Annotated in this window: 34 protein-coding genes and 2 pseudogenes (1 of these 36 cut by a window edge); 18 read left to right on the top strand and 18 right to left on the bottom strand. The window is 75.0% G+C overall.

Annotated elements, in window-relative coordinates; genetic code table 11:
• The 3 genes and pseudogenes from OO48_RS10850 to OO48_RS10840 form a co-directional block, all read right to left on the bottom strand.
• Positions 1–295, bottom strand: a pseudogene (locus OO48_RS10850) (hypothetical protein); the annotation flags it as partial.
• Between the two features lie 411 nt (positions 296–706).
• Positions 707–2,113 carry a family 2B encapsulin nanocompartment shell protein gene (locus OO48_RS10845; protein ID WP_033214617.1) on the bottom strand — a complete coding sequence of 469 codons (1,407 nt, stop codon included), beginning with the start codon at positions 2,111–2,113 and terminating at the stop codon, positions 707–709.
• A 429-nt stretch (positions 2,114–2,542) separates the two neighbouring features.
• Positions 2,543–3,448: a patatin-like phospholipase family protein gene (locus OO48_RS10840; protein WP_051731992.1), complete on the bottom strand. Its 906-nt coding sequence runs from the start codon at positions 3,446–3,448 to the stop codon at positions 2,543–2,545.
• 210 nt (positions 3,449–3,658) lie between these two features.
• On the opposite strand from OO48_RS10840, the gene OO48_RS10835 reads away from it, so the two are divergent.
• Positions 3,659–4,732: a lysophospholipid acyltransferase family protein gene (locus OO48_RS10835; RefSeq protein WP_033214613.1), complete on the top strand. Its 1,074-nt coding sequence runs from the start codon at positions 3,659–3,661 to the stop codon at positions 4,730–4,732.
• 61 nt (positions 4,733–4,793) lie between these two features.
• Here the strand turns inward: OO48_RS10835 and OO48_RS41155 are convergent.
• Positions 4,794–5,738: pseudogene (locus tag OO48_RS41155) on the bottom strand (esterase/lipase family protein).
• Between the two features lie 376 nt (positions 5,739–6,114).
• Here OO48_RS41155 and OO48_RS10825 point away from each other — a divergent pair.
• The 3 genes from OO48_RS10825 (at position 6,115) to OO48_RS10815 (ending at position 9,130) form a co-directional block, all read left to right on the top strand.
• Entirely contained in the window at positions 6,115–7,371 is a 1,257-nt protein-coding gene (locus OO48_RS10825) for a PucR-like N-terminal domain-containing protein (protein ID WP_081952035.1), read from the top strand.
• Positions 7,372–7,411: 40 nt separating this feature from the next.
• Positions 7,412–7,699 carry a hypothetical protein gene (locus OO48_RS10820; RefSeq protein ID WP_157845425.1) on the top strand — a complete coding sequence of 96 codons (288 nt, stop codon included), beginning with the start codon at positions 7,412–7,414 and terminating at the stop codon, positions 7,697–7,699.
• Positions 7,700–7,771: 72 nt separating this feature from the next.
• On the top strand, positions 7,772–9,130 hold the full coding sequence (locus OO48_RS10815; protein ID WP_051731991.1) for a serine hydrolase domain-containing protein: 1,359 nt from the start codon (positions 7,772–7,774) through the stop codon (positions 9,128–9,130).
• Between the two features lie 211 nt (positions 9,131–9,341).
• Here OO48_RS10815 and OO48_RS10810 read toward each other — a convergent pair whose 3' ends face one another.
• On the bottom strand, positions 9,342–10,520 hold the full coding sequence (locus tag OO48_RS10810; protein ID WP_033214609.1) for an FAD-dependent oxidoreductase: 1,179 nt from the start codon (positions 10,518–10,520) through the stop codon (positions 9,342–9,344).
• Positions 10,521–10,665: 145 nt separating this feature from the next.
• Between OO48_RS10810 and OO48_RS10805 the strand changes: the two genes are divergently transcribed.
• From OO48_RS10805 to OO48_RS10795, 3 genes are all read left to right on the top strand, one after another.
• On the top strand, positions 10,666–11,457 hold the full coding sequence (locus tag OO48_RS10805; protein WP_081952034.1) for a TetR/AcrR family transcriptional regulator: 792 nt from the start codon (positions 10,666–10,668) through the stop codon (positions 11,455–11,457).
• 132 nt (positions 11,458–11,589) lie between these two features.
• The gene (locus tag OO48_RS10800) at positions 11,590–12,387 is read left to right on the top strand and encodes a DUF1963 domain-containing protein (RefSeq protein ID WP_033214607.1); all 798 of its coding nucleotides are present in this window, start codon (positions 11,590–11,592) and stop codon (positions 12,385–12,387) included.
• Between the two features lie 311 nt (positions 12,388–12,698).
• On the top strand, positions 12,699–13,133 hold the full coding sequence (locus tag OO48_RS10795; protein WP_033214605.1) for a hypothetical protein: 435 nt from the start codon (positions 12,699–12,701) through the stop codon (positions 13,131–13,133).
• A 53-nt stretch (positions 13,134–13,186) separates the two neighbouring features.
• Here the strand turns inward: OO48_RS10795 and OO48_RS10790 are convergent, their stop codons facing one another.
• From OO48_RS10790 to OO48_RS10775, 4 genes are all read right to left on the bottom strand, one after another.
• Positions 13,187–13,633, bottom strand: a complete 447-nt coding sequence (locus OO48_RS10790; protein WP_245194587.1) for a MarR family winged helix-turn-helix transcriptional regulator — start codon at positions 13,631–13,633, stop codon at positions 13,187–13,189.
• Positions 13,634–13,667: 34 nt separating this feature from the next.
• Complete coding sequence (locus OO48_RS10785) at positions 13,668–15,428, bottom strand: MFS transporter (protein ID WP_033214599.1); 1,761 nt, start codon at positions 15,426–15,428, stop codon at positions 13,668–13,670.
• Positions 15,429–15,571: 143 nt separating this feature from the next.
• Entirely contained in the window at positions 15,572–16,816 is a 1,245-nt protein-coding gene (locus tag OO48_RS10780) for a cytochrome P450 family protein (RefSeq protein WP_033214597.1), read from the bottom strand.
• 246 nt (positions 16,817–17,062) lie between these two features.
• Positions 17,063–19,132, bottom strand: a complete 2,070-nt coding sequence (locus OO48_RS10775; RefSeq protein ID WP_033214596.1) for a beta-galactosidase — start codon at positions 19,130–19,132, stop codon at positions 17,063–17,065.
• 303 nt (positions 19,133–19,435) lie between these two features.
• Here OO48_RS10775 and OO48_RS10770 point away from each other — a divergent pair, with 303 nt between their 5' ends.
• The 4 genes from OO48_RS10770 (at position 19,436) to OO48_RS10755 (ending at position 23,797) form a co-directional block, all read left to right on the top strand.
• Positions 19,436–20,749, top strand: a complete 1,314-nt coding sequence (locus tag OO48_RS10770) for an ABC transporter substrate-binding protein (protein WP_033214594.1) — start codon at positions 19,436–19,438, stop codon at positions 20,747–20,749.
• Positions 20,750–20,856: 107 nt separating this feature from the next.
• The gene (locus OO48_RS10765; RefSeq protein ID WP_033214592.1) at positions 20,857–21,786 is read left to right on the top strand and encodes a carbohydrate ABC transporter permease; all 930 of its coding nucleotides are present in this window, start codon (positions 20,857–20,859) and stop codon (positions 21,784–21,786) included.
• Between the two features lies 1 nt (position 21,787).
• On the top strand, positions 21,788–22,696 hold the full coding sequence (locus OO48_RS10760; RefSeq protein WP_033214591.1) for a carbohydrate ABC transporter permease: 909 nt from the start codon (positions 21,788–21,790) through the stop codon (positions 22,694–22,696).
• Positions 22,697–22,750: 54 nt separating this feature from the next.
• Entirely contained in the window at positions 22,751–23,797 is a 1,047-nt protein-coding gene (locus OO48_RS10755) for a LacI family DNA-binding transcriptional regulator (protein WP_033214588.1), read from the top strand.
• A gap of 75 nt (positions 23,798–23,872) precedes the next feature.
• Here OO48_RS10755 and OO48_RS10750 read toward each other — a convergent pair whose 3' ends face one another.
• Both OO48_RS10750 and OO48_RS10745 read right to left on the bottom strand, forming a co-directional pair.
• Positions 23,873–24,430, bottom strand: a complete 558-nt coding sequence (locus OO48_RS10750; RefSeq protein WP_033214586.1) for a dihydrofolate reductase family protein — start codon at positions 24,428–24,430, stop codon at positions 23,873–23,875.
• Between the two features lie 108 nt (positions 24,431–24,538).
• Complete coding sequence (locus OO48_RS10745; RefSeq protein ID WP_051731990.1) at positions 24,539–25,453, bottom strand: sigma-70 family RNA polymerase sigma factor; 915 nt, start codon at positions 25,451–25,453, stop codon at positions 24,539–24,541.
• Positions 25,454–25,581: 128 nt separating this feature from the next.
• Here OO48_RS10745 and OO48_RS10740 point away from each other — a divergent pair, with 128 nt between their 5' ends.
• The 4 genes from OO48_RS10740 (at position 25,582) to OO48_RS10725 (ending at position 33,706) form a co-directional block, all read left to right on the top strand.
• On the top strand, positions 25,582–28,854 hold the full coding sequence (locus OO48_RS10740; protein ID WP_033214582.1) for an FtsX-like permease family protein: 3,273 nt from the start codon (positions 25,582–25,584) through the stop codon (positions 28,852–28,854).
• Positions 28,855–28,957: 103 nt separating this feature from the next.
• Positions 28,958–31,699 carry a hypothetical protein gene (locus tag OO48_RS10735; protein ID WP_033214580.1) on the top strand — a complete coding sequence of 914 codons (2,742 nt, stop codon included), beginning with the start codon at positions 28,958–28,960 and terminating at the stop codon, positions 31,697–31,699.
• Positions 31,700–31,731: 32 nt separating this feature from the next.
• Positions 31,732–32,682: an ABC transporter ATP-binding protein gene (locus OO48_RS10730; protein ID WP_033214663.1), complete on the top strand. Its 951-nt coding sequence runs from the start codon at positions 31,732–31,734 to the stop codon at positions 32,680–32,682.
• A 46-nt stretch (positions 32,683–32,728) separates the two neighbouring features.
• The gene (locus OO48_RS10725; protein WP_033214579.1) at positions 32,729–33,706 is read left to right on the top strand and encodes a sigma-70 family RNA polymerase sigma factor; all 978 of its coding nucleotides are present in this window, start codon (positions 32,729–32,731) and stop codon (positions 33,704–33,706) included.
• 35 nt (positions 33,707–33,741) lie between these two features.
• On the opposite strand, the gene OO48_RS10720 is transcribed toward OO48_RS10725, so the two are convergent.
• The 3 genes from OO48_RS10720 to OO48_RS10715 are packed head-to-tail and all read right to left on the bottom strand — an operon-like array spanning position 33,742 to position 34,990.
• Positions 33,742–34,002, bottom strand: coding sequence for a hypothetical protein (locus OO48_RS10720; RefSeq protein ID WP_033214577.1), 261 nt, complete (start codon positions 34,000–34,002; stop codon positions 33,742–33,744).
• A 59-nt stretch (positions 34,003–34,061) separates the two neighbouring features.
• Entirely contained in the window at positions 34,062–34,190 is a 129-nt protein-coding gene (locus tag OO48_RS40630; protein WP_280842395.1) for a hypothetical protein, read from the bottom strand.
• 26 nt (positions 34,191–34,216) lie between these two features.
• Positions 34,217–34,990 carry an SDR family NAD(P)-dependent oxidoreductase gene (locus OO48_RS10715; RefSeq protein ID WP_051731988.1) on the bottom strand — a complete coding sequence of 258 codons (774 nt, stop codon included), beginning with the start codon at positions 34,988–34,990 and terminating at the stop codon, positions 34,217–34,219.
• Between the two features lie 112 nt (positions 34,991–35,102).
• Here OO48_RS10715 and OO48_RS10710 point away from each other — a divergent pair, with 112 nt between their 5' ends.
• Positions 35,103–35,684: a TetR/AcrR family transcriptional regulator gene (locus OO48_RS10710; protein ID WP_033214576.1), complete on the top strand. Its 582-nt coding sequence runs from the start codon at positions 35,103–35,105 to the stop codon at positions 35,682–35,684.
• 119 nt (positions 35,685–35,803) lie between these two features.
• On the opposite strand, the gene efeU is transcribed toward OO48_RS10710, so the two are convergent.
• The 4 genes from efeU to OO48_RS10690 form a co-directional block, all read right to left on the bottom strand.
• Positions 35,804–36,652, bottom strand: coding sequence for an iron uptake transporter permease EfeU (gene efeU, locus OO48_RS10705; RefSeq protein WP_033214574.1), 849 nt, complete (start codon positions 36,650–36,652; stop codon positions 35,804–35,806).
• Between the two features lie 44 nt (positions 36,653–36,696).
• A complete protein-coding gene (gene efeB / locus OO48_RS10700; RefSeq protein WP_033214572.1) occupies positions 36,697–37,992 on the bottom strand; it encodes an iron uptake transporter deferrochelatase/peroxidase subunit in 1,296 nt (431 codons plus the stop codon).
• Between the two features lie 198 nt (positions 37,993–38,190).
• Positions 38,191–39,345, bottom strand: coding sequence for an iron uptake system protein EfeO (gene efeO, locus OO48_RS10695; protein ID WP_033214571.1), 1,155 nt, complete (start codon positions 39,343–39,345; stop codon positions 38,191–38,193).
• 324 nt (positions 39,346–39,669) lie between these two features.
• Complete coding sequence (locus tag OO48_RS10690; RefSeq protein ID WP_033214570.1) at positions 39,670–40,821, bottom strand: acyl-CoA dehydrogenase family protein; 1,152 nt, start codon at positions 40,819–40,821, stop codon at positions 39,670–39,672.
• A 97-nt stretch (positions 40,822–40,918) separates the two neighbouring features.
• Here OO48_RS10690 and OO48_RS10685 point away from each other — a divergent pair, with 97 nt between their 5' ends.
• Both OO48_RS10685 and OO48_RS10680 read left to right on the top strand, forming a co-directional pair.
• Entirely contained in the window at positions 40,919–41,647 is a 729-nt protein-coding gene (locus OO48_RS10685; protein WP_051731987.1) for a TetR family transcriptional regulator, read from the top strand.
• Positions 41,648–41,857: 210 nt separating this feature from the next.
• Positions 41,858–41,990, top strand: the 5' end (the start) of a protein-coding gene (locus tag OO48_RS10680; protein WP_051731986.1) for a Zn-ribbon domain-containing OB-fold protein. The gene runs 263 nt beyond the window's last position; 133 of the gene's 396 nt are visible here — the first part of the coding sequence; its start codon is at positions 41,858–41,860; its stop codon lies off the right edge, out of view.

Here is a 41,990-nt window from a genome sequence, read left to right as displayed (position 1 = left end):
GGGTGGGCTTCGGGGTCGGGGTCGGGGTCGGCGTGGGGGTGGGCGTCGGCGTGGGGTGGCAGTGGTGCTCGTGCCCGTTGCCGTTGCCGTTCCCGTGGCTGTCGTGCCCCTTGCCCCCGCCCTGCGGGTGGAGCGGGACGCTGGCCCCGCCGCCCGCGTCGACCTCGACGTGCACGCCGGGCGCGTCGACCGAGGTGTGCACCTTGACGCAGATGTCGAGCCGGTGGCCGTCGCCGCCGTGCGCGGCGGACGCGGCCTGGGTGGCGCCGGTGAGCACCGCGCAGACCACGGCCACCCCGGCCAGGGCGGTCGCGGCGCGGGCTCCGTTCCGGACGCGGACACGGGCCCCTGGGCCGGAACCGGAACCGGTACGGGCACGGACGCGGCCGGGTAAGGCCGGAGCCCCCGTTCTGCCGTCCGCCGACGGACGGCCGTTGCGCTGCATGGGCGTGGTCCAACCTTCCGGTGGCTGTGGACGATCGGGCGATGGGTGGTGCGACGTGACGTGGTGCGGTGCGCCCCCGATTCGAGTACGGCCGAGGTGGCCGGAGCGCAGTCGAGGGCGCGTCGGAGGATCGGACCGTTCCGTCCGCGCCGCCGGTGGGCGGGCCGCAGAAACGGAACGGCATGATCAATCCGACGCACCCTCAACGTGGTGCGCCGCCGTTTGGTTACGGCCGGCGGCGGCCGTCGGTGCGCGGTCCGCTCAGCGGTGCGCGATCTCCACGTTCTCCAGCACGCCGAGCGCGTCCGGGACCAGGATGGCGGCCGAGTAGTACGCGGTGACCAGGTAGTTGATCACGGCCTTCTCGTCGATGCCCATGAAGCGGACCGACAGGCTGGGCTGGTACTCGTCCGGGATGCCGGTCTGGTGCAGGCCGATGACGCCCTGGTTGTCCTCGCCGGTGCGCAGCACCAGGATGGAGCTGGTGTTCTCCGGGGTGATCGGGATCTTGTTGCAGGGCAGGATCGGGACGCCGCGCCAGGCCGGGACCTTGTGGCCCTGCATGTCGACGGTGTCGGGGTACAGGCCGCGGGCGTTGAACTCGCGGCCGAGGGCGGCGATGGTCTTCGGGTGGGCGAGGAAGAACTCGGAGTCGCGGCGGCGGCTGAGCAGCTCGTCCAGGTCGTCGGGGGTGGCCGGCCCGGAGTGGGTCTGGATGCGCTGGTTGAAGGCGCAGTTGGAGAGCAGGCCGAACTCGCGATTGTTGATCAGCTCGTGCTCCTGGCGCTCGCGCAGCGCCTCCACGGTGAGCTTGAGCTGCTGCTCGATCTGGTTCATCGGCTGGTTGTACAGGTCCGCGACGCGGGAGTGGACGCGGAGCACGGTCTGCGCGATGGAGAGCTCGTACTCGCGCGGCTTGAGCTCGTAGTCGACGAACGCGGTGGGCAGCTGGTGCTCGCCCTCGTGTCCGGCCGACATGGCGATCTCGGCCTCGCCGAGCTCGTTCTGCCGCTGCAGCGGGAGGCTGGCGAAGTCCCGGATGTGGGACTGCAGGCTCTCGGACTGGGCGAGCACGGCCTCGAAGTCGGCCCGGCTGAGGGTCAGCAGGGTGCCGGCGGTCTTGGCGGTGGCGGTGTAGTCCCAGGTGGCGTCGGCGTCCAGCAGGGCGTTCTCGCCGAAGCGGTCGCCGTCGCCGAGGACGCCGACCACGGCGTCGTCGCCGTACTTGCCGGTGGAGACCTGGTTGATCTTGCCGTGCGCGACCAGGTGGATCTTGTCGGACGCGGTGCCGCGCTCGACCAGCACCTCGCCGGCCCGGAAGTCGCGCTGCTGGCAGCGGTCGGCCAGGGCGGTGAGCACCTCGTCGTCCTCGTAGCCGCGCAGCAGGGCGAGTTCGCCGAGCTCCCGGGGGATGACCCGGACGTCGCCGCCGGTCTGGATGAACTCGACCCGGCCGTCGCCGACGGTGTAGGTCAGTCGGCGGTTGACCCGGTAGGTGCCACCGGAGGTCTGGGTCCACGGGAGCATCCGCAGCAGCCAGCGGGAGGTGATCTCCTGCATCTGCGGCGCGGACTTGGTCGTGGTGGCCAGGTTGCGGGCCGCTGCGGTGGTGAGGCTGGTCTGCTGGCGCTGCGCCTGCTGAGTCTCCGGGCTGCTGTCCACGGACATCGGGCCGGGCTCTCCTTCGTCTCGCACGGACCTGACGAACCGTCAGATCCGTGAACGTGTTGGGGCTTCGCTGGGGTGCGGGGGGCGTTCGGTAAAGGAAGCGAAAAATGCCGGCGGGATCGGAAGGGCGCTGTCGCCGCGCTTCCCCGCCGCCTCCGGAACACTAGATCGTTCCGGCCCCGGGATCGCCCGCACGGCCCCGCGTGCACCCGATTAGGTGAACCTTTGGCCCTGGAGGATTGGCAGGGCTGACGCCGCGTCAGACGGGGTCGGCACCGCCTGGGCCGGTGGTGGCCGGGCCGCTGCCGCCCGGGGGCCGGACGTGCCAACGCCCCCGGCGGGCGGGGGCGTTCGGGAGCACGGGAGGGGCGCGCGGCGGCGGGGGTGACCACCGCCATCCGCCGGGCGCGCGGGGGTGGTGCGGAGGGGTCAGCCGACCGCGTCCTGCCGGGTGCGCTGCAGGCCCTCCAGGAATGCGGAGGCGGCGTCGTAGCCGAGCGCGATCCGTCGCCGGACGGTCTCCAGTTCGGCACGACCGGAGGCCACCGGTCCGCGTCCGGCCTTCACCAGCTCGTCCTCGCCGCTGGGCAGCACGTGCACCGTGACGCCGGGCCGGTGCCGGGCGACCTCGGCCTCCACGGCCGCCCGCCGGCTCACCTCGAAGGCGACGTGCGCGAGCTGCCAGGGCATCCGGGGCAGTTCGAGGCCCCCACCGGTCTGCCGGATCCGCAGCGCGTACACGGTGGTCGCCCCCAGCGAGGCCGCGACGCCGACCGGCAGCGAGTCGATCAGCCCGCCGTCCAGGTAGTGCTCGCCGTCGATCTCCACCGGCGGGAACAGCCCCGGCACGCAGCAGGACGCCAGCAGCGCCGGGATCAGCGGCCCGTGGTCGAAGTAGTGCGCCTCGGCCCGCTCGATCGAGGACGCCGGGCAGACGAACGGGAGCTTGAGGTCCTCGATCCTGGTGTGCGGCGCGAAGTGGTTGAGCAGCATCCGGTGCGCGGCGTCCACCGAGGTCAGCCCGGCCCGCACGTGCCGGACGTTGGACACGAACGCCTTCAGGGACGGTTTCATCACCTTCATGCTGATGAACTCCATCCACAGCTCGGTCAGTTCGGCGACCGCCGAGATCGTGGGGTTCTTCGCCAGGATGGCGCCCTGCACCGAGCCGATCGAGGTGCCGACCACGATGTCGGGGGTGATCCCGGCCTCCAGCAGGGCCCGGACCATGCCGACCTGGTTGCCGCCCCGCTCGCCGCCGCCGCCGAGCACGAACGCGACCTTGCCCCGGCCGTCCAGTAGACCGTCCGTCGAACCGCCCGTCAGACCGTCCATCTCTTCGCCACCTGTCTCCGGGGCCGTGCCCGGGTCCGTCCCCCGCGCGCGCCCGACGGGCCCGCAAGGCCCATCGTCCGATCCGCCCTCCGGCCGCCGCAACCGCTCCCACCTGCACCTTCGCCCGTCTACGGCACCCTCGACACGATCGGTCCAGCGCAGTGGATCTTCGGCTGGCCCGGGGCCCGGCGGCGTGAGAGATCTTGAGCCATGCACAGGACTCCGCCCTCGCCGGGGCTCTCCCGGGCGGCCCGGCTGCGCTCCGCGGCGCTCGCCTCGGCCTGGGACGCCCTCGCCCTCGGCACCCTGACCGCGTTTCTGCTCCTCCTCCTCCCGCTGCTGCTCCCGCTCGGTCTGCTCCGGCCGCTGCTGCCCGGCCGCGCCGCGGCCGCCGCCCGGCTCCCGCTGGTGTGGGCCGCGTACCTGGCCGGGTTCTCGCTGACCGCGCTGGCCGGTTCGCTGCGGCTGCGGGCCCGGCCCGCCGGGCCGGACGCCTGGCGGCTGCTCACCGCCCGGGCCGGGCGGCGCTTCCGGCGGCTGGCCGAGGACTGGACCGGCCTGCGCTTCCAGGTCGACCCGCCCGAGCCGCTGCCCGACCCCGGGCGGCCGGTGGTCGTGCTGGCCCGGCACGCGGGCATCCTCAACACCCAGCTGGCGGTCACCGCGGTGGCCGCCGTGCTCGGCCGCCACCCGCGCGGCGTCGCCAAGCGCTGCGTCGCCCTGGAGCCCGGCCTGCGGGCGCTGCTGCGCGGCGTGCCGCTGGCGCTGTTCCGCTGGAACCGGGCCGGGCGGGCCGCCGCGCTGGCCGAACTCGCCGCACAGGGGCGGGCGCTGGGCCCGGACGAGGCGCTGTGGCTGTACCCCGAGGGCACCAACTACAGCGCGGCCCGGCGCGCGGAGTCGATCGCCCGGCTGCGCACCCGGGGGCAGGACGCGCTGGCCGACCGGGCCGAGGCGATGCCGCACGTGCTGCCGCCGCACCTGCCCGGGGCGATGGCGGCGCTGCGGGCCGCCGGCCCGTCCGCCGTGGTGCTGGTCTGCGGGCACACCGGCCCCGAGCGGCTGCTGCCCTGGATGCTCGGCCCCGGTTACGCGCCCGGCCCCTGCGACCGCGTCCGGCTGCGCTGGTGGGGCTTCCCCGCCGACCAGGTGCCCGCCGACCCCGAGGACTTCGCCGACTGGCTGTACGAGTGCTGGGAGCGGCTCGACCGCTGGATCGCCGGCGCCGCCGAGCCCGCCGAGCCCCCGTCCCGGCGCCGCGCCGAGGACCTCGACCCCGCCTGAGCGCGCCCCGGCCCCCGTGCGGTCCGAGCTCCGTACGGGGGCCGGGGCGGGAACCGGGCGGCTACAGCAGCGGGCCGGTCACCGGCAGCACCACCTGGCACGGCACCGGCCGCGGGTGTGCCGGGTCGAGGGCGTTCAGCACGTCGGTCAGCGCGACCGGGTCGTAGCCGATCTCCAGGTGGTCGGTGGCGTCCAGCGGGCACTGGTCCTGCACCAGGATGTCGGTGACGTGCGGGCCGGGCGGCAGGAAGGAGTTGGTGTACGGGGTGACCACCTCGTCGTACCTGGTGGCGATCACGGTGTACTCGACGCCGGGGACCGTCCCGCCGTCGGCGTTCAGCGCGGTGAGGAACGGCGAGCCGACCTCCTGTTCCACGCAGGCCGGGCAGGGGCCGGACAGGAGGGCGCTGGCCGGCTCCAGGATCCGCAGCCGGCGGCCGAGTTCGGTGATGCCGTCCAGGGTGGTGCCGTAGTTGCTGGGGGCGAGGGCGACCAGCTTGCCGACCTAGGCCGCGCCGCCGAGGTTCTTCAGGTAGTAGCGCGGCATCATCCCGCCCTGCGAGTGCCCGACCAGGTCGGCCTTCGCGGCGCCGGTGGCACCCAGCACCCGGTCCACGAAGGCGGCCAGCGTCCTGGCCCCGTCGGCGATCGGCCCGGTCCCCTGGACCGGCGAGGTCGCGGACGGGCCGCCGTAGTTGAAGGCGTAGACGCAGTACCCCTGGTCGGCCAGCAGCGGGGCCGCGCCGCGCCAGTTGTCGTTCTGGTTCTCCAGCGTGCCGTGCACCAGCACCACCGGGTTCGGATGGGCCGCGGACGGCCGGCAGGACCAGTCGCCGGCGCCGGCCGGGCTCACCCCCGGGAAGAAGAAGCCCTCGACGAAGCCGGTGGCGAAGTGGGTCTCCACCGGGAGGTGCCCGGCCGCCGCCGCGGGTTCGGCCGCCGCCGCCAGCAGTCCCGTCGCCGTGAGTGCCGCGAGCACCGCGGCCCGTACGCCGTTCCTCCGCATTCCGCACACCTTCCGCTCCGTGGGCCGTCCCGTTTCCGGAATTCCGCCGAACCCTCAGCGGCTTTCTCCGGGTCGCCCAGAAGCTAGGAGCACGGCGACCCGCCGTCAACACGCGGCGCAGCCGGTCGCGGAAAGTCCATCCGAAGGTGCCAGGAATTGCGTCCCCCCTCCGGCGGAACTGTCACCCGTGTCAGCGTTTCCGCCCGCGCCGGGCGGCCCGGGGGCCCGCAATCTTGTGCCGGACCTATTGACCCGCGGGTAACCTCGCCGCATACTCCCGGTGGCATCGCCTGATTCCCGGCCGCACCGGCGGCCTCCGCCCCGGTGTCGCGCGGGGGTTCGGGCGGACGGATTATCGCTACCCAGAGGAGCGGAATTGGCCGGACCGTGGGAGGGACTTCCACGTGATTTCTCCGCCGAACTCAGAGCCGAGCAGCAATCCCTCGCCACCGAGATCATCCGGGAGATACGGGCCGCCGTCCCGGAATTCTCCCGACCGCTCTCCGGGCAATTCGGCGCCGGAATCCAGCAGGGGGTGGAGACGGCGCTCGCCGAGTTCACCGACCGGGTCGCCGGGCTGCCCGCGCCCGGCCCGCGCCAGCTGCGGGTGTACCGCTCGCTCGGCCGGGGCGAGCTCTCCGAGGGCCGCAGCCTGGACGCCCTGCAGGCCGCGTTCCGGCTCGGCGCCCGGATCGCCTGGCGCCGGTACGCCCGGGTGGCCCGCCGTCGCGGGCTGGCCGCCGAGCAGTTGGTCACCCTCGCCGAGGCGGTGTTCGCGCACATCGACGAGGTCGCGGCGGCCAGCGTCCAGGGCTACGTGGACGCCCGCACCGACCTGGCCGGGGCGCTCGGCCGGGCCCGGCACCGGCTGCACGACCTGCTGCTGGCCGGCGCCGACCCGGCCGAACTCGCCGCCGCCGCCCGCCTCGCGGACTGGCCGCTGCCCGCGCAGGTCGCCGCCGTCTCGCTCGACCCGCGTCCGGCGGCCCGGCCGCCCGGCCCGCCCCCGGCCCGGCTGCCCGAACAGGTGCTGGCCGGGCTGGACGTCCCGCAGCCGCACCTGCTGCTGCCCGACCCGGCGGTCCTGCTCGCCGACCCGCGCCTGGCGGCCGCGCTGCACGGGCGCGGCGCGGTGATCGGCCCGGCGGTGCCGCCCGCCCTCGCCGCGCAGTCGCTGCGCTGGGCCCGGCTGGTCCGGGCCTCCCTGCCGGAGGCCCCGCAGCGCCCGGTCGACTGCCGCGAGCGCTACGCGGACCTGCTGCTGCTCACCGATCCCGCCCTGGTCCGCCTGATCGCCGAACGCCGGCTGGCCCCGCTCGCCCCGCTCACCCCCAAGCAGCGCGACCGTCTCGCCGCCACCCTGCTCGCCTGGCTCCAGACCGGCCGCGGCACCGCCCCCGAGGTGGCCGCCCGGCTCGGCATCCACCCCCAGACCGCCCGCCAGCGCCTCCACCGCGTCCACCACCTCTTCGGCGCCGCCCTCGCCTCCCCCGACACCCGGCTCGAACTGGAGATCGCCCTCCGCGCGACCTCCCCCGCCCGGGAGGGCCGGGCCCCCCGGAGCGCCCAGCCGTTGCCCGTACCGCCGGAACACCGCTCCCACCCGGGACGACAACCTCCTTCGCACGACTGATCGGTCGACGGCCCCGGGCCCGGCCCGGGTGCCGACCCGGGTGCCGACCCGCTGCGGGAACGATCCGGCGGCGGCGCTCGGGCAGGTGGCCGGGGCGGCGGCGCCGTGGTTCGGCGATCCGCGGGTGTTCGAGCGGACGCTGCTGCTCGACCCGTCCGCCGATGCGCTGCGCGAACTCCCGAACGCCGTGGGCGCGTTGCAGCCGATCCCGTACCGCCGCCACTTGCTCGACCCGGTCCGCACCCCGGCCGACCTGCCCGCCGACCTGCCCGCTGACCTACCCGCCGGCCTGCCCGCCGAGGCCGACCGGCTGCGCGGCGGCGGCTGACCCGTCGTCAACGGTTCGCGGACGTCGTACTAGCATCCGGGGCGACGACCGGCGCGAGGGAGGGGCACCGACATGTTGGACGGGCTGGGCGGGCTGGACGGGCTGGACGAGGTGTGCGGGCGGGTGCTGGCGGAGACCGGCTGCCCGTCGGTGAGCGTGGCCGTGGCGGCGGGCGAGGAGTTGGTGCTCGCCCGGGCGTACGGGTGGGCGGACGTCGCGGCGGAGCGGGCGGCGACGCCGGGGACGGCGTACGGACTGGCTTCGGTGACCAAGGCGTTCACCGGGCTCGCGGCGTGCCTGGCCGCGGACCGGGGGCTGCTCGACCTGGACGCGCCGGTGCCGGGCGAGTTCGCGTACGCGGCGCCGACGGTGCGCCAACTGCTGCGCCACCGGGGCGGCTTCCCCGGGTACTACGACTTCTCCTACCGCCCGGCCGGTACTCCGGCGCCGATCGACGTCGCCCGTTACCGCAGGCAACTGCACGAGCCGGGCGGCGAGTTCGAGTACTCCAACCTCGGCTACCAGGAGGTGGCCCGGGCGTTGGAGGCGGCCACCGGGCGGGAGTTCGGCGCGCTGCTGCGGGAGTGGATCGCCGAGCCGCTCGGGCTGGCGGGCTTCGCCTTCGGGCCGGTCCACCCCGGTCCCGCGCCGTCGGCGGTGCGGTACACCCCCGAGGGACGGGCGTACCCGGCCTGTCGCGAGGGGCACCCGGCGGCGGGCGCGGGCTGGGCGACGGCCGGCGACGTCGCGCTGTTCGCCCGCCGCTCGGCCGGGCTGCTGACGCCCGGCACGGCCGCGGCCGTGCTCGACGCGCCCGCCATCGCCCCCGGCGGGAACCTGGGGTACGGGCTGGGGCGGGTGGTGCAGCGGACGGCGGACGGGACGGTGATCAGCAGCCACGGCGGCGGGATGGGCGGCGTCGCGTCGATGATGATCGACCTGCCCGGGCGGGGGCTGTCGGTGGCGGTGCTCGCCAACTCGACCGACAAGTCCGCCCGCAACGCGGTGGTCGCGCACCTGATGGGCGCGCTGGCCCCCGAGTTCGACCTCGCGCACCTGGCTCCGGCCGCCGAGGCCGACCTGCCGCTCGCCCTGCCGCCGGGCAGTTGGTCCGGGGAGGTCACCGCCCACGACGCCACCGTCCCGCTGACCGTCACCGCGCTGCCGGACGGCCGGGTGGAGGTCTGCCTCGCCGACCTGCCGCCGGTCGCCGTCCCGGCCGCCGCCTCCCACCGCTGGGACGTCCGCCTCGTCGCGCCGCTCCAACTCCCGACCCCGGACGCCCGGTTGAACAGCCCCGCGTTCGGTCTCGAACTGCGCCTGCACGGCGGCGACCTGGCCGGCCGGGCGATCGCCTTCAAGAACGGCGACCGGGAGGGCTTCCTCGGACCCTACCTCCCCCACCCCTGCGAGCTGCGCCGCCGTCACTGACCACCCGGGCCCGGCCGGACGGGGTCTGCGTCCGGTCCGTCCGGCGGGCGCGCTCCAGGCGCTCGCCCTGCTCGTCGACCCGGCCGTCCCGGAGGTCCACCGGGACGGCCGGGTCGGTGGACCTCCGGGACGGCCGTCGCGGTGGCGGCGCCCCGGACGTCCTCCAGGGTGGCCAGGGGGACGTCGTCCAGGGCTTTCCCGGCAGCGCGGCTCAGTCGCCCTCGCCCCGGAAGAACGCGGCGACGCGGCGGCCGCCCTCCGGCGAGGTGATCATCTCCAGGATCCGGGCCGATTCGGCGGCGACCCCGGCGGTGCGGGCGAACATCTCCTCCTCGTAGGCCCGCAGGGCGGCGTCGGAACTCCCGGGGGTGGCGTCGAGCGCGGTGGCCAGCTCCAGGGCGTCGCGCATCGCGGCGTTGGCGCCGTGGCCGACGGGGGGCATCAGGTGGGCGGCGTCCCCGAGCAGGGTGAGGCCGGGGCGGTGCGGCCAGCGCAGGCCGACCGGGAGGGCGGTGAGGGCGCGGGGGGTGAACGGGCCGGGGCATGCCTCGATCAGGGCCCGGCACTCGGGCGTCCAGTCGGCGAACAGCGGGAGCAGCGCGGCCCGGGCGCCGTCCGGGCTCTCGAACGGGATGCCGCAGGTGGTCAGCCAGTCGGCGGCGCGGTCGGCGGGGCCGTGGAAGGACAGGCCGATCCGGACCGAACCGTCGCTGCAGCGCTGGGCGACGAACGAGCGGCCCTCGCCCATCACCCAGTAGCTGCCCCGGCCGACCGCGGCGGCCAGGTCGGGGCGGACGCGGTCGATGTCGGGGACGGCGCCCTCGACCGTGTTGACGCCCAGGTGCTGCGGCACGGCGGGGGTGAGCAGCGGCCGGAGGCGGGAGTTCGCGCCGTCGGCGCCGATCACGACCCGGTGCTCGGCGCGGCCGCCGTCGGCGAACTCCAACTGCCAGCCGCCGCCGTCACCGTCCCGGCCGGTCGGGGTGGCGGTGCGCAGGGTGCGGCCCCAGGCGACGGTGCCGGGCGGGAGGGAGTCCAGCAGCAGGTCGCGCAGGTCGGCGCGGTCGATCTCGGGGCGGAGCGCGGGCGAGTCGTCCGGGGTGTCGTCGCGGTGCAGCACGGTGCCGGTGCGGTCGAGCAGCAGCATGTCCTCCCCCTCCGGGCGGGCGTGGCGGCGGAACGCCCGCGTCAGCCCGGCCGCGCGCAGGGCGCGCTGCCCGGTGTCGGCGTGCAGGTCGAGCGTGCCGCCCTGGGTGCGGGCCGCCGGGCCGGCGTCGCGCTCGTACACCGTGACGCGGGTGCCGCGCATGGTGAGCAGCCGCGCCAGGGTCAGCCCGCCCGGGCCGCCTCCGACGATCGCCACGTCCGTCGTGCCCGTCGTGTGCGCCATGTCCTGCCGTCCCCCTCGTTCGCCCGCTCTCGTCGATACACCGTATCGATTCGATACACTGTATCGCAACGCTGCCCCGTATCGTGTTCCCGCACCACCTCGCACCACCTCGCACCACCTGCGCCGCCGAACGGAGACCTCCCCCATGACGCCCCGTCACGACGCCGACTCCGGGTCCGGGTCCGATTCCGGTTCCGATTCCGGGTCCGGGCTGGTCTGGGAGCGTCCGGAGCCGCCGGAGCGGCGCTCGCCGGCGCCGTTGAGCCGGGCGCTGATCGTCGGCGCGGCGCTCGAACTGGCCGACGCGGACGGGCTGGAGGGGGTGTCCATCCGACGGGTCGCCGCGGCCCTGGAGGTCGGCCCGATGCGACTGTACGGGTACGTGGAGACCAAGGCCGAGCTGCTGGAGCTGATGGTGGACGCGGTGTACGGGGAGATCGCCCCCGGCGCCGCCGCCGCCCGGCCCGGCGCCGGGCCGGCTGCACCCGTGGAGTGGCGGGAGGAGCTGCGGGCGATCGCCGGGCGGTACCGGGCGGCCGCGCTGCGTCACGAGTGGTTCATCGAACTGCTGGGCGGACGGCCGCACTTGGGGCCGAACGCGCTGGCCGCGCGGGAGACCGCGCTGTCCGTGCTGTGGGGCGTACCGGGCTTCGCCGGGCACCCGACCAGGGTGCAGCAGGCGGCGGGGGTCTTCCACGCGTACCTGACGGGCCGGCTGCGGGTGGAGGTGGCGCAGCGCCGGGCGGAGCGGGCGGAGGGGCGTTCGAACCGCGAGTGGCAGGTGGCGATGGGGCCGTACATGATGCGGGTGCTGGCGGAGGGGCGGCATCCGACGATCGCGGAGGTGATGGCGTCGGCCGACCACCTGACGCCGGGCGAGTCGTTCGCGGCGGGCCTGGAGATGGTGCTGGACGGGATCGCCGCCCAGGCGTCCTGACCGCCCAGGCATTCTGACCGCACCGACCGTCCCGACCGACCGTCACCTTGACGCCGCGCCACCGCCACCGCCGCTGCCGCTGGAGGACCCGCCGATCGGGCCGCCGTCGGCGGGAGTTGAGAGGATGCCGGCATGGAATTCCACGACCCCGCCGACCTGCCCCGCATCTGCGCCGAACGCCTCGGGGCGCGGGCCGGAGCCCGGTTCGCGGCGATGGCCCGCCGCGGTTTCCGGTTGGAGCCCGCCACCGACGACGCGCCGCCCACCGGCCGGTGCCGGCTCGGCGGCCCCGCCCTGCTCGACCCGGAGACCCCCTGGCCCTCGCTCGGCGGCGTCCCGCTGTCCCTGCTCGCCGTCCTCGACACCGACGCCCTCCGCCCCTGGCTCGGCGACGAACTGCCCACCCGGCCGGGCCTGCTCAACTTCTTCCAGCTCGACCCGGACATCCCGTACGAGGAGTACCGGCAGCTCGACACCACCGACCCGGAGATGTACCGGGTGGTCCCCGCCGACCCGGACCGGGCCGTCGAGACCGCCGCGCCCGCCCCCGCCCGGCGCTACCCGGCCCGGCCGGTCCGCGCGGTCGGATCGGTGATGCTCCCCGACAGTTGGGACGTCGCGGACGACGACCTCGAGTACGACCCGGACCGGCACTGGGGCGCGGCCTCGCTCGTCCTCGACGCGATGGAGGGCTTCGACGGGAACACCGCCGGGCGCCACTGCGCGTTCGGCTGGCCCGACACCTCGTACGGAACTTCGGTGACCGACCGGGACGCCGACGGCCCCGTGGTGCACCTGCTCCAACTCGCCGCCGACGACGAGCTCGGCTGGGCCTGGGGCGACGCCGGGACGCTGTACTTCACGATCCCGGCGAAGGCGTTCGCGGCGGGCGACTACGGCCCGGCCGGCGCGGTGGGCCTCTGCTGCTGAACCCGGCTCCGCCACCGTCCCGGACGCGACGGCGCGGGGCGTGGCGCGAGGGGACGGGGCGCGGCGGGCAGGAGACGACGACCGAAGCGCGAGCGGCCGACGGCGGCCCGCACCATCCCGGGCACGTCCTCGCCCGCCCACCTGGCCGACAACGTGGCGGCAGCGGACCTGGAGCTGGCCCCTTCCGAGCTGGCCGAGCTGGCCGAACCGGCCGGACCGGCGGTCTGACGCCCCGGTGCCCCGGCGGGCCGCCGCCCCCGTGACAGGATGTCCTCTCCCCGGAACAGGACCGGAACAGGAGGTGGCGGGGCATGGACGGCGGGCGGCGGGACGCGCTGCGGGCGGCGGCGATCCGGTGGGCGGTGCTGGTGGTCGGGCTGGTGGCGCTGCTGGCGGGTCTCGGCTACGCCATGCCGGGGTGGGCGGTCGCGCACGGGGCCGGTGACCCGGGGGTGTTCACGGTGACCCGGGAGGCGGTGGACTGCGGCCGGTGCGCGGTGGAGGGGACGTTCGCCCCGGACGACCCGGCCCGGCCCGCGCTGACCGGCGCGAACGTGATGGGCCACCTGTCGGCCGACCGCCTCGGCGAACACTCCCGCGCCGTGGGCTACCAGGGCGCGGTCTACCCGCCGGGCGGCGACGGCGCCTGGCAGCGCGGCGCGGCCCTGGCCGGCGGCGGGCTGGCCGCACTGCTGCTCTGGCTCTGGCTGGTGCTGCGCCGCCGCAGGCCCGCACCGGACGCCTGACCGGACGCCCGCGCCGGACGCCTGACCGGACGGCGCCCCTCCAGCCGGGCGGGTCAGTCCTCGAAGGAGACCAGGCGTTCCAGGACGGGCAGCGCCGCCATCAGGGTCTGCCGTTCCGGTTCGGTGAGTTCGGCGGTGCGGCGGGCCAGCAGTTCGGAGCGCCGGCGCCGGATGTGGGCCAGCAACTCGACACCGCCGGTGGAGAGTTCGACCAGGACGGAGCGGCCGTCGCTGGGGTCGGGGACGCGGTTGACGAGTCCGGCTTCGACCAGCGAGGCGACGGTGCGGGTCATCGACGGGGCGGTGACCCGTTCCAGCGCGGCGAGTTCGCCGAGCCGGATCGGACCGTGCTGCTCGATCCGGGCCAGCGCGGACTGCTGGGCGAAGGTGAACTCCTGCCGGTCGGAGGCCCGCATCAGGTGCCGGTTCAGCCGGGCGATCACCAGGCGCAGCCGCGCCACCTCTGCCGGGTCGAGGCCGCCCTCGTCGTCCTGCACCACTGTCGAACTCTCCTGTTCCGCCGTCTGGTTCACGTCACGCCGCGCCCCGGGAGACCGCGGTGCCGCCGTCCGGGGCGGTGGCCGTCCCGTCCTCGGGTCCGTCGCCGACGGTACCCGGTTTGCGGCCGCGCAGCAGCGAGGCCAGGGCGGCGACCAGCGACATCGCGATGGCGAGCGAGAAGACCACCATCAGGCCGTCGTGGAACGGGCCGGAGATCAGGTGCGGGAAGAAGTCCCGTCCGGTGAGCGTCCGGGCGTTGTCGGCGGGCAGGCCGGAGAGCACCTGCGGGCCGAGCAGTTCGTGGATCGGGTTGTAGCCCAGGAAGGCGGCGAACAGCATGCCGACGGGCGGGAGTTGGGCGACCGTGTGGGCGTCGGCCGCCGAGACGCCCTGCCCGGTGAGGCCGTCGGTGAGGGTCTGCGGGAGCGAACCGGCCAGGCCGGCGACCATCAGCGAGAAGAAGACGCCGATGGACAGCACCATGCCGGCGTTCTGGAACGTGGCCCGCATGCCGGAGGCGGCGCCGCGGTCGGCGGCCGGGACGCTGGACATCACCAGCGCGGTGTTGGGGGCGGCGAACAGTCCGCCGCCGAGGCCGTTGAGGAACACCAGCAGGGCGAACCAGACGTACCCGAAGTCGGTGGGCAGGATCAGCAGCCCGGCGAACGAACCGGCCATCACGACCAGGCCGCCGGCCGCGAACAGCCGGGCGCCGAAGCGGTCCGAGAGGTGGCCGGCGATCGGTCCGGCGGCGAGGAAGCCGATGGTCAGCGGGACGAGGTAGATGCCGGCCCAGAGCGGGGTGTCCTCGTAGTCGTAGCCGTGCAGCGGCAGCCAGATGCCCTGCAGCCAGACGATCAGCATGAACTGCAGGCCGCCGCGGGCGATCGAGCCGAGCAGCGTGGCCAGGTTGCCGCCCGCGAACACCGGGTCGCGGAACAGGCGCAGCGGGAACATCGGTTCGGCGACCCTGCTCTCGATCGCGCAGAACGCGACCAGCACGGCCGCGCCGCCGATCAGGCCGGCCAGCACCCAGGGGTTGGTCCAGCCCATGGTGTGGCCGCCGTAGGGCTGGATGCCGTAGGTGATGCCGGCGAGCAGCGCGGTGAGGCCGACGGCGAAGCTGACGTTGCCCCACCAGTCGATCTTCCCGGGGCGGCGGACGCCGGTCTCGTGCAGCGAGCGGTAGGCCCAGACGGTGCCGATGATGCCGATCGGGACGTTGACCCAGAAGATCGAGCGCCAGTTCCATTCGGCCAGCACGCCGCCGAGGACGAGCCCGATGAAGGATCCGGCGATCGCGGCGACCATGTTGACGCCGAGCGCCATGCCGCGCTGCCGGGCCGGGAAGGCGTCGGTGATGATGGCCGCGGAGTTGGCCATCAGCATGGCGCCGCCGACGGCCTGGACCACCCGCCAGCCGATCAGCCAGAGCGCGCCGCCACCGCCGCCCATCGGGTCGAGCGAGAGGATCACCGAGGTGACGGTGAAGATCAGGAAGCCGGCGTTGTAGATCCGCACCCGGCCCCAGATGTCGCCGAGCCGCCCCAGCGTGACCACCAGCACCGCGGTGACCAGCATGTAGCCCATCAGCATCCACAGCAGGTAACTGACGTTGCCGGGCTCCAGCGGGTTGAGGTGGATGCCGTTGAAGATCGCCGGCAGCGAGATCAGCACGATCGAGGAGTTGATCGTGGCGATCAGCATGCCCAGGGTGGTGTTCGACAGCGCCACCCACTTGTAGCGCGGGTGTTCCGCGCCGATCCACCGTTTCTTCGTGTCCACGTCCGCCATCTCCTGCCGCCCCCTGGGAAGCCGTGATGATAGTTAGCTGATGTGAACTAAATTACTGCGCGGATCCCCGCCCCTGCCACCCGTCCCGGATGGTGGACGGAAGCGCCGTGGAGCGGGCGGGCGGGGGCTGGTCCGGGTGCCGCTCAGGCGCGGCCGTGGAGCAGGACGGGCAGCTCGCGCGGGCCGTTGGAGATGAAGGACTCCAGGGGGCGCAGTTCGGCGGCGGGGACGGCGAGGGCGAGGCGGGGGAAGCGGTCGAAGAGGGCGGCGAGGGCGATCCGGGATTCGAGGCGGGCGAGTTCGGCGCCGAGGCAGTAGTGGACGCCGTGGCCGAAGGAGAGGTGGTCGCGGCGGGTGGCCCGGGTGTGGTCGTAGCGGGCGGCGTCCTCGCCGTGCAGGGCGGTGTCGCGGCCGGTGGCCAGGAAGTTGATCACCAGCAGGTCACCGCGGGCGAAGGTGAGGCCGGTGGCTTCGTCGTGGACGTCCTCGACGGCGAAGCGCGCGAGGATGTTGGCGACCGGCGGCTGGTGACGCAGGGTCTCCTCCACGGCGTCGGGCCAACGGGCCGGTTCGGCCTTCAGCTGCTCCAACTGGTCTGGATGGTCGAGGAGTTGGACGACGGCGCTGCCGAGCAGGTTGACGGTGGTCTCGTGGCCGGCGCCGATGAGCAGTAGCAGGCTGTCGAGGAGTTCGCCCTCGTCCAGGCCGGTGCCGGTCTCCTCGTCGCGGGCCTGGATCAGCGCGGTGGTGACGTCCTCGCCGGGGTCCTTGCGCTTGGCCTCGGCCAGCAGGGCGAGTTGGGTGTAGACGGCCTCCGCGTTGCGGACGGCCTCCTCGGGGCCGGTGCCGGTCTCGAAGAGCCGGCCGATGGTGGAGCGGAACGCGTCGTGCATCTCCTCGGGCACGCCGAGCAGGGTGTTGACCACCTTCAGCGGCAGGACCCAGGTGAACTCGGCGCGCAGGTCGACGACTTCGCCCGGCGGGTGGGCGGCGAGGCGGTCGAGGAGTTCGGCGGCGATCCGTTCGATCTCCGGGGCGAGCGCGCGGATCCGGCGGGCGGTGAAGGCGGGGCCGATCAGGCGGCGCAGCCGGGCGTGCTCGTCGCCGTAGGTGGTGAGGGCGTTGCGGACGTCGGTCCACATCCGCAGCGGCCAGTCGGCGGGTATCTCGCCGGCCCGGTCGGCGACCCAGTGCCGGGCGGCGTCCTTGGAGATCCGGGGGTCGGTGAGCAGGCGCCGGATCAGGTCGGGGTCGGTGACGGACCAGCCGGGGACGCCGCCGGGCAGTTCGATCGGCGCGGCCGGTCCGGCGGCGCGCAGGGCGGCGGTCTCGGCGTGCAGGTCCGCGCCGGCGGGGTCGAGGCGGTACGGGCAGCGCTGGGTGTCCATCGAGTGGCCTCTCCGGTGAGGGTGTTCCGAGTCGACCGGTCGGGCGGTCCGCCCCGCCCGGCCCGTCGTTCCGGACTGTACCTGTCACCTCTCGCCGCCGTACCCGGTTTGCCGACGCCGGTCCCACCCCCGCGCAGGGAGGGGTGGGACCCACGGTTCGGCACCGGCCGTCCGGGAGGTTCGGCACCGGACGGCCGGGCCACCGGGCACCGGACGGCCCACCGGATCACCACCGGAACACCCGGCTCAGTACCGGAGCACCCGGGTCCGTCCGGCCGGGACGGCGAGGGTGTCGGTGACGCTCGCCCCGGTGAGGAGTTCCACGCCCGGCCCGGCGGCCGGGACGTCCGCGTCGGCTGCGCCGTGGTTGATCGCGAAGAGGTACCGGCCGTGCTCGCCGACCCGTTCCACCACCTCGACGTCGCGCGGCAGTCGGCGCTCGGCCAGTCCGGCGTCGGCGGACGCGGCGCGCAGCACCCGGTCGAGCCCTTCGCCGTCGAGGCGGGCGGAGACGTACCAGGCGTGACCGGCCCCGAGGGCGTGCCGGGTGACGGCGGGGCCGCCCGCGGCGGGGCCGTCGGCGTAGCGCCACACCGTCTCGGCGCCCTCCGTCACCACGAACTCGGTCCAGGCCCCGGCCCGCAGTTCGCCGTCGCCCTCCAAGCGGACGCTCGCGCCGTCGTCCTCCGGGCGGACGCTCCCGCCGCCGCCCTCCAGCCGGACGGACTCGCCGGCCCGCAGCGGGGCGAACTCCTCGACCCGCAGGCCGAGGACCTCGCGCAGGGCGCCGGGGTGCGGGCCGGGGTGGACGGTGTCGTGCTCGTCGACGATGCCGGAGAAGCAGGAGACCAGCAGGGTGCCGCCGTTCTCGACGTACTGGCGCAGGTTGCGGGCGGCGGCCTCGGTGGTGAGGTAGAGGGCCGGGACGACGACCAGCGGGTAGTGGCTCAGCTCGGCCTCGGGGTGGGCGAAGTCGACGGTGAGGTGGGCGTCCCAGCTCGCGGTGTACCAGGCTTCGGCGCGCTCGCGGGCGTCGAGGTCGACGCTGGGACGCCACTCCAGGCGCTGCGCCCACCAGGACTCCCAGTCCCAGAGCATCGCGGCGTCGGCCCGCACCAGGCTGTCGCGGATCTCCGCGAGCGCGCCCAACTCCTGTCCGAGCTCGACGACTTCGCGCCAGATCCGGCTGTCGGTGCCGGCGTGCGGGAGCATCGCGGAGTGGAACTTCTCGGCGCCGTAGCGGGAGGCCCGCCACTGGAAGAACATCGCGCCCTCGGAGCCGCGGGCGACGTGCGCGAGGCTGTTGCGGGCGAGTTCGCCGGGGCGCTTGGCGAGGTTGCGGGGCTGCCAGTTGACGGCGCCGGTGGAGTGTTCGAGCAGCAGCCAGGGGCGGCCGCCGGCCACCGAGCGGGTGAGGTCGGCGGCCATGGCGAGGTTGATCTGGCTGCGCGGGTCCTCGGCGACCAGGTAGTGGTCGTTGGCGACCAGGTCGACCTCGCGGCCCCAGGCCCAGTAGTCCATGGACTGGCACTGGCTGAGCGCGGTCATGAAGTTGGTGGTGACGGGGATGCCGGGGGCGAGGCGGTGCAGCAGGTCGCGTTCGCGCTTGAAGTTGGCGAGGACCGCGTCGTTGGTGAAGCGGGCGTAGTCGAGCTGCTGGGCGGGGTTGCCGGCGGTGGGGGTGAGCCGGGGCGGCTGGATGTCGTCCCAGCGGGTGTAGAGCTGGCCCCAGAAGGCGGTTCCCCAGGCGGAGTTGAGCTCCTTGAGGGTGCCGTAGCGCTCGCCCAGCCAGCGCCGGAAGTGGGCGGCCGACTCGTCGCAGTAGCAGTCGCTCACCGGGACGCCGTACTCGTTGTGGACGTGCCACAGGGCGACGGCGGGGTGGGTGCCGTAGCGGCGGGCGAGCTGTTCGGTGACGGCGGCGGCGGCCTGCTGGTAGGCGGGCGAGCTGTGGCAGATCGCGCCGCGGGAGCCGAAGGAGTGGCGGACGCCCTCGCGGGTGACGGGCAGCGCCTCGGGGTGGTCGCGGTAGAACCAGGCGGGCGGGACGACGGTGGGGGTGGCCAGGTCGGCGCGGATGCCGTGGGCGTGCAGCAGGTCGAGCAGCCGGTCGAGCCAGCCGAACTCGTACTGGCCGCGCTCGGGTTCGAGCAGCGCCCAGGAGAAGATGCCGACGCTCACCATGGTCACCCCGGCCTCGCGCATCAGCCGGACGTCCTCGGCCCAGACCTCCTCGGGCCACTGCTCGGGGTTGTAGTCGCCGCCGTAGGCGAGCGGGTCGAGTCCGAGCGGGCGGGGGTACCGCGGGTGATCCATGGCGTGCTCCATCGAGAAGAACTGTGAACGTGCACACCCTGATCAGACCCGGGTGCCGCTGTGTCTCGCCCAGATAACCGTATGAACTCAGGCATTGACAAGTGTCTCCCAGGTTTCCGTACTGTGAACGTGCACAGCGACGGGCCGCACTTCACGGCGCCTGTCGCGGCCCCGGCAGTTCCCCGCAGTCCCCGTGAAAGTCCCCCTCGCACCACCCCTCCGGGCGGGCCGCCGCGCACCCCCTCGCGCGGCGGCCGGCCGCCCGGCCCCCTCACTCGAATTCCGTGATCCTCGGGAGGATCCATGCACCGTCGCCTCGCCCTCGCCGCGGCCGCCGCCCTGTGCGGCACGCTCGTGCTGTCCGCGTGCTCGTCCGACGGCGGCTCCGGCGACTCCGCCAAGGCGGCCTCCGGCCCGGTGAAGCTGACGTTCTGGGCCTGGGCGCCGAACATGGACAAGGTCGCCGAGGTCTGGAACAAGGCGCACCCGGAGATCCAGGTCAGCGTGCTGAAGCAGGCCGGCGGCGACGACCTGGTCACCAAGACCATCACGGCCGCGAAGGCCGGCAACGCGCCGGACCTGATGCAGGCCGAGTACCAGGCGCTGCCCACGCTGGTCTCCAACGACGTGCTGGCCGACGTCTCCAAGCAGGTCGGCGGGGCCAAGTCGCAGTTCGCGGACGGCGTGTGGAAGCAGGTCACGCTCGGCTCGGACGCGGTGTACGCGGTCCCGGAGGACACCGCGCCGCTGGCCTTCTACTACCGGCAGGACCTGTTCGAGCAGTACGGCCTGAAGGTGCCCACCACCTGGGACGAGTTCGCCGCCACCGCCCGCGCGCTCAAGCAGAAGGCCCCGGACAAGTCGCTGACCACCTTCTCCGCCAACGACCCGGGCCTGTTCGCGGGCCTGGCCCAGCAGGCGGGCGCCAAGTGGTGGACCGCCTCCGGCGACAACTGGAAGGTGGCGATCGACGACCCGGCGACGAAGAAGGTCGCCGGCTTCTGGTCCGGCCTGGTCAAGGACGGCGCGGTGGACAACCAGCCGATGTACACCCCGGCCTGGAGCAAGGCGCTCAACGACGGCACCCAGATCGGCTGGGTCTCGGCGGTCTGGGCTCCCGGCGTGCTGACCAGCTCGGCCCCGGACACCAAGGGCAAGTGGGCGATGGCGCCGCTGCCGCAGTGGGAGTCGGGCGCCTCGGTGACCGGCAGCTGGGGCGGCTCGGCCACCGGCGTGACCACCGGCGCCGTGAAGGCGGGCCACGGGGACGCCGCGGCGAAGTTCGCGACCTGGCTGAACACCGACCCCGAGGCGCTGGCCGCCCTCGTCCAGCAGGTCAACGTCTACCCGGCGGCGACCTCCGCGCAGACCGGCGGCCTGCTGTCGGCGGCGCCGGAGTTCTTCTCCAACCAGCCGGACTTCTACCCGAAGGCCGCGGAGATCGCCAAGGGCACCGCGTCGGCCGCCTGGGGCCCGAACGTGAACGTGGCGTACTCCGCGTTCAAGGACGCCTTCGGCAAGGCCGCCCAGGACAAGGGCGACTTCGGCGCGGCGCTGTCGACGATGCAGCAGGCCACCGTCGAGGACCTGAAGAAGAACGGCTTCCAGGTCGGCTGACCCCGCCGTCCGGCCGGCCCCCGCCGCCGCACCCCCGGTCCGCCGCCCCGCCCGGCGGCGGACCGGGCCCCGAACTCCCCTTCCCCCCAAGGCACTTAGGAGCCGCCATGGCCTCCCCTCCCCCGGTCCCCCGCGCCGTCCGGCGCCGCGGTTCGCTCGCGCCGTACGGCTTCCTCGGCCCGGCGACCCTGCTGTTCACGCTGTTCTTCGCGCTGCCGATCGGCTTCGCGGTCTACCTGAGCCTGCGCGCCTCGCGGGTGAAGGGCCTGGGCCTGGGTTCGCACGCCCGCACCGAGGTGTGGGCGGGGCTGTCCAACTACACCTCGGCGCTGGCGGATTCGGAGCTGCTGTCTGGCTCGGGCCGGGTGCTGCTGTACGGGGCGCTGCTGGTGCCGACGATGCTGGGCGCGGCGCTGTTCTTCGCGCTGCTGCTGGACGTGCCGCGGGTGCGGTTCGGGGCGTTCTCCCGGCTGGTGATCTTCCTGCCGTACGCGGTGCCGGGCATCGTGGCCTCCACCCTGTGGGGCTTCCTGTACCTGCCGCAGGTCAGCCCGGGCTACTACCTGCTGACCCGGGCGGGGATGAGCGGCCCGGACCTGCTGCACGGCAACGGGCTGTACCTGGCGATGGCGAACATCGCGGTGTGGGGCGGCACCGGCTTCAACATGATCGTGATCTACACCTCGCTGCGGGCGCTGCCGGCCGAGCTGTACGAGGCGGCCCGGCTGGACGGCTGCTCCGAGCTGCAGATCGCGCTGCGGATCAAGATCCCGATGGTGGCGCCGTCGCTGGTGCTGACCTTCTTCTTCTCGATGATCGCCACCCTGCAGGTGTTCGCCGAGCCGATGACGCTCAAGCCGCTGACCAACTCGATGAGTTCGACCTGGTCGCCGCTGATGAAGGTGTACCGGGACGCGTTCGTGCAGGGCAACATCTACTCGGCGGCGGCCACCTCCGTGGTGATCGCGGCAGCCACCCTGCTGCTCTCCTTCGGGTTCCTGAAGCTGGTCAACAAGCGCGCCAACGGAGGCAGTTGAGATGAGCGCCACCATCACGTCCACCCCGCGCGCGAGCAGGCACCGCCCCGCCCCCGCCCTCCCCCGCAAGGGCGCCGCCCCGCGCCGCACCGCCTGGACGCCGACCCTGCTCCTGCTGCTGGGCGCGGTGTACTGCCTGGTGCCGGTGATCTGGGTGGTGACGGCGGCCACCAAGAGCCGCCAGGAGCTGTTCACCACCTTCACCTACGCCCCGGGCACCGGCTTCTGGGACAACCTGGCCGAGCTGTCCTCGTACCGGGGCGGCGTCTACTGGCAGTGGATGGCCAACTCGGCGCTGTACGCGGGCGCGGGCGCGCTGATGTCGGCGGCGGTGTCCGGCGTGACGGGCTACGCGCTGGCCAAGTACCGCTTCCGCGGCCGCTCGACGGTGTTCAACGTCCTGCTGGCGGGCGTGCTGATGCCGCCGATCACGCTGGCCGTGCCGCAGTACCTGCTGATGTCGAAGGCGGGCCTGGCGGACAGCTACTGGTCGGTGCTGCTGCCGAGCATCCTGTCCCCGTACGGCATCTACCTGGCACGGATCTACGCGGAGGCGGCGATCCCGGACGAGGTGGTGGAGGCGGCCCGGGTGGACGGGGCCCGGGAGTGGCGGCTGTTCCGGAGCGTGGCGCTGCCGATGATGGTGCCGGGGCTGGTGACGGTGTTCCTGTTCCAGTTCGTGGCGATCTGGAACAACTTCCTGCTGCCGTACATCATGCTCGGCGACGACCACAAGTTCCCGGTGACGGTGGGCCTGTACTCGCTGCTCCAGCAGGGCGCGAACGAGCCGGCCATGTACACCCTGGTGATCACCGGCGCGCTGCTGTCGATCCTGCCGCTGATCGCGCTGTTCCTCGGCATGCAGCGGTACTGGCGGGTGGACCTGCTGTCCGGTGCCGTGAAGTCCTGACGAACCGCCAGTACAGTGACCCCCACACCCCGATCTGCAAGGACCCGCATCCCGATGACCCCACCAGCGCCCCGCGGCCGGGCGGCCGGACGGCCGAAGCGCCCGCCGACCATCCACGACGTCGCCGCGGTGGCGGGCGTCTCGCGGGGCACGGTCTCCCGGGTCCTCCAGGGCGGGCACAACGTCAGCCCGGCCTCGCAACAGGCGGTGGAGGCGGCCATCGCCCAGCTCGGGTACGTGGTCAACCGGGCGGCCCGCAGCCTGGTCACCCAGCGCTCCGGCTCGGTGGCGTTCCTGCTGACCGAGCCGCAGGAGCGGTTCTTCGAGGACCCGAACTTCACCACCCTGCTGCGCGGCTGCACGGCGGCGCTGGCCGAGCACGACATCCCGCTGCTGCTGATGACGGCGGGCGACGACGCGGAGCGCCGCCGGGTCACCCGCTACCTGGCGGCGGGCCACGTGGACGGCGTGCTGCTGGTCTCCTCGCACCGGGGCAACCCGATGATCGAGCACCTGCGCGAGGCGGACATCCCGATGGTGTGCTGCGGCCGCCCGCTGGGCCAGCGCGGCCGGGTGCCGTACGTGGCCGCGGACGACCGCGAGGGCGCCAAGGACCTGGTGCGCCACCTGCTGGAGTCGGGCCGCACCCGGGTCGCCACCATCGCCGGCCCGCAGGACACCCCGGGCGGGGTGGAGCGGCTGTCCGGCTACCGCGAGGTGCTGGCCGAGTACGGGCTGCCGGCGGACGGGCGGCTGATCGCGCACGGCGACTACAGCCGGGCCGGCGGCGAGGCCGCGATGCGCGAACTCCTGGACCGTGAACCGGGGTTGGACGCGGTGTTCGTGGCCTCCGACCTGATGGCGGACGGCGCGCTGTCCGCCCTGGAGCACGCCGGGCGCAGCGTCCCGGGGGACGTCGCGGTGGGCGGTTTCGACGACTCGCCGGTGGCGCTGGGCACCCGGCCGCCGCTGACCACGATAAGGCAGCCGTGGGACCGGATCTCCGCCGAGATGGTCCGGCTGCTGCTGGCCCGGATCGCGGGCGAGGAGGCGCCGACGGTGATCCTGCCGACCGAGCTGGTGGTGCGCCGGTCCACCTGAACCGCCGGTCCGCCTGAACCGCCGGTCCGCCTGAACCGCCGGTCTGCCGGTCCGTCCGGGCGGCCCGGACGGCGGTCAGGCCCGGCGGTGGCGGGTGTAGCAGGCCGGGCCGACCGGTTCGGCCTGCTCGCAGCGGAAGTCGCCGACCGGTGCGCCGTCGGGGAACAGCCGGGCCCCGGTGCCGAGCACCACGGGGACGGTCAGCAGCCGGTACTCGTCGACCAGGTCGGCCTCGATCAGCCGGTGCACCACGCCGATGCTGCCGGTGACGATGACGTCCCGGTCCTGTTCCTCCACGGTGCTCAGCAGGTCGCCCTCCAGCAGCCGGGAGTTGGCCCAGGCGGTGGTGTCGGCGGCGGTCAGGGTGCGGGAGGGGACCAGCTTGGGCACGGCGTTCATCCGGTCGGCGAACTCGCCCGCCCGGCCGGGCCAGAGCCGGGAGAACAGCTGCCAGGTGCGGCGGCCCAGCAGCAGCACCCCCTCGTCCAGCGTCCGTCCGAGGCGGAACTTGTCGCCGGAGACGTGCTCGCGGCCGTGCCGGAACATCCAGCCGCCCAGGGGCGTGCCGTCCGACCCGTCGGGGTCGGTGATCCGGCCGTCCAGGGTGGTGAACTCGATGACGATGACGCTCATGGCGGTGCTTCCTCTCCGGTGGGGTGTTCCACCGGTACGTACCGGCGCCGCGCCCGGAACTCATCGCCGTCGCCGTGGCCGGTTTCCCGCGCGGCGGGGGCGGGCCCGCTACAGCCGCTCCGGCAGGTCGAACGGGCCCAGCACGCCGGGGTCGGTGTACACGGTGTTGCGGGTGACCAGCCCGCCGGCGAGCTCCAGCAGTTGGACGCTGTGCAGCCGGTGCCCGGCGCCGTCGGGGGCGTAGGCGGCGAACGCGTGCTGGCCGTTGGCGCCGACCGGGCGGGTGCGCCAGCCGGTGCCGCGCATGGCGTAGACCCGCTCCATGAACCGGCCGTAGTGCTGCGGGCCCCGGTACCACAGCGGCAGCGGCGGCATCTCCAGGACGGCGTCCCGCGCGAGCAGGCCGACCAGCGCGGGCACGTCGGCGGCCTCGAACGCGGCGAGGTAGCGGTCGACGGCGGCCCTGGTCGCGCTGTCGTCCGCCTCCCTGACCTGCTCGGCCGCCGTGCTCCCGACGGCCGAACGGGCGCGCTGCAGGGCGCTGTTGACGGCGGCGACGGTGGTGTCGAGCTGTTCGGCGACCTCGGCGGCGCTGAACGCCAGCACGTCGCGCAGCACCAGGACGGCCCGCTGCCGGGCGGGCAGCAGTTGCACGGCCGCGACCCAGGCCAGGCGCAGGTCGGTCCGGGCCGCCGCGTCGAGCCGGGCGTCGGGGAACGGCTCCAGCCAGGGCACGTCGGTGGCGGGGGCCAGCGGCGCGCCCGGGTCCCGGCCGGGGGCGCCGAGCCCGGCGGGCAGCGGGCGGCGGGCGCGGCCCTCCAGGGCGGTGAGGCAGGCGTTGGTGGCGATCCGGTAGAGCCAGGTGCGCACCGAGGCGCGGGCGGGGTCGTAGCGCTCGCGCGCGTTCCAGGCCCGCAGCAGGGTCTCCTGGACGAGGTCCTCGGCGTCGTGGAAGGAGCCGGTCATCCGGTAGCAGTAGGCCGTCAGTTCCGGTCGGTGCGCCTCGAGTTCCACGGCCCTCATCCTGCCGCACCCGGGGGGTACCGATCGTACCGGGACCGATCGGCTCCGGACTCTTCCGCTTCCGGCCGGATTCTGACAGAGTCGTCCGCTATCCGGTGCGCCGGGGCCGGAACGGGGGGTGCGTCACCATGCTGGGCTTCGTCCTGCTCAGATTGCGCGGGCGGCTGCCGCTGGCGGCCGCGGTGCTGTTCACGGTGCTGATCGCGACCACCGTGCTGACCACCCTGGTCGCCTTCGACCGCACCGTGGCCGAGGCGGGCGTGCGCCGGGACTTGGCCGGCGCGGGCCGGGCCGCCGTGCTGCTGGACTCCGACCACGGGCTGGGCGCCAGGGGCGCGGACGACGCGGCGGTGGCCGCGCTGGGCACCGACCTGTTCGACGGGCTGCCGGTTGCCGTGCGGTCGCTGGCCCGCAGCCGCGCGTACGGTCTGCCCGCCCAGTCCGGCTCCTCCCCCGCGGCCGCCGCGGCCCCCGCGTCCGCCCCGGCCGCTCCGGCCCGCGAGGTGGACCTCACGGTGCTGGCGGCACTGGAACGCGACCGGGTGCGCCTGACCGCCGGTCGGTGGCCCGCCGAGCGGAGCGCCGACGGGACGGTGCAGGTCGCGGTACCGGGCAGCGCGCTGTCCCGGCTCGGCCTGGCCGAGGACGCGCTGCCCGCCCGGGCGGTGCTCTCCGACCGGTACGGCGGGCCCCCGCTGACCGTCGAGGTGACCGGCGTCTACCGGGCCGAGGACCGGGACGCACCCTACTGGCGGCTGGACCCGCTGGGCGGCCGGGAGATCCAGGTCCGGGGTTTCACCACGTACGGGCCGATGCTGGTGGACGACCGCGCCTTCACCTCCGGGCTGCTGCCGCAGGGCGGCCGGAGCGCGCTGCTGAGCGCCGACTTCACCGACGCCGGCCGGGAGCGGATCGGGCGGGTCGGGGAGCGGGCCGACCGGCTGGCCGAGCTGATCCGGCGGGACGCCCCCGGCTTCCAGTCGCAGACCGAACTTCCCGCGCTGCTGGCCGAGTTGCGCGCGGCGACGCTGGTCACCGAGTCCGGCCTGCTGATCGGCGGGCTGCAGCTGGCGGTGCTCGCCGGGGCGGCGCTGCTGCTGGTGGTGCGCCTGGTGGCGGGGCGGCAGGCCCGGGAGGACGCGCTGCTGGCCGCCCGGGGCGCGACCCGGGGCCGGCTCGCGGCCTGGACGGCCGTCGAGGCGCTGCTGCTGGCGCTGCCCGCCGCGCTGCTGGCCCCGCTGCTGACCGGCCCGCTGCTGCGGCTGCTGACCTGGCGCGGCCCGCTGGCCGGCCTGCCGCTGGAGCACGCCGACACCGCCGTGCGCTGGCCGGCGGCCGCGCTGTGCGCGCTGCTGTGCGTGGCGCTCGCCGCGCTGCCCGCGCTGCTGCGGCGGGGCCGGGCCCGGGTGGTGTCGCGCCGCCAGGCGGTGGTCGGCACGGCGGTGCGCTCGGGCGCGGACCTGGCGCTGCTGGCGCTGGCGGCGGTCGCCTACCGGCAGCTGGACGGGCGCACCGGCGGCCTGTCGGTGGACGCCGGCGGGCGGTTGGGCATCGACCCGGTGCTGGTCGCGGCGCCGACCCTGGCGCTGTGCGCGGGGACGCTGCTGGTGCTGCGGGTGCTGCCGTTCGCGGCCCGGCTGGGGGCGCGGCTGGCCGCCCGGGGGCGCGGGCTGGGGGTGGCGCTGGGCGGCTGGCAGCTGGCCCGCCGCCCGGGCCGGGCGAACGGGCCGGTGCTGCTGCTGGTGCTGGCGGTGGCCTGCGGGATGCTGGCGGTCGGCCAGCACGCCGCGTGGCACGACTCGCAGCGCGACCAGGCCGACTTCGCCGCCGCGGGCGGCCTGCGGATCCAGGGTTCGGCGCTGCCGCCGCTGGGCCAGGGCGGCCGGTACGCGCGGCTGCCGGGCGGCGACCGGCTGCTGCCGGTGGCCCGGATCGACCAGTCGCTGCCGGGGCGGGCGCAGGGCGGGGTGCTGCTGACCGACACCGTCCGGGCGGCCGCCGAGCTGCGGGTGCGGCCCGACCTGTTCGACGGCCGGCCGCCCGGGGAGCTGCTCGCCCCGCTGGCCGCGCCGCAGCCGTCCGGGGTGCCGCTGCCCGGGCACCCGGTCCGGATCGACCTGGTGGTGGGCGTGTCCGTCGAGGCCGCCGAGCACCTCGTCCGGGACGCCCCGCCCCCGCAGGCGCCGGGCCTGTGGCTGTGGGTGCGGGACGGCTTCGGGACGGCCCACCGCCTGCTGGTGCCGCAGCTGCCGGCCCGCGGCGAGCTGACCGTCTCGGTGGACCTGGACGCGCTGGCCGCCGCGCCGCTCGGCTCGGCCGCCGGCCCGCTGACCCTGACCGGCTTCGGGCTGACGTACCCCTCCGGCGGGAACGAGCGCAGCAGCGAGCTGACGGTCCGCCGGATCGAGGTCGCCGACCGCGCGGACGGGCCGGGCGTGCCGGTGCCGGTGCCCGCGGGCGCCTGGAGCCTGCGGGCCGAGGACGGCTCCCCGGTGCGGTTGGCCGACGGCCCGGCGGCCGACCGGCTGCTGACCGCCTCCTACGCCGCGCCGCCGGACCACTGGGAGGGCGCGCACGCCGTGCTGCTCCCGCCCGGTGGCGACGCCCGGCCGGACCGGGAGGTCAGGGGCCTGGCCACCCGCGGCTACCTGGCGGCGGTCGGCGGCGCGGTCGGCGAACTGGTCCAGGTGAAGGTCGGCGGCACCGCCGTGCCGGTCCGGATCAGCGGCGCGGTCGAGGCGCTGCCGGTGCAGGGCGGCACCGGCCTGCTGCTGGACCTGGCCGACACCGGGCGCTGGCTGGCCGAACGCGACCTGGACGTCCCGGCGGTCTCCGAGTGGTGGCTGCCCGCCGCCGGTCCGGGCGACCGCGTCCCGGCCGAGGCCGCCGCCGCCCTGCGCGCCGGGCCGACCGCCCAGCGGTTGACGCTCCGCGAGGAGGACGCCGCCGCCCGGCTCGGCGACCCGCTCAGCGCGGCCCCGCAGAGCATGCTGGTCGCGCTGGCGCTGGCCGCCTCGGTGCTGGCCGCGATCGGCTTCGCCGCCGCCTCGGCGGCCGCGGCGGCCGAGCGGGCCGGCGAGTCGGCGGTGCTGCTGGCGCTGGGCACGCCCCGGCGGCTGCTGCACCGGAGCGCCGCCGCCGAGCAGGTGGTGCTGGTCGGCCTGGGCACCGGGGTCGGCCTGCTGCTGGGCGCCGCCCTGGTGCACCTGGTGGTGCCGCTGGTGGTGCTCACCCCGGCGGCCCGGCCGCCGTTCCCCGGTGTCCTGGTCGACCTGCCGCCGGGCCGGGTGCTCGCCCTGACCGCCGCGACGGCCGCCCTCCCCCTGTGCTGCGCGCTCTTCCTCGGCGGCCCCCGGCGCAAGCCGCCGGCCGCCCGCCTGCGCGCGACGGAGGACGCGTGAGCCCGCCCCGGCCCTGCGGCTCGCGCCGCCTCCCGGCGCCGCCCGCGCCCCGGCCCGTCCGTCCCCGCCGTCCCCCGGCCCGTCCGCGCCCCGTGGAGGAGCGATGAGCACCCCCGCCCCCTGGGTCCGCACCCGGCTGCGCACCGCGCCGCTGGCCGCCCTGCTCACCGCCGCCCTGGCGCTGGTCCTGGCCTTCCTGGCGGCCGCGCTGCCCCGGGCGCTGGACCGGGGCGCGGACGGCGCGCTGCGCGGTTTCCTGCACGGGTACGGCCCGGTCGGCACCAGCGTGGTGGTGACCGGCGACCCGCGGCCCGGCGGCGGCGATCCGGCCGGGCAGTTGGACGACACCCTGGCGGAGCTGACCGGCCTGGTCGGCCCAATGCTGCCGCTGGACGAGGGCGCCCCGGTGTACGGGCGCCGGGCCCTGCAGCCGCGTTCGCTGCCCGACCCCGCGCTGGACCGCCCGGAGGGCACCGCGCCCGAGTTCGCCCTGGTGTACCAGCACGGGGCGCGCGAGCACGTCCGGCTGACGGCCGGCCAGTGGCCGGGCGGCGCGGCGGACGGGGAGCCGGTGCCGGTCGCGCTGTCGGTGTCCACCGCCGAGACGGTGAAGGCGGGGCTGGGCGCGGTGCTCGACGGCGACGCCTCGGTGCTGTTCCCGGCTACCCCGCTGAAGCCGCAGCGGGTGCGGGTGGTGGGCCTGTACACCGTCGACGACCCGGCCGACCCGTTCTGGGCCGAACTGCGGTGCGCGGTCGGGGTCTGCCGGAACCTGACGCCCACGCACGGCCCGGGGGAACTGCCGATGGCGTACTGGTACGCCGTCGCGCTGACCGGCCCGGAGTCGGTGTCCCGGCTGGGCACCTGGGGCGGCGCGGTGGAGGACTTCTGGCGGCTGCCGGTGCGGGTGGACGCGCTGCGGGCGGACCGGTTGGAGGCGGTCTCCGCCGCGCTGGCGACGGTCACCGCGGGGCCGGTCGCCGTGCGGGTGGCCACCACTGCGGGGCGGCCGGACGTGCGGATCGGCTCGGGGCTGCGGGAGGCGATCGACACCGCCCGGCAGCGGCAGGCCACGATCGACTCGATCACGGCGGTCGGCCCGGCCGGGGCGGCGGGGGTGGCGGCCGTGGTGCTGTGCCTGGCGGCGGCGCTGGGGGTGGAGCGGCGGGCGGGTGAGCTGCGGCTGCTGCGGGCCCGGGGCGCCGGGATCGGCGGGGTGCTGTGGCGGCTGCTGGGCGAGGGGGCGCTGACCGTGCTGCCCGCGGCGGTGCTGGGCGGGGCGGCGGCCCTCGTGCTGCTGCCGACGCCGCGCTGGGGTCCGGCGGTGGTCGCGGCGGGCGCGGTGACGCTGCTGGCGCTGCTGGCCCTCCCGGTGCGGGCGGCGCTGCTGCTGCGCGGCGCGGGCGGCGGGGCCCGGCGCGGGCGGCTCCGGCTGTCGGCCGAGGGCGTGGTGCTGGCGGTGACCGCGGCGGCGGTGGCCCAACTGGCCCGGCGCGGGGTGTCGCCGCTGGGCGGGGGGGTGGATCCGCTGCTGGTGGCGGCGCCGCTGCTGCTGTCGCTGTGCGGGGCGCTGCTGCTGGCCCGGGTGCAGCCGGTGCTGGTGGGGTGGCTGGCGCGGTGGGCGGGGCGGCGGCCGGGGGCGGTGGGTTTCCTGGGCCTGGCGCGGGCGGCCCGGGGCGGTGGCGGGGCGCGGTCGCGTCCCTCGGTGCTGCCGCTGCTGGGGCTGGTGCTGGCGGTGGCCTGCGGCGCGGTCGGCGCGGACGTGCTGGGTTCGGTGGCCGCGGACCGGATGCGGGTGGCCAGGTACGGCCTGGGCGGCGACGCCTCGGTGAGCGCGGGCCTGAACGGCGCGCTGCCGCAGCCGTTCCTGGACGCGGCGGCCCGGCTGCCCGGGGTGGAGACCTCGCTGCCGGTGTGGATCGAGGACGACGTGACGATGTCGGTCGGTGCCGGCGCCTCGGTCCGGGTGAACGTGGTGGTGGCCGATCCGGTCCGGTACGCGCGGCTCGCCGGGACGGCCGGGCGGGGCCGGTTCGATCCGGCGGCGCTGGCCGCCCCGGCGGGCGGCGGGCCGCTGCCGGTGGTGGTCAGCGGCGACCTGCCGGCGGGCACCTTCGACCTGCGGCTGGCGGGCGGCGAACCGGTGCAGGTCCGCACGGTGGCCGTGGCCGACGGCACGCCCGCGCTGACGGGTGCGGCCGGGCCCACCGTCCTGCTGTCGTCGGTGGCCGCCGCCGACCTGCTGCCCCGGTTCGGCGGCCCGGACGAGTGGCTGGCCGTCGGGCGGCCGGACGACGCGGCGCTGCGGGCGCTGGCCGAGCGCTTCCTCGGTCCGCCGGCCGCGGCCGGGCACCCGGGGCACCGGGTGCGGACCGCCGCCGGGGAGGCCGCGGCGCTCGGCGACGACCCGTTGCAGGCGTCGTCGGTGCGGCTGTTCTGGCTGTCGGTCGGCGCGACGGCGCTGTTCGCGCTGCTGGCGCTGCTGTTGACGCTGCTGCGGGCCGGTCCGGAGCGGGCGGCGGTGCTGGCCCGGCTGCGCACGATGGGGCTGCGGCCGCGGCAGGGGCTGGCCCTGGTGCTGGCCGAGGTGCTGCCGCAGGCGCTGGTCGCCGCCCTGGGCGGGGCGCTGGTCGCGGTCGGCTGCCTGCTCCTGCTGGGCCCGGCGCTGGACCTCTCGCCGCTGGTCGGCGCCGGCCTCCCGACCGGGCCGCGGCTGCTGGCCGCGCCGGTCGTCCGCCAGGCCGCGGGCCTGGCCCTGCTGGCGTCGCTGGCGGTGCTGGCCGAGGCCGCCGTCACCGCCCGCCGGCAGATCGCCGCCGAACTGCGCGCGGGCGACGCCCGATGACCACCACCCCGTCCGTCGGAAGGGACGACCCGATGAACACCCCGCCCCCGAGCCTGGAGGAGCTGCGGCGCCGGGCGCTGGCCGCGGCCGCGCCCCGGACGGTCCGGGCCGACCTGGCGATCGCCTGCGAGCGGCTGGTCCGGATCTTCACCACGGACGGCGTCGAGGTGCAGGCGCTCCAGGGCCTGGACCTGACGGTGGACCGGGGCGACCTGGTGGCGCTGGTGGGGGCGTCCGGCAGCGGCAAGTCGACGCTGCTGAACGTCCTGGCCGGGCTGGACGCGCCGACGGCGGGCAGTGCCACCGTGGACGGCTGCGACCTGCTGGCGATGTCCGCGAAGGAGCGGCTGCGCTACCGGCGCGAGGTGGTGGGCTTCGTCTGGCAGCAGACGGCCCGCAACCTGCTGCCGTTCCTGACGGCCGCGCAGAACGTGGCGCTGCCGGTGCAGTTGCGCTCCGGCCACCGCGCCGCCAAGCGCCGACGCGCCCGCGTCACCGACCTGTTGGAGGCCCTGGGCATCGGCGAACTGGCCCACCGCCGCCCGGCCGAGCTCTCCGGCGGGCAGCAGCAGCGGGTGGCGATCGCGGTGGCGCTCGCCAACGAGCCCGCCGTGCTGCTGGCGGACGAGCCGACCGGCGAGCTGGACACCGAGACCGCCACCGGCATCTTCGACGCCTTCCGGACCGTCAACCGCGAACTGGGCACCACCGTGGTCATCGTGACCCACGACCCGATGGTGGCGAGCGAGGTGCGCCGCACGGTGGCGATCCGCGACGGCCGCACCGCCAGCGAGGTGCTGCGCCGCACCGAGGTCGACGAGCACGGCACCGAGACGGTCAGCGAACGCGAGTACGTGATGCTCGACCGCACCGGCCGCGTCCAGCTCCCGGCCGCCTTCCTGGCCGCCCTCGGCATGGAGCACCGGGTCGCCGCCGACCTCGCCGCCGACCACATCGCGCTGCGCCCCGACGCCTCCGGCTGAGCCCTCCCGGCTGTCGGTGGCGCGTCCTATGCTGGGGACCGTGCCAATGATCATGGATCGTGACGGGGTGGCGGAGCGGCTGGAGCCGTTCCGGCGGGAGTTGACGGCGTACTGCTACCGGATGCTGGGCTCGGCGTTCGAGGCGGAGGACGCGGTGCAGGAGACGCTGCTGCGCGCCTGGTCGAAGTTCGACGGGTTCGAGGGCCGCTCCGCGCTGCGGACGTGGCTGTACCGGATCGCCACCAACGTGTGCCTGGACATGGCCCCGGCGGCGCAGCGCCGGGCCCGTCCGATGGACCTGACCTCGCCGTGCCCGGCGAACGCGCCGGACTTGGCGCAGTTGGAGGAGAACGTCTGGGTCGGCCCGGTGCCGGACGCGCGGGTGCTGTCGGGGGATCCGGCGGACGTCGCGGTGGGGCGGGAGTCGATCCGGCTGGCGTTCGTGTCGGCGCTGCAGAAGCTCCCGGCCCGGCAGCGGGCGGTGCTGATCCTGCGCGAGGTGCTGGCCTGGTCGGCGGCGGAGACGGCGGAGCTGCTGGAGACGTCGGTGGCGTCGGTGAACAGCGCCCTGCAGCGGGCCCGGGCGACGATGGCCGCCCAGGGCCCGGCGGGCGACACCTTCGATCCGCTGGACGAGACGCAGCGCTCCCTGCTGTCCCGGTACGTCGAGGCGTTCGAGTCCTTCGACATCGAGGCGTTGAAGCGGCTGCTGCACGAGGACGCGGTGCTGAACATGCCGCCGTTCCAGATGTGGGTGCGGGGCGTGGTCGAGCTGGGCGAGTGGTGGCAGGGCGCGGGCTGCGGCTGCGCGGGCTCCCGGCTGCTGCCGGTGGAGGCCAACGGCACGCCGGCCTTCGCCCAGTACCGCCCGGCCGAGGACGGCGAGGGGTGGACGCCGTGGGGCATCACCCTGGTGGAGATCGTCGACGGCCGGATCGCCACCATGACCAACCACATGGACGTGGAGCGGCTGTTCCCGCTGTGGGGCCTGCCGATGCGGCTGACCGCCGACCCGCGCGCCTGACCGCGCCCGGCCCCGCCCGCGGCGGACGGGCGCGCTCACTCCACGGGCAGTGCCTCGTCCAGCCCGGTGAGCCGCAGCAGCAGCCGCAGTCGGGGCCCGGCCCCGCGCAGCACCACCTGGTGGCCCGCCCGCCGCACCCGCACCGCCAGCCGCCCGATCCGCTGGAGGTCGGCGGGCCCGGGCCGGGCCACCTCCCCCACCAGCAGCGCGACACGGACGGGGCGCACCGGGCCGGCGAGCAGCGCGTCGAGCCGCGCCTCCGCCTCGGGGTGCAGGGCGAGTTCCAGGGTCTCCATGCCTGTGCTGACCGCCCGGGGGCGCGGAACTCATCGCCCGGCCGGGATTCCCCCCGGGGTCAGCCGTACTGCCACCAGTCGAAGGCCGTCGCGCAGGCCTGCCGCAGCGCCTCCGCGCCGACCTCGGGCCGTTCCTGGACGCCCGTACCGGCCTCCCCCTCCACGATTCGCGACGGGCTGGCGGCCACCCCGGCGGGTGTCGGCCCGGGCCTGGTCAGACGAAGTAGCCGCCGTCGACGGCGAGCACGCTGCCGGTGATGAACGCGGCGGCGGGCGTGGCGAGGAAGACCACCGCGGCGGCGACCTCCTCGGGGCGGCCGTAGCGCCCCAGGGCGTTGGCGGCGCGCTGGACGGCGGCGTTCGGGCCGTCCTGGGGGTTCATCTCGGTGTCGGTGGAGCCGGGCTGCACCACGTTGACGGTGATGGCGCGGGGGGCGAGCTCCTGGGCGGCGGCGCGGCTCCAGGCGACGACGGCGGCCTTGGTGGCGGCGTAGTCGGCGAGTCCGGGCCGGCCGGGGCGGGCGGCCAGGTTGGAGCCGATGGTGACGATCCGTCCGCCGTCGGGGAGCAGGCGCGCGGCGGCCCGAACGGCGGCGGTCACCCCGCCCACGTTGACCGCGTGCTGCCGGGCCAGCGCGTCCGGGTCCGCCACGCCGGTGACGAGCCCGGGGGCTATCACGCCGGCGTTGTTGACCAGCACGTCGAGCCGTCCGAAGTCCGCGGCGACGGCGGCGACCAGGGCCTCGACCTGGGCGGCGTCCCCCTGGTCCGCCTTGTAGGCGGCGGCCCGCCGCCCGAGCGCCTCGATCCGCCGGACGACCTCTTCGGCGCGGGGCGCGGATCCGCTGTGGCTGAGCGCGACGTCCGCCCCGGCGGCGGCCAGGGCCAGCGCGGTGGCGGCGCCGATGCCGCGCGAGCCGCCGGTGACCAGGGCGGTGCGGCCGGCCAGCACGTCGGGCGCGAAGGTGGCGGTGGGCGGGTGCGTCATGTCGGGTTCCCCTCCGATATGTGTACCGCTCGGTACACATCGCGCACGCTACCATATCGATCGGTACGGAAATCGCGGGCCAGCGCCCGAACCCCCGGGAAGGCAGGGCCAGATGACGGGCCGTCCGCGCGCGTTCGACTTCGACGAGGCGCTGGAGCGCGCCATGCGGGTCTTCTGGCGGCACGGCTACGAGGGCACCGCGCTCTCCGACCTGACCGCCGCGATGGGCGTCAACCGGCCCAGCCTGTACGCGGCGTACGGCAACAAGGAGGCGCTGTTCCTCCGGTGCCTGGAGCGCTACCACCGCGGCCCCGCCCGGCACGCCCGGGAGGCCCTGGCCGAGCCCACCGCCCGGGCCGTCGCCGAGCACCTGCTGCGCGGCACCGTGGAGGTGGTCACCCGCGAGGAGGGGCCCGGCTGCCTGCTGGTGCACGGCGCGCTGGCCACCGGCCCCGGCGCGGAGGGCGTGCGCGCCGAGAGCGCGGCCCGCCGCGCGGCGCACCGCGAGGCCCTGCGCGCCCGCTTCGAACAGGCCGCCCTGGCGGGCGAGTTCCCTCCCGGCACCGACCCCGGGGTGCTCGCCGACCACCTCGCCGCGCTCACCTACGGCCTCGCCGTCCAGGCCACCGAGGGCGCCCCGCCCGACCGGCTGCACCTGATCGCCGCCCACGCCCTGCGCGGCTGGCCGCACTGACCCCGGGCCCGCGCCCGTGCCGCCACCGCCCGACCGCCCGACCGCCCGACCGCGCAAAGCGGAACCGCCCGGCGCCGCGCTCTCGCGGCAGCCGGGCGGTTCGTCCGCACCTCGTCGGCTCAGGCGGCCTTGGCCCCCGTCGGGGCCGGCGCCGCGGTCTTCGGCGGGGAGCCCGCGGGCTTGCGGAAGAAGAAGTACAGCGTCGGCACCAGGTACAGCGCCCAGACCCAGACCTGGACCTTGGTCGGGTCGGGCTGGAAGTTGAACACGCCCTTCAGCAGCGTCCCGTACCAGCTGTCGGCGGGGATGGTGCTGGAGATGTTGAACGCGTGCACGTGCAGGCCGGGGATCCAGTCGGCCTCCTGCAGGTCGTGCACGCCGTAGGCGAGGACGCCGGCCGCGACGACGACCAGCATGCCGCCGGTCCAGGTGAAGAACTTCGCCAGGTTGATCTTGACCGCGCCGCGGTAGAACAGCCAGCCGAGGACGACCGAGGTGAGCAGGCCGAGGGTGGCGCCGGCCAGCGGGCTCCAGCCGTCGCCGGTGGACTGGACGGCGGTCCAGATGAACAGCGCGGTCTCCAGTCCCTCGCGGCCGACGGCCAGGAAGGCGGTGACGATCAGCGCGGTGGTGCCCATCACGAGCGCGGCGTCCAGCTTGCCCTGGAGCTCGCTCTTCAGGTGGCGCGCGGTGCGGCGCATCCAGAAGACCATCCAGGTGACCAGGCCGACGGCGATGATCGACAGGCTTCCGCCGAGGGCCTCCTTCGCCTCGAAGGACAACTGGTTGGAGCCGAACTGCAGCACCGCGCCGAAGGCCATCGCCAGCGCGACGGCGCTGCCGACGCCGATCCACACCGGGGCGAGCCGGTCCTTGCGTCCGGTCTTGACCAGGTAGGCGATCAGGATGCAGACCACCAGGCTGGCTTCGAGGCCCTCGCGCAGGCCGATCAGGTAGTTGGCGAACACGGCGGTTCTCCTCCTTCGGGGCTTCAGAAGAGTGGGGGCGGGGGTCAGCCGAAGAGGGTCTGGCCCCACCACTCGCCGGGCTTGCGGACACCGGGCGGGCAGGCGAAGTGGGCGGATCCGACGTGGGTGATGTACTCGTTCAGCCTGTCGTTGGCCGCGAGCTTGGTCTGCAGCGGGACGAACGCCTTGCGGGTGTCGCGCTGGTACGCCAGGAAGAACAGGCCGGCGTCCAGGCGGCCGAGGCCGTCGGTGCCGTCGGTGAAGGAGTAGCCGCGGCGCAGGATCATCAGCCCGCCGTTGCTGTCGGGGTGCGCCAGGCGGACGTGCGAGTCGGCGGGCATCGCCGACAGGTCGGGGGCGTCGCGCTCCTTCTGCTTGCCGTAGGGGGCGCCTTCGATCTTGGTGCGGCCGAAGGTGTCCTCCTGCTCCTTGAGCGAGGAGCGGTCCCAGGTCTCGATGGTCATCCGGATCCGGCGGGCGACCAGGTAGGAGCCGCCGGTCATCCAGTCGGCGCCGTCGCCGGGGGCGACCCAGACGTGCTGGGCCAGGGAGTCGGCGTCCGTCCCGGCGATGTTGTGGGTGCCGTCCTTGAAGCCCATCAGGTTGCGCGGGGTCTGGCTGTCCGGCGTGGTGGAGGAGGTCTTGCCGAAGCCGAGCTGCGACCAGCGGACGTTGACCACGCCCATGCCGATCCGGGCCAGGTTGCGGATCGCGTGCACCGCGACCTGCGGGTCGTCCGCGCAGGCCTGGACGCACAGGTCGCCGCCGCTGCGGGCGGCCTCCAGCCGGTCGCCCTTGAACTTGGGCAGCTCGACCAGCGCCTCGGGCAGCTTGGCCCTCAGCCCGAACCGGTCCTGGCCGTCCTTCTCGAACAGGGTCCGCCCGAAGCCGATGGTGAGGGTGAGCCGGGAGGCGGGCAGGCCGAGCGCCTCGCCGGTGTCGTCCGGCGGCGACTCGGGGACGACGCCGACCGCGCCGCCGCCGACCTCGCGGCCGCCGGTGATCGAGGCGGCCGCCTTGGTCCACTCCTTGAGCATCTTGACCAGGGCGTCCCGGTCGTCGGTGATCACGTCGAAGGCGGCGAAGTGCAGCCGGTCCTGGACGGGGGTGGAGATGCCCGACTGGTGCTCGCCGTAGAACGGGACCTCCGGCGAGGTCTGCGGTGCGGCGGCGCCGTCCCCGTCCGACATGGTCGCGGCGGCCACCGTGCCGACCGCGGCCGCACCGAGCGCGACTCCGGCTCCCGCCCAGCCTATGACGGCCCGTCGGCTGAGCCCGGCGCGCTGCGCCTGCCCGCCGCCCTCGGCGGGGGCCGCTTGCTGCTCGTTCTCGGCGTCCATCTCTGGCGTTCCCTCTCGGACGTGAAACCGGGTACGGGTGCTGCCGCGGCCGCGACAGCACCCTGACGAGGACTTAGCTTACGCTGCCCTTACCTGGGCTTCCCGCGCGGCCCGCCCCCCTTGACCTGGGCTTGACCGTCTCCGGCCGTCCCCGGCCGGGTCAGGCCGCCGTGCGGCGGGCGGCGTGCCGGCGGGCCGTTACTTGGCCACGACCGCGGCGGCCAGCTTGGACAGCGGCTCGCCCAGCGAGTTCACCGCGTCCGAGAAGGCCTTGCGCTCGTCCTCGGTGACCTTGTCGTAGGAGGTGTAGGTGCCGTCGGCGCCCCGGTACTTGCCGAGCAGTTCGGTGATCTTCTCGAACTCGGCGTCCAGGGTCCTGGACAGCTCCGGCTCGTTCTCGGAGGCGACCGGCTTCAGCAGCTCGTATGCCTGGCGGGCGCCCTCGACGTTGGCGGCGAAGTCCGACAGGTCGGTGTGGCTGTAGCGGTCCTCCTCACCGGTGATCTTGTTCTTGGAGACCTCGTCCAGCAGCTCCTTGGCGCCGTTGGCCATGCCGGTGGGGGTGATCTCGGCCTCGGGGACGCGCTTCTGCCAGTCCTTGAGGTCGGCGACCAGTTGGGCGGCGAGGGTCTTCTCCTCGTCACCGATCCTGCCGTCCACCCACAGCGACTTCTCGATGCGGTGCCAGCCGGTCCAGGCCTGGCCCTCCTCCAGGGCGTCCTCGCGGGTGTCGGTCTTCGGGTCGATGTCGCCGAAGCTCTCGGCCACCGGCTCGGTGCGCTCCCAGCCGACCCGGGAGGCGGCGAACAGCGACTTGGCCTTCTCCACGTCGCCGGCGGTGACCGCGGCGGCGAACTGCTCCACCACCGGGACGGTCGCGTCGGCCTGCTCCTGGGCGTACTTCCGGTAGTCGGCGACCGCCTGGGTCAGCCGGTCGTCCGCCTTGGCCGAGGCGGAGGCGCCGGCCGTGACGGTGATCTTCTGCCGGATGCCGTCGCCGGTCATGCCCGGCTTGCAGGCCACCTCGTAGGTGCCGGCCTTGATCTCGGCGTTGATGGTCACCTTGGTGCCGGGGCCGATGTTCTCCCGCTCGGTGACGATCTTGTCGCCGTCGGAGTAGACGTACACCTCGGTGACCTTGCTGCCCTTGTTGGCCACGGCCAACTCGACGTGCCCGGCCGGGAAGGAGGTCTTCGACAGTCCGCACGCGCTGTCCGTCGCCGTCACCTGCACCGGCCCGGCGGCACCGTCCGCGGAGGCCTTGCCGTCGTCCTTCTTCGAGCACCCCACCAGAGCGGCACCCGCCACGGCGAGGACCAGGAACGCGGCGGCGGACGTACGACGGGCGGGCATGCTCACTCCAGGGACGAGGGGACGCGGGGTCGGGCCGATGCGGCGGCCGCTCCGGGGGGACCGGGGGCGACCGCCCAGTAAGCTAAGGCATACCTTAGGTCCCCTGCCGCACCGGGTCGACACCCCGTGCCGCGGAGGGCCTCCCGCGCCGCCCCGCGCCACCAGTCATTTCCGGCCAACTCCCGTACCCACATCGGGACTTCACTCATGCCGTGAACCACGCGCCCGCCCCGCCTGTGACCGGAACCACTCGCCCCGGAACGCCGCCGGGGGCGCGCGGAGCGTTCTCGCTCCCCGCACCCCCGGCCCGGAAACACCGTGGTGCTAGGGCAGGTTGCGGGCCATCACGATCCGCTGCACCTGGTTGGTGCCCTCGTAGATCTGGGTGATCTTGGCGTCGCGCATCATCCGCTCCACCGGGTAGTCCCGGGTGTAGCCGTAGCCGCCGAGCAGCTGCACCGCGTCCACCGTGATCTCCATCGCCACGTCCGAGGCGAAGCACTTGGCGGCCGCCCCGAAGAAGGTCAGGTCGCCGTCACCGCGCTGGGACTTCGCGGCCGCCGCGTACGTCAGCTGCCGGGCCGCCTCCAGCTTCATCGCCATGTCGGCCAGCATGAACTGGACGCCCTGGAAGTCGGCGATCGCCTTGCCGAACTGCTTGCGCTCCTTCACGTACCCCTTGGCGTAGTCCAGCGCGCCCTGCGCGATGCCCAGCGCCTGGGCCGCGATGGTGACCCGGGTGTGGTCCAGCGTGCGCATCGCGGTCGCGAAGCCGGTGCCCTCGGCGCCGATCATCCGGTCCGCCGGGATGCGCACGTCGTCGAAGTACACCTCGCGGGTCGGCGAGCCCTTGATGCCGAGCTTCTTCTCCGGCGCGCCGAACGAGACGCCCTCGTCGCCCTTCTCGACCACGAAGGCGGAGATGCCCTTGGAGCGCTTCTCGGGGTCGGTCACGGCCATCACCGTGTAGTACTCGGAGACGCCCGCGTTGGTGATCCAGCGCTTGACGCCGTTGAGCACCCAGAAGTCGCCGTCGCGCACGGCCCTGGTCTTCATGCCGGCCGCGTCCGAGCCGGCCTCGGGCTCGGAGAGGCAGTAGGAGAACATGCCCTCGCCCCGGGCCAGCGCACCCAGGTACTTGGCCTTGAGCTCCTCCGAGCCGGACAGCTGCACCGGCAGCGAGCCCAGCTTGTTGACCGCCGGGATCAGCGAGGAGGACGCGCACACCCGCGCCACCTCCTCGATCACCAGCACGGTGGCCAGCGCGTCCGCGCCCGCGCCGCCGTACTCCTCCGGCACGTGCACGGCGTGCAGGTCCGCGGCCTGCAGCGCGTCGAGCGCCTCCTGCGGGAAACGCCCCTCCTCGTCCACCGCTGCCGCGAACGGGGCGATCTTCGCCTCCGCGAGCGAGCGCACCGACTCCCGGAGCATGTCGTGCTCCTCGCCGAGCCGGTAGAGGTCGAAGTCCTGGGTCATGGCAGTCTCCTCGGTGTGGCACTCAGTACCCCCGATTATGCACACTCAGTGTCGTCTGGCCCAGCCCGAAGGTCCTGGTCGGTGCTACCGTCCGGGTATGAGCGAGGTGCATGAGCAGGACCGGACCGCCGGGGGCGGCCCGGCGCGTCCGACGATGCGGGACGCGCTGGTGGAGGCGGCGTTCGAGCTGTTCTCGGAGCGGGGTTTCGAGCAGACCACGATCGACGACATCGTCTCGCTCGCGGGTGTCGGCCGGCGGTCGTTCTTCCGGTACTTCCCCTCCAAGGAGGCGGTGGTCTTCCCCGACCACGACGGCTGCCTGGCGGACATGACGGCCTTCCTGGCCGCGGCCGACCCGGCGGGCGACGCGGTGGAGCAGGTCTGCGACGCGGCCCGGCTGGTGCTGCGGATGTACGCGGGCAACCCGGCGTTCTCGGTGGGGCGCTACCGGCTGACCAAGCAGGTTCCGACCCTGCGCGTCCACGAGCTGTCCGTGGTGTGGCGCTACGAGCGCACCCTGGCCGGCCACCTGCGCACCCGCTACGCGGCCCGCTCGGACGGCGCGCTGCGCGCGGACGTGATCGCGGCGGCGGTGGTCGCCGCGCACAACTACGCGCTGCGCTCCTGGCTGCGCTCGGGCGGCGAGGGCGACGTGGGGGCGGCGGTGGACGAGGCGCTCCAGCTCGTGGTCGAGACCTGGGGCGGCGGTGGCGAGGGCGGGACCGGAGCGCCCTCGCGGGACGACGAGGTGGTGGTGATGGTGGCCCGGCGCGGCACCCCGATGTGGCGGGTGGTGCAGGGCGTCGAGGCGGCGCTGGAGGGCTGAGCGCCCTCCGCCCGCGCGGCCCCGGCGGCCCGCGCCCGCCCGTCCGCGCAGCTCCGGCGGCCTGTCGAAGATCGTCCGATATGAATGGCACTGGGTACCTTTACACAAGGCACTGAGTGCCATACCTTCCTTCTGGCAGTCGCCCCGACCGCACGCCCACTCCCGGGCGGCGGTACGGCGGCGCGCCCATGTCCCAGGGAGGAGACGGCCATGACACTCACACTCGCCCCGTCCGCACCGCTCGCCCCGCAGCACTCCACCGCCTTCCCGTCGCAGCCGGGCGAGGCCGAACTCGACTACCGGCGCTGCCGCTGGTGCCACTCGGCCAGCTCGGCGGCCTGCC

Origin of the sequence: Kitasatospora phosalacinea, assembly GCF_000716545.1 — a bacterium.
Lineage (GTDB): Bacteria > Actinomycetota > Actinomycetes > Streptomycetales > Streptomycetaceae > Kitasatospora > Kitasatospora phosalacinea.
Note: the sequence above shows the minus strand (reverse complement) of the source record. Positions and strands in the feature narration are given on the sequence as shown.

What these genes read in the sequence shown, in the direction of transcription:
- OO48_RS10845 (WP_033214617.1), bottom strand. Translation starts at nt 2,113, where the DNA reads ATGTCCGTGGACAGCAGCCCGGAGACTCAGCAGGCGCAGCGCCAGCAG.
- OO48_RS10840 (WP_051731992.1), bottom strand. Translation starts at nt 3,448, where the DNA reads ATGGACGGTCTGACGGGCGGTTCGACGGACGGTCTACTGGACGGCCGG.
- OO48_RS10835 (WP_033214613.1), top strand. Translation starts at nt 3,659, where the DNA reads ATGCACAGGACTCCGCCCTCGCCGGGGCTCTCCCGGGCGGCCCGGCTG.
- OO48_RS10815 (WP_051731991.1), top strand. Translation starts at nt 7,772, where the DNA reads ATGTTGGACGGGCTGGGCGGGCTGGACGGGCTGGACGAGGTGTGCGGG.
- OO48_RS10810 (WP_033214609.1), bottom strand. Translation starts at nt 10,520, where the DNA reads ATGGCGCACACGACGGGCACGACGGACGTGGCGATCGTCGGAGGCGGC.
- OO48_RS10805 (WP_081952034.1), top strand. Translation starts at nt 10,666, where the DNA reads ATGACGCCCCGTCACGACGCCGACTCCGGGTCCGGGTCCGATTCCGGT.
- OO48_RS10800 (WP_033214607.1), top strand. Translation starts at nt 11,590, where the DNA reads ATGGAATTCCACGACCCCGCCGACCTGCCCCGCATCTGCGCCGAACGC.
- OO48_RS10795 (WP_033214605.1), top strand. Translation starts at nt 12,699, where the DNA reads ATGGACGGCGGGCGGCGGGACGCGCTGCGGGCGGCGGCGATCCGGTGG.
- OO48_RS10785 (WP_033214599.1), bottom strand. Translation starts at nt 15,428, where the DNA reads ATGGCGGACGTGGACACGAAGAAACGGTGGATCGGCGCGGAACACCCG.
- OO48_RS10780 (WP_033214597.1), bottom strand. Translation starts at nt 16,816, where the DNA reads ATGGACACCCAGCGCTGCCCGTACCGCCTCGACCCCGCCGGCGCGGAC.
- OO48_RS10775 (WP_033214596.1), bottom strand. Translation starts at nt 19,132, where the DNA reads ATGGATCACCCGCGGTACCCCCGCCCGCTCGGACTCGACCCGCTCGCC.
- OO48_RS10770 (WP_033214594.1), top strand. Translation starts at nt 19,436, where the DNA reads ATGCACCGTCGCCTCGCCCTCGCCGCGGCCGCCGCCCTGTGCGGCACG.
- OO48_RS10765 (WP_033214592.1), top strand. Translation starts at nt 20,857, where the DNA reads ATGGCCTCCCCTCCCCCGGTCCCCCGCGCCGTCCGGCGCCGCGGTTCG.
- OO48_RS10760 (WP_033214591.1), top strand. Translation starts at nt 21,788, where the DNA reads ATGAGCGCCACCATCACGTCCACCCCGCGCGCGAGCAGGCACCGCCCC.
- OO48_RS10755 (WP_033214588.1), top strand. Translation starts at nt 22,751, where the DNA reads ATGACCCCACCAGCGCCCCGCGGCCGGGCGGCCGGACGGCCGAAGCGC.
- OO48_RS10750 (WP_033214586.1), bottom strand. Translation starts at nt 24,430, where the DNA reads ATGAGCGTCATCGTCATCGAGTTCACCACCCTGGACGGCCGGATCACC.
- OO48_RS10745 (WP_051731990.1), bottom strand. Translation starts at nt 25,453, where the DNA reads ATGAGGGCCGTGGAACTCGAGGCGCACCGACCGGAACTGACGGCCTAC.
- OO48_RS10740 (WP_033214582.1), top strand. Translation starts at nt 25,582, where the DNA reads ATGCTGGGCTTCGTCCTGCTCAGATTGCGCGGGCGGCTGCCGCTGGCG.
- OO48_RS10735 (WP_033214580.1), top strand. Translation starts at nt 28,958, where the DNA reads ATGAGCACCCCCGCCCCCTGGGTCCGCACCCGGCTGCGCACCGCGCCG.
- OO48_RS10730 (WP_033214663.1), top strand. Translation starts at nt 31,732, where the DNA reads ATGAACACCCCGCCCCCGAGCCTGGAGGAGCTGCGGCGCCGGGCGCTG.
- OO48_RS10725 (WP_033214579.1), top strand. Translation starts at nt 32,729, where the DNA reads ATGATCATGGATCGTGACGGGGTGGCGGAGCGGCTGGAGCCGTTCCGG.
- OO48_RS10720 (WP_033214577.1), bottom strand. Translation starts at nt 34,002, where the DNA reads ATGGAGACCCTGGAACTCGCCCTGCACCCCGAGGCGGAGGCGCGGCTC.
- OO48_RS10715 (WP_051731988.1), bottom strand. Translation starts at nt 34,990, where the DNA reads ATGACGCACCCGCCCACCGCCACCTTCGCGCCCGACGTGCTGGCCGGC.
- OO48_RS10710 (WP_033214576.1), top strand. Translation starts at nt 35,103, where the DNA reads ATGACGGGCCGTCCGCGCGCGTTCGACTTCGACGAGGCGCTGGAGCGC.
- efeB (WP_033214572.1), bottom strand. Translation starts at nt 37,992, where the DNA reads ATGGACGCCGAGAACGAGCAGCAAGCGGCCCCCGCCGAGGGCGGCGGG.
- efeO (WP_033214571.1), bottom strand. Translation starts at nt 39,345, where the DNA reads ATGCCCGCCCGTCGTACGTCCGCCGCCGCGTTCCTGGTCCTCGCCGTG.
- OO48_RS10690 (WP_033214570.1), bottom strand. Translation starts at nt 40,821, where the DNA reads ATGACCCAGGACTTCGACCTCTACCGGCTCGGCGAGGAGCACGACATG.
- OO48_RS10685 (WP_051731987.1), top strand. Translation starts at nt 40,919, where the DNA reads ATGAGCGAGGTGCATGAGCAGGACCGGACCGCCGGGGGCGGCCCGGCG.